38 protein-coding genes and 1 tRNA gene are annotated in these 41,375 nt (G+C 66.5%); 24 read left to right on the top strand and 15 right to left on the bottom strand.

Translation table 11 applies throughout. The annotated features are described in order from the left end of the window. Together ACQR1F_RS31595 and chpT are read right to left on the bottom strand one after the other, a co-directional pair. Positions 1-197, bottom strand: a 197-nt coding sequence (locus tag ACQR1F_RS31595; RefSeq protein ID WP_434863719.1) for an Hpt domain-containing protein, incomplete at its 3' end; no start/stop codon positions are given. Between the two features lie 242 nt (positions 198-439). Beyond that, the gene (gene chpT, locus ACQR1F_RS31590) at positions 440-1,102 is read right to left on the bottom strand and encodes a histidine phosphotransferase ChpT (protein ID WP_315752676.1); all 663 of its coding nucleotides are present in this window, start codon (positions 1,100-1,102) and stop codon (positions 440-442) included. 237 nt (positions 1,103-1,339) lie between these two features. Between chpT and cysQ the strand changes: the two genes are divergently transcribed. Then, positions 1,340-2,173, top strand: a complete 834-nt coding sequence (gene cysQ, locus ACQR1F_RS31585; RefSeq protein ID WP_315803215.1) for a 3'(2'),5'-bisphosphate nucleotidase CysQ — start codon at positions 1,340-1,342, stop codon at positions 2,171-2,173. 19 nt (positions 2,174-2,192) lie between these two features. Here cysQ and ACQR1F_RS31580 read toward each other — a convergent pair whose 3' ends face one another. Beyond that, entirely contained in the window at positions 2,193-2,699 is a 507-nt protein-coding gene (locus ACQR1F_RS31580; RefSeq protein WP_316237640.1) for a YHS domain-containing (seleno)protein, read from the bottom strand. A gap of 119 nt (positions 2,700-2,818) precedes the next feature. Between ACQR1F_RS31580 and ACQR1F_RS31575 the strand changes: the two genes are divergently transcribed. From ACQR1F_RS31575 to ACQR1F_RS31545, 7 genes are all read left to right on the top strand, one after another. Beyond that, entirely contained in the window at positions 2,819-3,463 is a 645-nt protein-coding gene (locus tag ACQR1F_RS31575) for a DUF1134 domain-containing protein (protein ID WP_316177471.1), read from the top strand. Between the two features lie 132 nt (positions 3,464-3,595). After that, the gene (locus tag ACQR1F_RS31570; RefSeq protein ID WP_434914514.1) at positions 3,596-4,882 is read left to right on the top strand and encodes a hypothetical protein; all 1,287 of its coding nucleotides are present in this window, start codon (positions 3,596-3,598) and stop codon (positions 4,880-4,882) included. Between the two features lie 239 nt (positions 4,883-5,121). Then, positions 5,122-5,196, top strand: a tRNA-Val gene (locus tag ACQR1F_RS31565). A gap of 171 nt (positions 5,197-5,367) precedes the next feature. After that, complete coding sequence (locus ACQR1F_RS31560; RefSeq protein WP_434838675.1) at positions 5,368-5,733, top strand: hypothetical protein; 366 nt, start codon at positions 5,368-5,370, stop codon at positions 5,731-5,733. A gap of 95 nt (positions 5,734-5,828) precedes the next feature. Further along, a complete protein-coding gene (locus tag ACQR1F_RS31555) occupies positions 5,829-6,221 on the top strand; it encodes a FixH family protein (protein ID WP_434892617.1) in 393 nt (130 codons plus the stop codon). A 75-nt stretch (positions 6,222-6,296) separates the two neighbouring features. After that, the gene (locus ACQR1F_RS31550) at positions 6,297-7,721 is read left to right on the top strand and encodes an efflux RND transporter periplasmic adaptor subunit (protein WP_434892618.1); all 1,425 of its coding nucleotides are present in this window, start codon (positions 6,297-6,299) and stop codon (positions 7,719-7,721) included. Further along, positions 7,718-10,888, top strand: a complete 3,171-nt coding sequence (locus tag ACQR1F_RS31545; RefSeq protein ID WP_434914513.1) for an efflux RND transporter permease subunit — start codon at positions 7,718-7,720, stop codon at positions 10,886-10,888. The genes ACQR1F_RS31550 and ACQR1F_RS31545 overlap by 4 nt, the downstream gene beginning before the upstream one ends. A gap of 308 nt (positions 10,889-11,196) precedes the next feature. Here the strand turns inward: ACQR1F_RS31545 and ACQR1F_RS31540 are convergent, their stop codons facing one another. Beyond that, entirely contained in the window at positions 11,197-11,334 is a 138-nt protein-coding gene (locus ACQR1F_RS31540; RefSeq protein ID WP_434838659.1) for a hypothetical protein, read from the bottom strand. Between ACQR1F_RS31540 and ACQR1F_RS31535 the strand changes: the two genes are divergently transcribed. The 3 genes from ACQR1F_RS31535 to ACQR1F_RS31525 all read left to right on the top strand — a co-directional run bounded on the left by ACQR1F_RS31535 (position 11,333) and on the right by ACQR1F_RS31525 (position 13,212). Further along, positions 11,333-11,749 (top strand): Spy/CpxP family protein refolding chaperone, encoded by a 417-nt coding sequence (locus ACQR1F_RS31535; RefSeq protein ID WP_434838658.1) that lies wholly within the window; start codon positions 11,333-11,335, stop codon positions 11,747-11,749. The genes ACQR1F_RS31540 and ACQR1F_RS31535 overlap by 2 nt on opposite strands. Before the next feature lie 106 nt (positions 11,750-11,855). Then, positions 11,856-12,134, top strand: coding sequence for a metal/formaldehyde-sensitive transcriptional repressor (locus ACQR1F_RS31530; RefSeq protein ID WP_315714001.1), 279 nt, complete (start codon positions 11,856-11,858; stop codon positions 12,132-12,134). A gap of 7 nt (positions 12,135-12,141) precedes the next feature. Next, positions 12,142-13,212, top strand: coding sequence for a nickel/cobalt efflux transporter (locus ACQR1F_RS31525; RefSeq protein ID WP_434838657.1), 1,071 nt, complete (start codon positions 12,142-12,144; stop codon positions 13,210-13,212). A gap of 93 nt (positions 13,213-13,305) precedes the next feature. On the opposite strand, the gene ACQR1F_RS31520 is transcribed toward ACQR1F_RS31525, so the two are convergent. Together ACQR1F_RS31520 and ACQR1F_RS31515 are read right to left on the bottom strand one after the other, a co-directional pair. Further along, a complete protein-coding gene (locus ACQR1F_RS31520; protein ID WP_434914512.1) occupies positions 13,306-14,655 on the bottom strand; it encodes a ferredoxin reductase family protein in 1,350 nt (449 codons plus the stop codon). Positions 14,656-14,786: 131 nt separating this feature from the next. Next, positions 14,787-15,014, bottom strand: coding sequence for a hypothetical protein (locus tag ACQR1F_RS31515; protein WP_315803202.1), 228 nt, complete (start codon positions 15,012-15,014; stop codon positions 14,787-14,789). Positions 15,015-15,398: 384 nt separating this feature from the next. On the opposite strand from ACQR1F_RS31515, the gene ACQR1F_RS31510 reads away from it, so the two are divergent. Next, positions 15,399-15,599 (top strand): hypothetical protein, encoded by a 201-nt coding sequence (locus ACQR1F_RS31510; protein ID WP_315803201.1) that lies wholly within the window; start codon positions 15,399-15,401, stop codon positions 15,597-15,599. Positions 15,600-15,776: 177 nt separating this feature from the next. Here the strand turns inward: ACQR1F_RS31510 and ACQR1F_RS31505 are convergent, their stop codons facing one another. Both ACQR1F_RS31505 and ACQR1F_RS31500 read right to left on the bottom strand, forming a co-directional pair. Further along, positions 15,777-16,292, bottom strand: coding sequence for a hypothetical protein (locus ACQR1F_RS31505; RefSeq protein ID WP_316177447.1), 516 nt, complete (start codon positions 16,290-16,292; stop codon positions 15,777-15,779). A 138-nt stretch (positions 16,293-16,430) separates the two neighbouring features. Beyond that, positions 16,431-17,978: an acetolactate synthase large subunit gene (locus ACQR1F_RS31500; protein ID WP_316177445.1), complete on the bottom strand. Its 1,548-nt coding sequence runs from the start codon at positions 17,976-17,978 to the stop codon at positions 16,431-16,433. Positions 17,979-18,255: 277 nt separating this feature from the next. Between ACQR1F_RS31500 and ACQR1F_RS31495 the strand changes: the two genes are divergently transcribed. Both ACQR1F_RS31495 and ACQR1F_RS31490 read left to right on the top strand, forming a co-directional pair. After that, the gene (locus tag ACQR1F_RS31495; protein ID WP_315803198.1) at positions 18,256-18,828 is read left to right on the top strand and encodes a L,D-transpeptidase; all 573 of its coding nucleotides are present in this window, start codon (positions 18,256-18,258) and stop codon (positions 18,826-18,828) included. Positions 18,829-18,948: 120 nt separating this feature from the next. Beyond that, positions 18,949-19,686, top strand: a complete 738-nt coding sequence (locus tag ACQR1F_RS31490; RefSeq protein ID WP_316177662.1) for a DUF2927 domain-containing protein — start codon at positions 18,949-18,951, stop codon at positions 19,684-19,686. A 238-nt stretch (positions 19,687-19,924) separates the two neighbouring features. On the opposite strand, the gene ACQR1F_RS31485 is transcribed toward ACQR1F_RS31490, so the two are convergent. From ACQR1F_RS31485 to ACQR1F_RS31475, 3 genes are all read right to left on the bottom strand, one after another. Continuing rightward, a complete protein-coding gene (locus ACQR1F_RS31485; protein ID WP_315803197.1) occupies positions 19,925-21,070 on the bottom strand; it encodes a M48 family metallopeptidase in 1,146 nt (381 codons plus the stop codon). Further along, entirely contained in the window at positions 21,045-22,178 is a 1,134-nt protein-coding gene (locus ACQR1F_RS31480) for a DUF898 family protein (protein WP_316177660.1), read from the bottom strand. The genes ACQR1F_RS31485 and ACQR1F_RS31480 overlap by 26 nt, the downstream gene beginning before the upstream one ends. A 208-nt stretch (positions 22,179-22,386) precedes the next feature. Further along, on the bottom strand, positions 22,387-23,559 hold the full coding sequence (locus tag ACQR1F_RS31475) for an isovaleryl-CoA dehydrogenase (RefSeq protein ID WP_434914511.1): 1,173 nt from the start codon (positions 23,557-23,559) through the stop codon (positions 22,387-22,389). A gap of 224 nt (positions 23,560-23,783) precedes the next feature. On the opposite strand from ACQR1F_RS31475, the gene ACQR1F_RS31470 reads away from it, so the two are divergent. Both ACQR1F_RS31470 and ACQR1F_RS31465 read left to right on the top strand, forming a co-directional pair. Further along, positions 23,784-25,079, top strand: coding sequence for a cytochrome P450 (locus tag ACQR1F_RS31470; protein ID WP_316216574.1), 1,296 nt, complete (start codon positions 23,784-23,786; stop codon positions 25,077-25,079). 365 nt (positions 25,080-25,444) lie between these two features. Next, positions 25,445-26,716, top strand: a complete 1,272-nt coding sequence (locus tag ACQR1F_RS31465) for a cytochrome P450 (RefSeq protein ID WP_434914510.1) — start codon at positions 25,445-25,447, stop codon at positions 26,714-26,716. A gap of 66 nt (positions 26,717-26,782) precedes the next feature. On the opposite strand, the gene ACQR1F_RS31460 is transcribed toward ACQR1F_RS31465, so the two are convergent. Further along, positions 26,783-27,037 (bottom strand): hypothetical protein, encoded by a 255-nt coding sequence (locus tag ACQR1F_RS31460; protein ID WP_316238088.1) that lies wholly within the window; start codon positions 27,035-27,037, stop codon positions 26,783-26,785. Between the two features lie 191 nt (positions 27,038-27,228). Between ACQR1F_RS31460 and ACQR1F_RS31455 the strand changes: the two genes are divergently transcribed. From ACQR1F_RS31455 to ACQR1F_RS31425, 7 genes are all read left to right on the top strand, one after another. After that, positions 27,229-27,774, top strand: a complete 546-nt coding sequence (locus tag ACQR1F_RS31455) for a phosphonopyruvate decarboxylase (protein WP_434873308.1) — start codon at positions 27,229-27,231, stop codon at positions 27,772-27,774. Further along, positions 27,774-28,355: a thiamine pyrophosphate-dependent enzyme gene (locus ACQR1F_RS31450; protein WP_434914509.1), complete on the top strand. Its 582-nt coding sequence runs from the start codon at positions 27,774-27,776 to the stop codon at positions 28,353-28,355. Before ACQR1F_RS31455 ends, ACQR1F_RS31450 begins: the two co-directional genes overlap by 1 nt. Before the next feature lie 161 nt (positions 28,356-28,516). Next, the gene (locus ACQR1F_RS31445) at positions 28,517-29,683 is read left to right on the top strand and encodes an acyl-CoA dehydrogenase family protein (protein ID WP_316238091.1); all 1,167 of its coding nucleotides are present in this window, start codon (positions 28,517-28,519) and stop codon (positions 29,681-29,683) included. A gap of 170 nt (positions 29,684-29,853) precedes the next feature. Continuing rightward, complete coding sequence (locus ACQR1F_RS31440) at positions 29,854-30,966, top strand: CaiB/BaiF CoA transferase family protein (RefSeq protein ID WP_316177432.1); 1,113 nt, start codon at positions 29,854-29,856, stop codon at positions 30,964-30,966. Positions 30,967-30,968: 2 nt separating this feature from the next. Beyond that, positions 30,969-31,817: an FAS1-like dehydratase domain-containing protein gene (locus ACQR1F_RS31435; protein ID WP_434873311.1), complete on the top strand. Its 849-nt coding sequence runs from the start codon at positions 30,969-30,971 to the stop codon at positions 31,815-31,817. A gap of 111 nt (positions 31,818-31,928) precedes the next feature. Further along, positions 31,929-33,551, top strand: a complete 1,623-nt coding sequence (mdlC, locus tag ACQR1F_RS31430) for a benzoylformate decarboxylase (RefSeq protein ID WP_434914508.1) — start codon at positions 31,929-31,931, stop codon at positions 33,549-33,551. Positions 33,552-33,880: 329 nt separating this feature from the next. After that, positions 33,881-35,674: a hypothetical protein gene (locus tag ACQR1F_RS31425; protein WP_434914507.1), complete on the top strand. Its 1,794-nt coding sequence runs from the start codon at positions 33,881-33,883 to the stop codon at positions 35,672-35,674. Positions 35,675-36,073: 399 nt separating this feature from the next. On the opposite strand, the gene ACQR1F_RS31420 is transcribed toward ACQR1F_RS31425, so the two are convergent. Next, positions 36,074-37,762, bottom strand: a complete 1,689-nt coding sequence (locus ACQR1F_RS31420) for an outer membrane beta-barrel protein (RefSeq protein ID WP_434914506.1) — start codon at positions 37,760-37,762, stop codon at positions 36,074-36,076. A gap of 430 nt (positions 37,763-38,192) precedes the next feature. After that, on the bottom strand, positions 38,193-38,990 hold the full coding sequence (locus tag ACQR1F_RS31415) for an SDR family NAD(P)-dependent oxidoreductase (protein ID WP_315803184.1): 798 nt from the start codon (positions 38,988-38,990) through the stop codon (positions 38,193-38,195). An 85-nt stretch (positions 38,991-39,075) separates the two neighbouring features. Between ACQR1F_RS31415 and ACQR1F_RS31410 the strand changes: the two genes are divergently transcribed. Further along, positions 39,076-39,549 (top strand): MarR family winged helix-turn-helix transcriptional regulator, encoded by a 474-nt coding sequence (locus ACQR1F_RS31410; protein ID WP_315803183.1) that lies wholly within the window; start codon positions 39,076-39,078, stop codon positions 39,547-39,549. 610 nt (positions 39,550-40,159) lie between these two features. Here ACQR1F_RS31410 and ACQR1F_RS31405 read toward each other — a convergent pair. Continuing rightward, positions 40,160-41,317, bottom strand: coding sequence for an IS481 family transposase (locus ACQR1F_RS31405; protein ID WP_316216558.1), 1,158 nt, complete (start codon positions 41,315-41,317; stop codon positions 40,160-40,162). Between the last annotated feature and the right edge of the window lie 58 nt (positions 41,318-41,375).

Below are 41,375 nucleotides of genomic sequence, written 5' to 3'. Positions count from 1 at the left end.
TCGGCGGCATGCGCCAGCGCCTCGAGCCGCGGCAGGCCGAGGAAACCGCAGGTCCCCTTGATCGTGTGCACCAGCCGGAAGATGTTATCGAGGATCTTGGCGTTGTTCGGCTCCTGCTCGAACCGCACCAATTGATTGTCGACGGTATCCAGGCTCTCGCTGGTCTCCGTCAGGAACTCACGCAACAGGTCATCCATGAAACTGGCCTTCGCACGCAACGGAACGCGACATGACGCGCCCTTCAAACCGTGGCCAGTTTCGGTGCAAAGCGTTTAATATTAGTTGAGTAAGCGCAAATGAACGGACTCAACAAAGAGATAAGATGCATCCGGACGAATTCGGACACATCGGCAAGGCTTGATTAACCGTGGTGAACGGATTCTTGCGCCTGTCCCACGACAAGAGGTCGCAGCACCGGCGCGGCAGGACGTCCGCCCGATCAGGCCGCCTGCACGACCATCGCATTGCCGTCGGCGGTGAGCGTCACCTTGAGGCCGCAGGCATCGGCGAGCAGACGGGTGTAGTAGGGCTGCACCGCGTGGGCATCGATGGTCGATTGCAGGTCGCCACCGAGCAGATTGACGATGTTCTGCGGCAGCCGGGCATTGAGCCCGGTGGCGGCGACGCGGAAGCTCATGGTCTCGCCATCGCCGATCGGGTCGACGGTCAGCATGCCGCCGCGCGGGATCGTCTGCTGCGCCACCACCATCATGTTGAGCAGCAGCTTGACCCGGTTCTTGGGCAACAGCAGCCGCGGCAGATTCCAGGTGATCGAGGTCTTGGCGTCCTCGATGTGGCCGCGCGCCATGGTCTGGGCGTCGCCGAGATCGATCTGCGCGCCCGCCGAGCCCGCCGCACCAAAGGCGAGGCGGCAGAATTGCAGCCGGGCCGACGCCGTCTTGGCGCTCTTGCGGATCAGCTCCAGCGCGAAGTCGCGATCCTCCGGCTTCGGATTGTCGTCGAGCACCTCGAGCCCGTTGACGATGGCGCCGACCGGACTAATCAGGTCGTGGCAGACCTTCGAGCAGAGCAGAGCGGCAAGTTCGAGCGTATCGGGAGCGGGAATCGGATTGGCGATCTCGGGAGAGGACGTGCCGGACATTCGATGTTCCTGAAATCCGCGAACCTGGGCGAATCATGCTTGCGTTAACGCTTGATACACTGCGAAAGCAGGGACCGCCACCGGACTGAGGGCGGGACACGGGAAAGTACGTAGCGGTCTTCCCGGCAGCCGCGGCTCAACGACCATGCGAACGGCCGTACCCGGATGCGCCGGACGCCAGAACAGGGATATGATGATGCAAGCTGCGTACGGAACGGCCGGAAGGAGCACCGCGCAATGACGACGGCACCGACTGCAGGAACCGTCGAGGTCGAGGCCGCCGCGGCGCTGATGGCGCCCCTGACGGAGCTCGTCGTCGAGGCGGCCCACGCGATCCTCGCCGTCAACCGCCGCGCCATGGCCGTCACCGACAAGTCCGACGGCTCGCCGGTCACCGAGGCCGATCTTGCCGCCGACCGGGTCATTGCCGAGGGGCTGGCCCGGCTGGCGCCGGCGATTCCCGCGCTGTCGGAGGAGCGGGTCGGAGCCAGCGCAGGACCGTTCAAGGGCAGCTTCTTCCTGATCGATCCGCTCGACGGCACCAAGGAGTTCGTCGCCGGGCGCGGCGAGTTCACGGTCAATCTGGCGCTGGTCACCGGCGGCAGCCCGCTGCTCGGCATCGTCTGCGCGCCGGCCATCGGCCAGATCTGGCGCGGCCTGGTCGGCCGTGGCGCCGAGCGGCTGTCGTTCACCGAGGCGGGTCTGGCGGCCGCCGAGCCGATCCGCACCCGGCCGATGCCGCCGCAAGGCGCGGCATGGGTCGCAGCGGTCAGCCGGTCGCATGGCGATGCCCGCACCGAAGCCTTCATTGCCGCGCGTCCTGGCGCCGTGCGCCTGCCGCTCGGCTCGGCCGTGAAGTTCGGCCGGCTCGCCGAAGGTCTGGCCGACATCTATCCGCGGCTCGGCCCGACCTCGGAATGGGACGTGGCGGCAGGCCATGCCGTGGTCGTAGCCGCCGGCGGCACCGTCACCAGCGAGACCGGCGCGCCGTTGCGCTATGGCGAGCGCCCCGACGGCTTCATCGTGCCGTCCTTCATCGCCTGGGGCGACCCGGCTGCGGTGAAGGTGTGAGACAGCCCTGCCGCGCGCGCTATTCGGCCAGGTTCTCCTCGAGCTCCGGCCAACGGGCCTCCGCACGCGGCAGATAGCGGCCCGGGTCGGCCGCGAAAGCGTCGCGGCTCGCCTCACGGTTGAACAGGAACAGCCGTTCCTCGACCACGACGAAGAAGCGCGGGTTGCCGGCCACCGTCACGCCGCGGGCCACGTCGGTCGGGTCGTAGCCGCCGAATTGCGGGCCGTAGACCTCCGGATGGGCCAGGAACGAAGCGCGATTGCCCTCGTTGCGAAACCGCCAGACCACCCCGCCCTGGGACGCCTCGAAATCCGGCAGCCCCGGCATGGCCTTGCCATCCACGAAATAGGAAACAGGATCGAAGCCGTCGATCGCCAGCCCGCTGAAGCGGTCGGAGATGATGCGCTGCGTCGTGGCCGCCGGCGCGCCGACCGGCGGCAGCGCGGCGAGCGTGATGGCGGCAATTACAAGGCGAAACAGCGACTTTGACCCGGTCTGGGGCGGTTGTTGCCGTTGTGCGGTCATAGTTGGTGCCGATAACATGGGAGTCGCAGGGGCATCGCCCCTCGCCCGACAATCGCCCGATGTGGTTGGCGTCAGGTTAAGGCGAGGCTCGGGCAGCCGATAGCAGGGGATTTCCATCGATGAGTTTCGCATCCCGCCTTGCCGCCACGACGCTCGCGGCCGTGCTGGCCATGACCGCGTCGGTCGCCGCGCAGCAGGCGCCCCCGCCTGCCGCGCCGCCCTACCAGGCCGCGCCGCCGTATCAGCAGCCCGCACCGCCGCCGCGCCCTGCGCCCAGCCCGGACAGCTTCAATCCGGACGAGCTGGTCAATGCCGGCCACCGCTTCTTCGGCAACGTCTCGCGTGGCCTCGCCTCGGTGATCGAGCGCGCCGTCAGCCAATGGGGCCTGCCGAATGGCTACATCCTGGGTGAGGAAGGTGCCGGGGCCTTCGTCGCCGGTCTCCGTTACGGCGAAGGCACGCTCTACACCAAGAACGCCGGCGACCTCCGCGTCTATTGGCAGGGCCCCTCGCTGGGCTTCGACTGGGGCGGCGACGGCGCCCGCACCATGACCTTGGTCTACAATCTGCCGGCCACCAGCGCGATCTATCAGCGCTTCGTCGGCATCGACGGCTCGGCCTACATCGTCGGCGGCTTCGGCATGACGGCGCTGACCGCCAACAACATCGTGCTGGTGCCGATCAGGTCCGGCATCGGCCTGCGGCTCGGCGCCAATGTCGGCTACCTCAAGTTCACGCCGAGCGCGACCTGGAACCCGTTCTGACGGCGCTGGCTGATACCGCCAGGACACATTCTCCCGTGACGGATCAAGGTTAACACGGCATTGGGCTGGCAATGAATCAGCCCGCCGTGCATTGTGATTCCGTTAATCATTTCGGATCGGGAGTTGTGCGTCATGGTCGAGCCGATCATGTATTTTGCGATCGGTTTTCTGATCGCCATGCTCTGTGCCCTCATGGTCGTGCCGCTGGTGCACAATCGTGCGGTGCGGCTGACGACGCGACGGCTCGAGGCGGCGACGCCGCTGTCGATGGCCGAGATCCAGGCCGACAAGGACCAGCTGCGCGCGGAGTTCGCGATGTCGGCGCGGCGGCTGGAGATGAGCGTCGACGCGCTCAAGAACAAGGCCACCGGCCAGCTCGCCGACCTCGGCAAGAAGACCGACGCCATCAACCGCATGAAGATCGAGCTCGGCGAGAAGAACGCCGCGATCTTCGCCCTCGAGGCGCGCGAGAAGGCGCTCAAGGACCAGCTCCGCGCCACCGAGGAAGAATTCGCCGCCAAGACCGAGGCGCTGCGCGCCGCCGAGCAGGCGCTGAAGGAGAAGCAGGCCGAGCAGGTCCGCCTCACCGCCGAGCTCAACGACAAGGCGCTGCTGGCCGACAGCCGCCAGGTCGAGCTGGTCTCGGTCAGGACCCAGGTCGAGGAGCTGCGCAGCCGCGTGGCCGACGCCGAGAAGGAATTCTCCGCGACCCAGGCCCGCCTCGCGCTGGAGCGCGACGAATCCGACACCGCGACCAAGGCGCTCAACGACGCCCGCGCGCGGGTCGAGAATCTCAGCCAGCGCGTCACCGAGCTCGACCGCCAGCTGATCGTCCAGGTCAAGGAAGCCGAGATGCTGGCGACGCGCGTCGCCGACCTCGAGGGCAGGCTGTCGACCCAGGGCAAGCTGCTCGCCGAGCGCGACTTCGAGAACAACCAGTTGCGCGAGGCCAACGTGGCCGCCGACCGCGCCTTGAAGGAGCTGCGCGAGGAGCTGGCCGGCATGGGCAGCGGCAAGTCGGCCGCGTTCGAGCGGCTCAAATCCGAGAAGGCCACCCTCGAACAGCAGCTGCAGGCCGCCCGCGACGAGCGCACCAAGCTGCAGCGCGAGATGAACGCCATCCAGCAGCAGGCCGAGAGCACCTGGGCCCAGGAGCGGATGGAGAACGCGCTGCTGCGCGAGCGCATCAACGACATCGCCGCCGAGGTCGCCAAGCTCGCGATGCAGATCGAGGGCCCGAACTCGACGATCGAGGCCATGCTGGCCGCCGAACCGGCCCCCGCCAAGCCCGCCAACGCCAATGGGGTCGCCGCGGCGCCGGCTGCTGCGGCCGGCGGCGTGCCCCAGGGCGGCACCCTGGCCGACCGCATCCGCGCGCTGCAGTCGCACGCCTCGCGGGCAAGGCAGATCGGGGCCTGAGAACGGGCAAGCGGGGCGCGGAGTGCCGCGGATCTGCTCCTCCGTTCAGCATGGAAGCCGGCACGCCATGGAGCCGGTTTCGGCCCCAATCGAGGACAGCCCGGCGCGCTCCAGCAGTTTTCCTCGCCATCTCCGCCGCAAATCCTTGACACCCCCTGCCCGCGCTTCGTAAATCGCGGGCTCCGACGGACTGCTTCGGGCGCCTCGCTGGCTCACAGCCACGACCGCCACCGGCAACCGGGCGCATAGCTCAGCGGGAGAGCGTTCCCTTCACACGGGAGAGGTCCAAGGTTCGATCCCTTGTGCGCCCACCATTTGCCGTCGCCATCCTTTTCCGTTCATGCGCCCCCTTGGGCTGGTCTGGCCTGTCGCCATGCCTCGGGCGACGCGATGGTCACGCAGGATTGAGCGGGATCAACGACTGCGTCGGCGCCTGTCCTATGTTAGCTGTCTCGCTCTGCGACCGGAAAGGTAACTCCATCTCGATGCGGCTCGTCCGTACCATCCTGGCGTTCGCGATTGCCCTGTCCGTGGCGATGCTGCCGATCGGCGCATCGGCGGCTGCGATGGCGTCGTCGGACGAGATGCAGACGAGCCTGCAGATGGACGACGGGGCCGGCATGTCGATGGACGAATGCTGTCCCGACGACATGAAGGGCACCGGCTCGCCTTCGCACACCTACAAGTGCGGCATGGGTTTCTGCTGCGCGGGCGGGACGGTTGCGCTCGGCGATGTCAGGGCCGTTGCCTTCGCGCCCCTCGCCGTGAGCGCGACCACGATCGCCATTCCCGCCGATCAGGTCGCTGCTCTTCACAGCGGCAGCCCTCCGTTCCGACCTCCTCGAATCTGATCTCGCACGAGCCGACGCGCGCCGTGCATGCGCGCCGATGACTGACGTGCGCGCCGCGGGCGCCACGGCCGAGATCCATTCATGAGGACAGGACCATGCTTTCCGGAATCAGCACCGCGGCGCTTGCCGCCACCCTTTCGCTCGCCGCATCGGCCGCCGTCGCCGGCGCCGCCGACTACAGCTTCGAGCCCGTCACGGCGGAGATGAAGAAGGGCGACGACGTCACGGTCGCCGTTCGTCTCACCCATAAGCAGACCGGCAAGGCCGTGACGGACGCGGTCGTTTTCAAGACCCGCGTCGACATGGCGCCGGACGGGATGGCCGACATGGTGTCGGACGTGGCGCCGCTGCCCTCCAAGGAGCCCGGCGTCTACGCCTTCAAGACCGACCTGCCGATGGCCGGGCGCTACCAGGTCACACTCTCCGCGAAGGTGCAGGGCGAGCCCGAGACGGTCACCGGCAAGGTCGTCGTCAAGGCGACGAAGTGAGCCTGCGGGGCGCTCCCCGCGAGCGCCCCACCCTTCCAATGGATAGCGCGCGCCAGCGCGCCTCACGGTGATGCCATGACCATTTTTCGCCTGCTCGCGACCGTCACACTCGGCGCCGGAATTAGTGTGGCCGGTCTCTGGTCGATCGAGAGCTCGCTCCCGTCGCTTCGCACCCATCACGCCGCGGCGGCGGCAGAGCGAATGCCGCTGTACTACCGCGATCCCAGCGGCGCCCCTGCCTGGTCGGCGGGCCCCAGGAAAGACGATCGCGGGCGGGACTACCTGCCGGTCTACGACGACGATCAGGCCGCGCCGGAGCCGGCCAAGCCGAAGCAGCAGGCCGACTCCTCGCGCCGGATTCTCTACTACCGCAATCCGATGGGCCTGCCGGACACGTCCCCTTCCCCGAAGAAGGACCCGATGGGGATGGACTACGTGCCCGTGTACGAAGGGGACGATGCCGAGGATGGCGTGGTCAAGCTGTCGCCCGGCAGGATCCAGCGAACGGGCGTGAGATCCGCGCCAGTCGAACGGCGCACGCTTCGCATCGCGGTCAAGGCGCCGGGTACGATCCAGCTCGACGAGCGGCGCGTCTCGGTGATCGCGATGCGGGCGGAGAGCTTCGTACAGAAGGTCACCGACGTCACCACGGGCACGCGCGTGAAGGCCGGCCAGCCGCTGATGGAGATCTACAGTTCGGCGATCGCTGCCGCCGCAGCCGAATATCTCTCGACGATCAACTCGAACCTCGTCGGCGGCAATGCAGTCTACGGACGCGGCTCGCGCCAGCGCCTGACCAATCTCGATGTCCCGGAGCCGGTGATCACCGCCATGGAGAAGTCGCGCATCGCACCGGTCACGGTGCAATGGTCGGCGCCCCGCGACGGCATCGTGCTCGAGCGCAACGCGATCGAAGGCATGCGCGCCAATCCGGGCGACGTGCTGTTCCGGATCGCCGACATATCCGTGGTGTGGGCGCTCGTCGACGTGGCCGAACGCGACCTCGGCAACATCGCGGTGGGTCAGCCCGTGACCATCCGCGCGCGCAGCTTCCCGGGCCGGACCTTCGCCGGATCCATCGCGGTGATCTATCCCCAGGTGAACAAGGACACGCGTACCGTGCGGGTGCGGATCGAGCTCACCAACCACGACCTCGCGCTGCTGCCGGACATGTATGTCGATGCCGAGATCGACACGGCCGCCGCGGCGCCGGTGCTGGCCGTGCCGGCCGATGCCGTGCTCGACACCGGCAGCCGCCAGGCGGTGCTGATCGACAAGGGCGACGGCCGCTACGAGCCGCGCGCCGTGAAGCTCGGCCGCCGCGGCGCCGGCCATGTCGAGGTGCGCGACGGCCTGTCGGATGGCGAGGCGGTCGTCACCGCCGCCAACTTCCTGATCGATGCCGAAAGCAACCTGAAGGCCGCGCTGAAGAGTTTTGCGGACGCCAGCGAGCCGCAGCCCGCCGACGCCGATCATGCCGCCATGGGAGAGCACAAATGATCGCCCGCATCATCGCGTGGTCAGCGCGCAACCTGCTGCTGGTCCTGTTCGGCACCGGCTTCGCGGCGGCGGCAGGCTTCTACGCGCTCATTCATCTGCCGCTCGACGCGATTCCCGATCTGTCCGACACCCAGGTCATCGTCTACACCGAGTATCCCGGTCAGGCGCCGCAGGTGATCGAGGACCAGGTCACCTATCCCTTGACTACGGCGATGCTGACAGTGCCGAAATCGAAGGTCGTGCGCGGCTTCTCGTTCTTCGGCGTGTCGTTCGTCTACGTCATCTTCGAGGACGGCACCGACATCTACTGGGCGCGCTCGCGCGTGATGGAGTTCCTGAACGGCGCCGCCTCGCGGCTTCCGGCGGGGGTCACGCCGACGATCGGGCCGGACGCGACCGGCGTCGGCTGGGTCTATCAATACGCCGTCATGTCGAAGGAGCTGAATCTCGCCGACACTCGCACGATCCAGGACTGGAACCTGAAGTTCGCGCTCGCCAAGGCCGAGGGTGTCGCCGAGGTCGCGAGCATCGGCGGCTTTGTCAAGCAGTACAATGTGGTGCTCGATCCGCAGCGCATGCGCGACCGTGGCATCTCCTTGCAGAAGATCCGCGACGCGATCCGTGCCAGCAACGCCGATGTCGGCGGCCGCACCGTCGAGCTGTCCGAGTTCGAATATGTCATCCGCGGCAAGGGCTATCTGAAGAGCATCAACGATCTCGGCAACATCGTGCTCAAAAGCTCCGGCGGCACGCCCGTGCTGCTGCGCGACGTCGCCAATGTCGAGCTCGGGCCCGACGAGCGGCGGGGCATTGCCGAGCTCAATGGCGAGGGCGAGGTCGCCAGCGGCATCGTGCTGCAGCGCTTCGGCGTCAATGCGCTCGACGTGATCGAGAACGTCAAGAAACGCTTCAAGGACATCGCGAGCAGTCTGCCCAAATCGGTCGAGATCGTTCCGGTCTATGACCGCTCGAATCTGATCTATGCCGCGATCGGCACGCTCAAGCACACGCTGCTTGAGGAGAGCATCGTCGTTGCCTTCGTCTGCATCGTGTTTCTGCTGCACGTGCGCAGCGCCCTGGTCGCGATCCTGATGTTGCCGGTCGGCGTGCTGATGGCGTTCGGCGCAATGAAGCTGCTCGGACTTGGCTCGAACATCATGAGCCTGGGGGGCATCGCAATTGCGATCGGCGCCATGGTGGATGCCGCGATCGTCATGATCGAGAACGCACACAAGCATCTGGAGCGCGCCGCGCCCGACGCATCACGCGTCCATATCCTGATCGACGCGGCCGCGGAGGTCGGCCCCGCCCTGTTCTTCAGCCTGCTGATCATCACCGTGTCGTTCATGCCGATCTTCACGCTGGAGTCGCAGGAAGGCCGCCTGTTCAGCCCGCTCGCCTTCACCAAGACGTTCTCGATGGCGGCAGCGGCGCTGCTCTCGGTGACGCTGGTGCCGGCGCTGATGGTGATCTTCGTCCGCGGCAGGATCATTCCCGAGCATCGCAACATCATCAACCGCTTCCTGATCTGGATCTACCGCCCGGTCATCAAGGGCGTGCTGCAAGCGAAAACGCTCGTGATCCTCGCAGCCATGGTCGTTCTTGCCGTCTCCATCTGGCCGGCGCGCCAGCTCGGCACCGAGTTCATGCCGAGCCTGAACGAGGGCACGCTGCTCTACATGCCGACCACCCTGCCCGGCATCTCCGTGACCAAGGCGGCAGAGCTGATGCAGATGCAGGACCGGATCATCAAGTCGTTCCCGGAGGTCGCCTCGGTTTATGGCAAGGCCGGACGCGCGGCGACCGCCACCGACCCTGCGCCGACCGAGATGTTCGAGACGGTCGTCAACCTCAAGCCGAGGGAGCAGTGGCGTCCCGGCGTCACCATCGACGGCCTCGTTGCCGAGATGGACAAGGCGCTGCAATTCCCTGGCGTCTCCAACGCCTGGACGATGCCGATCAAGGCGCGCATCGACATGCTCTCGACCGGCATCCGCACGCCGATCGGCGTCAAGGTGATGGGCACGGACCTCGCCGAGATCGATCGTCTGGCCAAGCAGATCGAGCGGGTGATCAAGACCGTTCCCGGAACCTCCTCGGCCTATGCCGAGCGCGGCATCGGCGGCTATTACCTCGAGATCACGCCCGATCGCGAGGCTCTCGCCCGCTACGGCCTCCTGGTCCAGGACGTTCAGGATACGATCGCAGCGGCCCTCGGCGGCCAGACGATCACCACGACCGTCGAGGGCCGCCAGCGCTTCAGCGTGAACATGCGCTATCCGCGCGATCTCCGCGACAATCCGAAGGCCATCGCCAGCGAGGTGCTGGTGCCGATGCCGTCCGGCGGCGCCGTGCCGCTCGGCGAGGTCGCGAAGGTCGAGCCGGCCAGGGGTCCCACGTCGATCCGGACCGAGAACGGACAGCTCGCGACATACATCTATGTCGACATCCGTGACCGCGACATCGGCAGCTACGTCGCGGACGCGCAGCGTGCCGTCGCCGAGAGCATCCGGTTTCCGGCCGGCACCTACGTGCTCTGGAGCGGGCAGTATGAGTATCTGCAGCGCGCGGCGGCCCGGCTCAAGATCGTCATTCCGGTGACGCTCACCATCATCTTCCTGCTGCTGTACTTGAACTTCAGGGCCATGACCGAGACCCTGATCGTGATGCTGTCACTGCCCTTCGCGCTCGTCGGTGGCATCTGGATGATGTGGTGGCTCGGCTTCAATCTGTCGGTCGCCGTCGCCGTCGGCTTCATCGCGCTTGCCGGCGTCGCCGCAGAGACCGGCGTGGTGATGCTGATCTATCTCGATCACGCGCTGGCTGCGGTGAAGGCGAGGCGCGATGCCGAAGGTCGCCCCCTGAACCGGCAGGATCTCCAGGACGCGATCATGGAGGGCGCGGTCGAACGCGTCCGCCCGAAGATGATGACGGTCGTCGCCATCATGGCGGGCCTGTTGCCGATCATGTGGAGCACCGGCACGGGCTCTGAGATCATGCAGCGCATCGCCGTGCCGATGATCGGCGGCATGATTTCGTCGACCCTTCTCACCCTGATCGTGATTCCGGCCATCTTCGGCTTGGTCAAGGGACGCAGCCTGTCGACCAGGACAGGGACGACGGCGGACGCCTCGAGCGGGTCGCAGGGCGTGCAAAGGGCAGCTTGATCCACCGACAGCGAGAGGAGAGACGATGAAACATTTCGCGACAGGAGCTCCGGTGGTCGCGGCGAAGGCGCCCGATCATGGTCAGCGACTAGCCGTACCGGCGCTGAAGACGAACGATCGTCACCCCTGAGCCCGCCGGTCGTTGATGTGGATCAACCTGAATGGCCCACGTCCGGCCATTGTTGATCGCCCCTGAAGGAGGACTTGGTCATGCAAAAATTGCCCCTGGCTTTTCTGTTGGCGTTTTCGGCCTTGGCGCATCCCGCCTTTGCTCAATCCTCCACTGACCATTCGGCCCATCATCCTGATCAGAAGGAAGCGCCAGCAACTGATGCCGGCAAATCGACCAGCGGGGCGAGCTCGTCACAGACCATGATGGGCGGCGGCATGATTAAGATGATGGACAGCATGCCGATGTCCAACATGATGCCGATGATGTCCGGCATGACGCGGCCGTCCGACGATGGCATGGGCGGCATGGAGGTGCTCGATCATGTGGAGGGACGGATCGCGTTCCTGCGGGCGGAGCTCAAGATCACGGACGCCCAGATGCCGGCATGGAACGGTTTCGCCGACGCGTTTCGCGCGCGTGCGAAGACGCTCGGTGATCTCAGGATTGCGATGATGTCGCAGTCCGGCTCGGAGACGGTGCTCGACCAGCTGACCGCACAGGAAAAATCGCTATCGGCTCGCCTCGACGCCACGCGAGCGATCAAGACCACCCTGAGCGACCTCGTCGCAACCTTTTCCGACGAGCAGCGAAAGGCGGCCGACGAACTGCTCGCGCCCAATCTCGGCATGACGCCGATGCGGATGCGGGGCGGGCGAATGAGCTCCATGCGGATGCAGCGGGGCCATTAGCCGCCGAGGGCCGATCGACAAGCGGATACGCCGCGAGCGTCGCATTCGACGTCTGCGGTCGACATGTGAAGTTGACTGATATAGGGTACCCCCCTATATTATCTCGATGTCGCATACCATCAAGCACAAGTCCAAGCTTCTCGCGCGCGTCCGGCGCATCAAGGGCCAGATCGACGCGGTGGAGCGCGCGCTCGAGGCGGAGCTCGGCTGCGCCGACGTGCTCATGCTGGTCGCGTCGGTCCGGGGCGCCATCGGAGGCCTGACCACCGAGCTGCTGGAGGATCACATCCGGCACCATGTCGTCGACCCCGCCCACGAAAGCGATCCCGACAAGGCCAAGGGTGCCGCCGACCTCATCGAGGTCGTGCGGACCTATCTGAAGTGAGACTGGCATGACCGATCTGTCCCAACTGCTCCAGCAAGGCAGCGCGCATGCGTGGCTGTTCGTGCCCAGCGCGATTGCCCTGGGTGCGCTGCATGGCCTGGAGCCCGGTCATTCCAAGACCATGATGGCCGCCTTCATCGTCGCGATCCGTGGCACCGTCCTTCAGGCCGTGCTGCTCGGCCTCTCGGCGACCATCTCCCACACCGCGATCGTATGGGTGGTCGCGCTCGCCGGCCTTCACTTCGGCCAGGAGCTTTCGGGCGAGCGCAGCGAAGCCGTCCTGCAACTGATCTCGGCCGTCATCATCATCGGCATCGCGGCCTGGATGGTCTGGCGCACCTGGCGGGACCAGAGTGGACACCATGACCATGACCATCATCACCATCACGACGCGCCGCGATCGGTCGCGCTTGCCGGCCACGCGCTGTCGGTCGAGATCTTCGAAGATGGCGTGCCGCCGCGTTGGCGGATCCGGAACGAGACCGGCGCACTCCCACCCGCCGACACGCTCCACGTCACGACCGTTCGTGGAGACGGCCAAGAGCAGCAGTTCAGTTTCCGGGCCAGCGGCGACGCCTTGGAGAGCGTCGAGGAGATCCCGGAGCCGCACGCGTTCAAGGCACGCATCACGCTTGCCGGCGAGTCCGTGGAGATTCTGTTCGAGGAGCACACGCACGATCACATGGACCTCGGCGACGAGGACGATGCCCATGCGCGCGCCCACGCCGACGACATTCGACGGCGCTTCGCCGGCCGTACCGTCACGACCGCACAGATCGTCCTGTTCGGACTGAGCGGCGGCCTGATCCCTTGCCCCGCTGCCATCACGGTCCTGCTGTTGTGCATTCAACTGAAGCAGTTCAGCCTCGGCTTCGTCCTGGTGCTCTGCTTCGGCATCGGCCTGGCCATCACCATGGTGTCCGCCGGCGTGCTCGCCGCACTCAGCCTTCGGCATGTCGAACGCCACTGGTCCGGCTTCAGCCGCTTCGCGCACCGGGCGCCCTATCTCTCGGCTGCTCTGATCGTGCTGGTGGGGACCTATACGGGTTGGCTGGGCCTGCACGAACTGATGATCTGAGGCGGAGGCGCGCCGGGGGGCAAAGCCCGAGCAGCAGCACGTTCGCAGCGGGTCCAATTGCGCAAGGACATGCCCTGAGCGCACCCCTCTCCGTCAGCGCATCGCGAAGAGCTCCTGGTGGAACCGCTCTCTGATAGGAAAGTCTTGCGCGCCGAAATCGCGCCTGAGAGCCTCGCCGAAGGCGGTCGGACCGCAGAACCAGATGCTTGCGTTTTGCCAGTCCGGCACTGCCCGGCGAACACGATCGCCCGTCAGCCGTCCGTCGCGGGCGTCGATGAGAACGTGCAGGCGGACATTGGCTGAACGCGCGTCCGCAGCGAGCTTTCCCAATGCCTCCTCGTCGACATCCGCCGTGGTGTGAAACAAGTCCACCGTCGCGACAGGGCAATCGGGGCTCCCCCACCGCATGGCCAGCTCTTTCATGCGGGCGACAAAAGGCGTGATACCGATGCCACCGCCGATCCAGATCTGGTGTGTGCAATCGTCGTCGAAGGTGAAGCAGCCATAGGGGCCTTCGACCTTCACCTCCTGCCCGACATGGAGCTTCTCCCGCAACTGGCTCGTATGGTCCCCGAGCTCCTTGGTGATGAAGGTGATCCTGGGGTCCTCAGCGTTCCAGCCGGACGCAATTGTGTAGGGATGGGCGCCCTCGGAGACGTCCGACGTGGCAAAGGCGAACTGGCCCGGCTTGTGCCCGGGCCAGCCATGGGACACCTCGATTTCGGTCTCCATGGCTCTGACGCCGGGATAGTATTTGAGCGACGTGATCCTGCCTTTGACCTGCCGCCCGGCGCCGACGCGTTGCAGCAGCGTAATCGCGGCCGCCCACGTCCCGCAGGCAAGCATCGCCGCCATGGTCAAGCCGAGCGGCGACATCCAGTAGCTGAACTTTGTCAGCGTGACCGCATGAAAGACCAACACCAGGTACGCCAGGGCGAGAAGCCGATGTGTCTTGTAGAACAGCCGATACGGGAAGGACTGAACGAGCGCCAAGGCAATCAGCACCACCGTGCCGTAAAAGGCCCACTCGCCGAGCCCCTCGGCCGATCCATGCAGGCTCGCAAACAGAGACTCGACGGGATTCGCGATGGGCGGCCTTGCCCCACGCTCCGGCCGCGCCAGCAGACCCCAGCCGACCGCCCATTTCGGACCGTTGGCCCAGAGCCAGTGGACGATGGCGGTCACAAGGGCCGCGATGCCGAACCATTTGTGCAGGCGGTACATCTTGTCGAGGCCGCCCAGCCATGCCTCCGGCCAGCGCGGTCGCAATGCGAGGATCATCGCCATGCTCATGCAACCGATTGCCAGGACGCCACTCAGCTGCACCATCCTTTCACGGAGTGGAAAGAAGGCGCCCGGTCCAAATGGATCTGGTTCCGCAACCAGCCACAGCAGCGAGAGAACCGTCAGGGTCCCCCAAAATGCTCGCTTGAGATTTCGCATGCGGGCTTCTCTCACGACGACATCGACGCAATCCTGGACTGATTAGGCGGCGCAGCCTTGAGCTGGCTCAAGGCTGATCGTCATGAGCTGCAAACCAACTTCAACAGGGCTCGCAGGGTGTTCTCGTTCGGTTAGTTTGGCTGATGACCGTTGATAGCTGATCCGGAAGGCCTCGAGGCAGCGCCCGAGCTTGGCGAGAATGCCGATGCCTGATCGTGGGCTCGAGCAACCTCGGCCGGGATCTCGGCTGCGACGTCGCGCTGCAGGCAGAACTGATCGACGATCCATAGCAGCGCCATGGCCGCTTCGGGCTGGCGAGACTGCGCCGTCCGCAAGGGCGCGAGCGTCGGCACCGCCATGTCACGGCGCTCCGCCTGAGCGTCAGCGAGAGCGCGGTGCGCGAACCTCGCGATCTCCTTGGAAGAGAGAACCGGGCGCTAAACCTTTTGGCATGACATTCATTCCCATGACGCCACGAGGCCACCGCATCGCGATGCGAGCCCGCAGCCGCAGGTGGAGGCTGCTGCGTAGATGCACTCGGCCAAATTGGCCTCGCTCACCCGCGCATGGGCTCCCTGCGCCCGGCACAATCGTCACAGAACGCCCTCGCCGCTGCCCGTGCCGCCGGTCAAGTCGGCTTTTGCGGGGCGAAACTCTCACGTTTTCCTGATTCCTGCGTCAGAACGCCGCGGGTCGAATTCGCCTATGGTCCGGCGCGTTTCCAACCCACGGAGGTTTTCCGCATGCGTAAACTGATCATCGCCACCGCCGCCCTCGCGTTCGTCTCGTCGGCCGCTCTTGCCCAGTCCACGGAGAAGCCGATGACGACCACCGGCCAGTCGGCGAAGAGCGGCGACGCCATGGGCGGGGGCGACACCATGAAGATGAGCAAGACGAAGAAGAAGTCGGCCAAGAAGACGTCCGGCGACGGCATGTCGAAGTAGATCCAGCGCGGGCGTGCCTCAAGGGGCACGCCCGGCGCTGCCAGTGGCTCGGACCGGTCGGTCCCGGTCCCGTCTGGAGAGCGCAATCGCGTCTGATCTCTTCTTCCCGCGCCTCATGGACGCGCCGCTGGCGGCGCCTCTCACGATGCGGGTCTCAGCGCCCGTGATCTGACGTGTCTATGCGGCCGCCAGCCCCATCTGCTGCAATCGCCCCGCGAACCAGGCCGACAGTACCGGGTCGATTCGGGCCCCGACATAGACCTCCGGCGTGATCACGTGGCGGCGGTCGAGAATCACCAGCACGCCGATCCAATAGGCAAACCACAGATGCGGGTCGGTCAGCGCCATCAGCTTGTGGCGGTCGTGCGCCAATGGCTGGTGGTTGCCGGCCTTGCGGACCTCGATCGCCAGCAGATTGTCGGGCACGGCGCGCTTGTGCACGACGATGTCGGGGTAGATCGATTTTCCCAGCTCGTCGTCGGTCGAGACGATGGTGCCGCGCGGGAGCAGCATGGCGCGGTCGCCGAGCCGGTTGTAGTCGCAATCGACGTCCCAGCCGAGGAAGTTGCGCTCCAGATGCACCGAGAGCCGGTGCGTCAAAGCGCGCTCACCGAGATCGCGGTCGAGGATGAAACGCTCGCGCGCATAGAACTCCTGCAACGCGGAGATCAGCCGGTTCAATTCGCTGTGCATGCCGCCCAAACAAAACAAACGATGGAGACGTCACCATCAACACGCGATCGTGCTGAGTCGCCAACCACATAAATGCTGACATGACGCTGCCATCAACCGGCGGCCGATTTGCGGCCGCCGGGTTGCGGGCGGAGGAACCTACATCTGCACTTCGATCAGGCGCGGACCGTATTCGGCGTTCGCCTCGGCCAGCGCGGCATTGAACTCGTCGGCCGAGGTGACGGCGCGGCCGGGAACGCCCATGCCCTTGGCCATGGCGACGAAGTCGAGCGTCGGGCGGTCGATCTTGAGCATGTCCTGGGCGCGCTGGCCCGGCTCGCCGGCGCCGACGCCGTCGAACTCGCCGCGCAGGATCTGATAGATCCTGTTGGCGAACACCACCGTGACGACGTTGAGGTTCTCGCGCGCCTGGGTCCACAGCGACTGGATCGTGTACATGGCGCTGCCGTCGCCGACGAGGCACATCACCTTGCGATCCGGGCAGGCCACCGCGGCGCCGGTCGCCACGGGGGTCGAGAAGCCGATCGAGCCGCCCATGTTCTGCAGCCAGTCATGCGGCTTGGCGGCCGCCGTCGGCGGGAAGAAGCCGCGACCCGTGGTGATGGATTCGTCGACCACGATCGCGTTCTCCGGAATCGCATAGGCGATCGCCTGCGCGATGGTGGCGTGGTTGAGCGCCCCGGTGGGCTTGATCAGCTCGGCGAGCGGCTGCGGCTTGACGTCCGCGGCCTTGGCGCCGAGATGGCCGGCGAGCGCCTCGAGCGCGGCGGCCGAGTTCTCGCCCCACGCCGTCATGCGGTGGACCTCGGTGCCCTCGGCCTTCAGCATGCTCGGCTTGTTCGGATAGGCGAAGAAGGCGACGGGGTCGTTGGCCTCGACCAGCACGATGTGCTTGTAGTTCTTCAGGATCGGCAGCGCCTGCTCGATCACGTAGGGAATGCGGTCGATCGAGAACCGGCCGGCGCCGCGCGCCATGCGCGGGTGATAGGTCTGGCCCATCACGCGGCAGCCGGTCTTGCCGGCGATCTGCTGAGCGAAGGTCAGCGCCTGCTCGGTCAGCGCGCCCGCGGTCATCAGCACCAGGGTCTCGGGACCGTGGGCATGCAGGATCTTGGCGGCCTTCTCGACCGCATCGGCCGAGTAGCTCGGGCGCTGCGTCTCCGCCGGAACCTGGGCGATGCCGTCGGCCTCGTTCCAGGCGGTGTCGGCGGGCAGGATCAGGGTCGCGATCTGCGGCGGCGCGCTCTTGGCGGCGGCGATCGCCGCGGCGCCGTCGGCGGCCACGGCCTTGGCGCTCGGCGAGGTCCGCACCCAGTCCGACATCGGCCGCGCCAGGCCCTCGATGTCCGAGGTCAGCGGCGCGTTGAAGCCGATGTGGTAGGTGGCGTGCTGGCCGACGATGTTGACGATGCCGGAGCGCGCCTTCTTGGCGTTGTGCAGATTGGCGAGGCCGTTGGCGAGCCCGGGGCCGAGATGGAGAAGCGTCGAGGCCGGCGTGCCCTTCATGCGGAAATAGCCGTCGGCGGCGCCGGTGACCACGCCCTCGAACAGGCCGAGCACGCAGCGCATGCCCTCGACACGGTCGAGCGCGGCGACGAAGTGCATCTCGGACGTGCCCGGATTGGTAAAGCAGACGTCAACGCCCCCCGCGACCAGGGTCCGCACCAGGCTTTCCGCACCGTTCATCCTATTCTCCTGCTGATTCCGCGCGCCATTTGCAATGCTGGGCAGATCAATCATTGTTCGCCCGCGGCGTCAAAGGGGCTGGCCGCATTGCTGCCATCGCCACGGTGCTCATGCGCGGGCTTGGCTAACAGGATGTTGGTCCAGGACGCGGGCGATTTTCCGTGGGATTTGGGTCACGGACCGTCGCCACATACCGGCCTCACGCCGCCGTGGGTTGCGAAGTGCAACCGTTTATGGCCTGTCTGCGAACGGAATTGATATTTGCCAGGGGATGGAAATGAAGCGCTGTTTGGCTTTGGGAATTGCTGCGGTGGCGTCGGTGGCAAGCGCCGGAATGGCGCGGGCGGAAATGTTCGACACCAGGGACATCTTCGGCGGCGGGCCGAACTTCTACCAGGGCGCCGTCAGCCCGATCCCGCGCGAGACCGTGATGTTCCAGAGCCAATATGCGCCGGGCACCATCATCGTGAACACCAGCGAGCGCCGGCTCTATCTGGTCCTGCCCGGCGGCCAGGCGCTGCGCTACGGCATCGGCGTCGGCCGCGACGGGTTCCGCTGGAGCGGCGTGCACCGCATCACCGCCAAGAAGGAATGGCCAGCCTGGACCCCGCCGTCGCAGATGCTGCGGCGCCGGCCCGACCTGCCGCGCCACATGGCCGGCGGCATCGAGAACCCGCTCGGCGCGCGCGCGATGTATCTCGGCTCCACGCTGTACCGAATCCACGGCTCGAACGAGCCCGAGACGATCGGCCAGGCGGTATCGTCGGGCTGCTTCCGCATGACCAATGACGACGTCGCCGACCTCTATGACCGCGTTTCGGTCGGCACCACCGTGATCGTCAAGAACTGAGCGCCGCACGCGGCCGCGACGATGAAGCAACGTCCCAGCGCGCATCCTCGCCAGGAGCGGCCCCGCTCCTGGCGCCCCGTGCGGAGCGCGGTGGTGGCCGCGCTGGCTGCGCTCGTGACCATGCCGCTGCCGGCGTCCGCCGCCGAGATCCCGGCGATCGCCGCCCGCCAGCGCGTCGAGAAGAAGAGCTTCACCGACGCCGAGATCACCGACGGCTTCTTCAAGACCGCGTTCGGCGCCGAGTATCACTTGGCGGGCCGGGTCGACCGCATCCGCAAGTACAGCGCGCCGGTGCGGGTGTTCGCCGATGGCCGCCGCGCCGACCGCAAGGCGCAGCTCGCCAAGGTCGTCAGCGACATCGCCGCCCGCATCCGCAACCTCGACATCGCGATGACCGAGACCGACGGCGACGCCAATGTCCGCGTCAAGCTGGTGCGCGACCGCGACCTCTACCACACCATCAGCCAGGCCTATGGCAGCGAGCGCGCGCGCGAGATCAAGACCTCGCTGGATCCGCAATGCCTGTCCGGCTTCCGCAAGAACGAGGCGTTCGAGATCGAGCGTTCCGACGTCATCCTCACCGTCGACAACGGCGATTTCGTCTTCCTCGATTGCGCCTATGAGGAGCTGCTGCAGTCGCTCGGGCCTATCAACGACACCGCGAGCGTGCCCTGGACGATGTTCAACGACAACGTCTCGATGGGCTATTTCGACGTCTACGACCAGTACATCCTCAACATGCTGTACGACCCGCGCGTCAAGGCCGGCATGACGCTTGCCGAGGTCAAGGCCGTGCTGCCGGACGTGCTGACGGATGTGCGGGCCTGGGTGAGGAAGACCAACAATCTGGCGGAGTGAGAGGGGTTGAGTTCGCGGGGGGTCTTGGCCCTTAGTTGAGGTTCCTATCGCGCGTCAAACTCTGGTGTCGTCCCGGCGAACGCCGGGACCCATACGCCGCGGCCCTGCGATGAAGCACGCTGGGCGAGACCTTCTTCCAACAATCAAACTCGGTGGTTATGGATCCCGGCGTTCGCCGGGACGACACCGGTTTTGCCGAAACGGACCCGGCAACTCAGTAGCGGCGGCGGCAACTCCGCTACTTGCAAATCCCCTTCAACGCCCGCCATTCTTCCGCGCTCAGCAGCGGCGGGCCGCTCGGCGGCCGGTCTTCGGCGCGCATGCGGGCGAGACGGTCCTCGCTGAGCGGATGGCTGGCCCACAGCGACGGGCGCTTGCCGTCCTCCTTGCCGGTGATGCGGAACAGCAATTCGCCCATCGGGCGCGTCGGCCGTCCGAGCTTGTGCATCACCTCGATCGCGAAGCCGTCCGCGGCCGCCTCCGCCTCGCGCGAATAGGACGCGTTGATCATGGCCCGCGAGGCGAAGACCGCCGCGCCCGCACCGGTGACGTCGCCGAACAGCAGGCCGATCAGGAACGAGCTGCCGCCATTGTGGATCAGCTGCCGCAGGTTGTCGCGATGCTTGAGGTGGCCGAGCTCATGCGCCAGCACGCCGGCGACCTCGTCGGGGTCGTTGGCCTTGTCGAGCAGCCCCCTGAACAGGAAGAACCGCCCGCCCGGCAGCGCGAAGGCGTTGGGGATCGGCGTGTCCAGCACCTGCGACGCGATGCCGTCGTCGAGGCCGGCAGGGCGGCGCAGCGCCGTCACCAGCTTGGCGAAGGCGGCCTGCCCGGCCGCCTCGGTGCAGAGCTTGTCGCCGAACACGGTCTGGATCTGCACCACGGCGGCCTCGCCGAGATGCCGCTCCATGGTCGGCGGCACCAGCGGCGTCAGGCGGTCGGAGGCGAACGGAATCACCACCAGCACGACGGCGACGATGGAGGCCGCGGCCGCCAGCGACCAGCCGACGATGCGCGCGATGGCGCCGCGGGTCATCCTGTTCTGGTCGATGTGGCCGCAACGCGCGATCAGTTCGGCCGACAGCGCCGCGTCGCGGATCTCCAGCCGCGCCAGTGGCGACGCCGACAGGCAGCTCACGCGCAGCGTGCCGCTCGGCGCATCGACACGGCGGATGTCCTCATAGGGCCAGGAGACGAAATTGTCGGCGCTGCGCATCACCAGCTGATTGGCGAGGCCGATCGTGACCGTCTGCCGCCGGTTGGATAGTCCGTCGAAATAGACCGCGGGGCCGCCGAGCGGAGCAGCCGGCTCGACCGGCGTGGCGTTGGCTGGCGCAGCAGCGCCCGCCGGCCCGGGATCAGAATCCGGCGACGTCGAGTCCATCGGCAAACCCTTCGCCGAGCGCGCTGGCCAAATCGCCCTTGGCAGCGACATTGGCCATGGCCTCGATGCCATGCACGTGAACCGACTGCAGCACCTTCGCCCACATGTCGCGCACCAGATAGAGCCGCATCACGACGTTGAGCGCCAGGATCCAGGCGATGTAGCCCAATCCGACCAGCACCAGCATCGGCACATTGTCGGACAGCGCCTGCACCTGAGGCAGGCCGTCGCTTCCCGGCCCCAGCAGCTTGATCATCAGCGCGGCGACGCCGCTGAAATAGGCGCCGGAGGCGATCGACAGCAGGAACCACCAGCCGATCACCTTCCAGTAGAGACCGTAGAAGGCATTGTTCGGCAGGTCCGATTCCAGCCGCACGCCGCCGAAGCGAATGCCCGACAGCCACCATCGCCACTCGATCGCTTTGAACTGCGCATAGACGAATGGAAACAGCGGAAACAGCAGCAGTGCAAACGGCGCGACCAGCCACAGATACCAGGCGCGCTTGAAGAACTCCCAGCCGCGTCCCTCGAAATCGCCGCTGAGATCACCGTAATGCGAATGCCGCATCTTGTAGCGCTCGAGCGCGGCGGCGCGCCACGGCCAGGCCAGCCCCAGCGTGACCACCGCCAACAAAGTCCACAGCATGGCGCGGCCGGCATAGGCCCAGCCCGAACCCGTCATCCAGAACCGGATGCCGCGCCAGACCGTGCGCGTCAGCCGGTAGCGGCGCGCGCGGAAGATGGCGAACTGGCCGAAGGCGTAGAAGGCGATCACCAGCGGCACGCTGGCGAAGCCCTGGTAGCGCTCGGCCTCGACGCCGATGAGGAAATAGGCGAGATAGATCGGGACGAGGATCGCCATCGCGAACAGGAAGCCGATCAGGAGCTCCTTGCCGCGCCCGGTATATTCGGCGGCATCACCATCGACAGCCGTGTTGACCCAGAGATGCCGGCGGATGTCGGTCGCGAGCCAGAAGCGGTAGAAGCCCAGTGTGATCAGTTCGATGGCCGCCCCGCGGCTGACCAGCCGGAAGAACTCGCCACGCGCCCCCGAGAAGGTGGCGGTGAGAGGCGGAAGCGGCGGCGGCTGCTCCGGAACGTAACTCATCTGGTTCACGGCTCAGGCCTCCGACACACGCAAAAAGATCTACAATATGCCTCGATGGTTCGTCGCCGGGACGACTCCGAGGTTCGACGCATTTTCTACTTAAGTCGGCCGGAAAAAAACACCGGCCTGGGTGGGGATGATTAAAATATCTGCAACTGGCCGGTTGGCGAACGCATGTCCCGCATACGCCAACCGTTCGGTCGGCGCCTCAGGACGTCTTCTCGAACAATTCCCGCCCGATCAGCATGCGGCGGATCTCGCTGGTGCCGGCGCCGATCTCGTACAGCTTGGCATCGCGCAGCAGCCGCCCGGTCGCATAGTCGTTGATGTAGCCGTTGCCGCCGAGCAGCTGGATCGCGTCCAGCGCACATTGCGTCGCCTTCTCGGCGGCGAACAGAATGGCGCCCGCCGCGTCCTCGCGCGTGGTCTCGCCGCGATCGCAGGCCTTGGCCACTACATAGACATAGGCGCGCGCGGCGTTCATCGTCGTATACATGTCGGCCACCTTGCCCTGGACGAGCTGGAAAGTGCCGATCGGCTGGCCGAACTGCTTGCGCTCGTGCACATAGGGCAGCACCGTGTCCATGCAGGCCTGCATGATGCCGAGCGGACCCGCCGCGAGCACTGCGCGCTCGTAGTCGAGGCCCGACATCAGCACGTTGACGCCGCGGCCGACCTGCCCCAGCACGTTCTCCTCCGGCACCTCGCAATCCTCGAACACCAGCTCGCAGGTGTCGGAGCCGCGCATGCCGAGCTTGTCGAGCTTCTGCGCGGTCGAGAAGCCCTTCATGCCCTTCTCGATGATGAACGCGGTGATGCCGCGCGGGCCGCCTTGCGGATCGGTCTTGGCATAGACCACGAGCGTCTCCGCGACCGGACCGTTGGTGATCCACATCTTGTTGCCGTTGAGGACGAAGCGATCGCCTTTCTTTTCGGCGCGCGTCTTCATCGACACCACGTCGGAGCCGGCCTGCGGCTCGGACATCGCCAGCGAGCCGACATGCTCGCCCGAGATCAGCTTGGGCAGATATTTGCGCTTCTGCGCCTCGTTGCCGTTGCGGCGGATCTGGTTGACGCAGAGATTGGAGTGGGCGCCGTAGGACAGGCCGACCGAGGCCGAGGCACGCGAGATCTCCTCCATGGCGATGCAGTGCTCGAGATAGCCGAGGCCGGCGCCGCCATACTCCTCCTCGACCGTGATGCCGTGCAGGCCGAGCTCGCCGATCCGCGGCCAGAGGTCGCGTGGAAACTGGTTGGAGCGGTCGATCTCGGCGGCGCGCGGCGCGATCTGCTCCTGCGAAAAGCTCGCCACCGTCTCGCGGATCGCGTCCGCGGTCTCGCCGAGATCGAAATTGAACATGCGCTGCGCGTTGGCGATCATGGGGCGGCCTCCTGCTAGTCTTCTGCTTTGCAACAATAGCTCAAAGCCATATTCCGTGGCGTGGCGCTTGTCACGCCCGACGTCCGGCCGAACACCAGCCTTGCAACGCAAGACTTGACGGGTCAGCCCCCGTCAAACTCGGCGCTTGCCCCGCGCTCCCGGGCAGGATGTAATCGCGCCAAGCATCGCCGGACAGCGCGAATCCGGCCATCAGGGAGACGTCCATGCACGGGACCAGCACGACGGCCGAGGCACATCGTCACGCCGCGAAGGGCGAGCGCGTCATCGACGCTGCCGCCGGCCGCGCCGCATCGCTGCCGCTCGCCGAATTCGACCCCGGTCATCCGGAGTTATTCCGCACCGACACGCACTGGCCCTATTTCGACCGGCTGCGCCGTGAGGATCCGGTGCACTACTGCAAGGAATCGATGTTCGGCCCCTACTGGTCGATCACCCGCTACGACGACATCATGGAGATCGAGACCAATCACGCGGTGTTCTCCTCGGCGTCCGCGCTCGGCGGCATCACCATTCGCGACGTCGATCCGGATCTCCGCCGCGAGAGCTTCATCGCGATGGACCCGCCGCGCCACGCCGCGCAGCGCAAGACCGTGGCGCCGATGTTCACGCCGACGCATCTCGACGAGCTCGCGATCAACATCCGCAAGCGCTCCGCCGAATGTTTGGACAATTTGCCTGTCGGCGAGGTGTTCGACTGGGTCGATCGCGTCTCGATCGAGCTGACCACGCAGATGCTGGCGGTGCTGTTCGACTTCCCCTGGGAAGACCGCCGCAAGCTGACGCGCTGGTCGGATATCGCCACCACGATTCCCGGCCCCGACGGGCTGGTAGCGACCGAGGACGAGCGGCAGGCGGAGCTGATGGACTGCGCGCGCTATTTCGGTCGGCTTTGGCAGGAGCGCGCCAGCCAGCCGCCGAAGAGCGACCTGCTGTCGATGATGGCCCACAGCGAGGCGACGCGGAACATGGACCCGAAGAACTTCCTCGGCAACCTCGTGCTGCTGATCGTCGGCGGCAACGACACCACGCGCAACACCATGTCCGGCAGCATCTATGCGCTCAGTCAGAACCCTGATCAGTACCGCAAGCTCAAGGACAACCCTGCGCTGATCGACAGCTTCGTGCCCGAGGTCATCCGCTGGCAGACCCCGCTCGCCCACATGCGCCGCACCGCGCTGGAGGACATCGAGTTCCGCGGCAAGCAGATCAGGAAGGGCGACAAGGTGGTGATGTGGTACGTCTCGGGCAACCGCGACGAGGCCGCCATCGAGCGCCCCTACGACTTCATCATCGACCGCGCCCGTCCGCGACAGCATCTGTCGTTCGGCTTCGGCATCCACCGCTGCGTCGGCCTGCGACTGGCCGAGCTGCAACTCAAGATCATCTGGGAGGAGATCCTGAAACGCTTCGATCATATCGACGTGATGGACGAGCCCAAGCGCGTCTATTCCAGCTTCGTGAAGGGATATGAGACATTGCCGGTCACGATTGCGGCGTAAGTTGTATTTGAGGGCGAATCGATCGCGAATTCGGGGGCGGCAGGAATTGCTTCGTCGGGTGAGCATGCTTCACGAATTCAGGCCGAGGCCGCTCAGCACGCTGCGCGATACAGTGCCCTCTCCCCTAAGGCGAAGCGAAGCTTCGCCAGGGTGGGAGAGAGGGCATCACCGGCCCATCCGCGCACGCGGTCGGGTGAGGGGTATCTCCCCGCGAGCGACGCTCGTGGAGAGATACCCCTCACCCGACCGAATTCGCAGAACTGTCCTACATGCCCTCTCCCACAAGGGGAGAGGGCGCATTCATGAGCACCGCGCCTGCCGATCCTCAAGTGGCGCGGTGATGAGTTCAACAAAAGGACCACCCCATGACCGCTCAGGCCGCGCTTCGTTCCGACCATGCCGATCTGCTGCGCGAGGCGCGGCTGGAGGCCTACTCCACCCCGATCGAGGACTTCCATCCCGGCGCGCCCAGGCTGTTCCAGAGCGACACGATCTGGCCGTGGTTCGAGCGGCTGCGCAAGGAGGCGCCGGTGCACTACTGCACCAAGGCGCCGATCGAGCCCTATTGGTCGGTGACGCGCTATCACGACATCATGCATGTCGACACCAGCCACGCGCTCTTCTCCTCGGACGTCAGCAATGGCGGGATCATGATCCGCGACGTGCCGCCCGGCTACGAATGGCCGAGCTTCATCGCGATGGACGAGCCTCGCCATGGCGAGCAGCGCAAGACGGTGCAGCCGATGTTCACGCCGGAGCATCTCGACGAGATGGCGGTGCTGATCCGGCAGCGCTCGGCGAAGGTGCTGGATTCGTTGCCGCGCAACGAGACCTTCAACTGGGTCGAGAAGGTCTCGATCGAGCTGACGACGCAGATGCTGGCGACCCTGTTCGACTTCCCGTTCGAGGAGCGCCGCAAGCTGACGCGCTGGTCGGATGTCTCGACCGCGCTGCCCAAGAGCGGCATCGTCTCGTCGGAGGAGGAGCGCCGCCGCGAGCTCGCCGAATGCGCCGAGACCTTCGGCCGGATGTGGAAGCAACGCCAGGCCGAGCCCGGCCGCGACCTGATCTCGATGATGGCGCATAGCGAGGCGACGCGCCACATGACGCCGGACAATCTGATGGGCAATCTGATCCTGCTCATCGTCGGCGGCAACGACACCACCCGCAATACGATGACCGCCTCGGTGCTGGCGCTGAACGAGAACCCGGCCGAGTATCAGAAGCTGCGTGACAATCCGGCGCTGATCGAGACCATGGTGCCCGAGGTGATCCGCTGGCAGACGCCGCTCGCCCATATGCGGCGCACGGCGCTGGTCGATACCGAGCTCGGCGGGAAGACAATCAGGAAGGGTGATCGCGTCGTGATGTGGTACGTCTCGGGCAATCGCGACGAGGAGGTGATCGAGAACCCCGACGCCTTCATCATCGACCGCAAGCGGCCGCGCATCCACCTCTCCTTCGGCTTCGGCATCCACCGCTGCGTCGGCATGCGGCTGGCCGAGCTGCAACTGCGCATCGTCTGGCAGGAGATCCTCAAGCGCTTCGACCGAATCGAGGTCGTGGGCGAGCCGAAGCGGGTCTATTCCAGCTTCGTGCGAGGTTACGAGTCGCTGCCTGTGAGGATTCCGGGGTGAGGGCCACGCCTGAGGCCCCCCACCTGTTCGATCGCCCGTCGTCGCAACCCGGCGGCGCGATTCGAGTTAGAAGCCGCGACTGAAATTGCCGTCAGCCCGCCCAATCTCGAGCGCTTGGGCCTTCGATACCCGATCGCGACACATGATGTATTTCAGAACCTGCGCGTCGGTCCCGGCACGATGGGCACGCCACATGTCGAGGGAGAAGCCGTTCTTTGCCATGCAGGCTTGAGAGTGAGGACTGTCGTTGCGCTCTCTGGCGTTTGCAACGCTGGAAGCGAAGAGCGCGGTCGATACCAGGAAAAAACCAAGCAGTTTCATCAAATCATTCCCTTGAGATGTCATGTGAGATCAAACACGGGAACAATAGCCAGCACGATCGCAAGCACAAGCGTGGGGTTGCCCATAAAATCACGGGGAGACATGATGACCTCATGTGATGAGGCGCAACGCGTGCTTTGACCAGATCATTCCTCGCACCCTTTGCGGGTGCTCATTTACCGAAAGTCGTCATGGCAGTATCCGACCCGCCGACAACAGGCCCCGACTGGCCGCTTGCCATCTACGAGGCGCTGAAGGCCGCCGACGTCCGGCAACTCTGCTACGTCCCGGACGCCGGCCATTCCCGTCTGATCGGCCTTGCGCATGACGATCCCGCGATCGCCACCACGGTCCTGACCACCGAAGAGGAAGGCGTCGCGCTGTCCGCCGGCGCCTGGCTCGGCGGCCAGCGCGCGGTGCTGCTGATGCAATCGAGCGGCGTCGGCAATTGCGTCAACATGCTCTCGCTGCTTCAGAGCTGCCGCTTCCCGTTCCTCACTTTCGTGACCATGCGCGGCGAATGGGCCGAGTTCAATCCGTGGCAGGTGCCGATGGGAAAGGCCACGCAGGCCGCCTTCGAGATCATGGGCGTCACCGTGTTCCGGCTCGAGCATCCCGAGGACGCCGGCGAGATGGCGGCGGCCGCCGCCAAGCTTGCCTATGACAGCGATCAGCCGATCGCGGTGCTGATCTCCCAGCGCATGATCGGCGCCAAGAAGTGGACGGAGGTGAAGTGATGAGAGCACCGCTCGACCGCCGCACCGCCGTCAAGGCGCTGCTGCAGGACCGTGGCGACCTGCTGGTCGTCAGCGGCCTCGGTTCAGCGTCCTACGACGTGTTCGCCGCGGGCGATCACGACACCAACTTCTATCTCTGGGGCGCGATGGGCGGCGCAGCCATGATCGGCCTGGGTCTCGCCCTGGCGCAGCCATCGCGCCCGGTCGTCGTCATCACCGGTGACGGCGAGCAGTTGATGGGGCTCGGCAGCCTCGCGACATTGGCTGCGAAGAGGCCGCGCAATCTTGCGATCGTCGTGCTCGACAACGCCCATTTCGGCGAGACCGGGATGCAGATGAGCCATTCCGGGCTCGGCGCAAATCTCGAACTGATCGCGACCGGAGCCGGCTTTCCCTCGGTCAGCACCATCGAGGACAGCGCGGCGCTCGATGCCTTCCGGCCGAAGCTGCAAGATCTGTCCGGGCCGCATTTCGCCCGCGTCGCGATCTCGACCGATCACGTCGACCGCGCGCTGCCCGCACGCGACGGTGTCTTCCTCAAGAACCGTTTCCGCGGTCATCTCGGATTTCCCGTCAGCTAGAACGCAGCCGCAGGCCGCCTGCTCTGTCGCTCCGGCAAGGCTGCTCGGCTGCAACGCTGGCATTCCAAGCTTGCCAAGCGTGACCCGCTTGGTCATAGGCTATCAGGAACAAGTCCAGGGAGAGAGCCCAGGCCGCGTCACGGCGGCCCGCGGAGCAACACATGACAGACCAGCATCAGCACGACGATTACGCCGACATCCGCGACGCAGTGGCCAAGCTGTGCGCGCAGTTCCCCGGCGAATACTGGCGCAAGCTCGATCGCGAGATGGCCTATCCTTCCGCCTTCGTCGATGCGCTGACGCAGGCCGGCTATCTCTCCGTGCTGATCCCCGAGGAGTATGGCGGCGCCGGATTGAAGCTGTCGGCGGCGGCGGCGATCCTCGAGGAGATCCAGCGCGCCGGCTGCAATGGCGGCGGCTGTCATGCCCAGATGTACACGATGGGCACGGTGCTGCGGCACGGCTCGGCCGAGCAGAAGTCCAAATGGCTGCCCAAGGTCGCCAGCGGCGAATTGCGGCTGCAGGCGTTCGGCGTCACCGAGCCGACCTCGGGCACCGACACGACCTCGCTGAAGACGGTCGCGAAGCGCGACGGCGACAGCTACATCGTCAACGGCCAGAAGATCTGGACCAGCCGCGCCGAATATTCCGACCTGATGATCCTGCTCGCGCGCACCACGCCAAAGGACCAGGTGCAGAAGCGCACCGAGGGTCTCTCCGTCTTCATCGTCGACATGCGCGAGGCCAAGAAGGCCGGGCTCACCATCCGCCCGATCCGGACGATGATGAACCACGCCACCACGGAAGTCTTCTTCACCGACATGCGCGTGCCGGCGGAGAACCTGATCGGCGAGGAAGGCAAGGGCTTCCGCTACATCCTCTCCGGCATGAATGCCGAGCGCATCCTGATCGCGGCCGAATGCGTCGGCGACGCCAAATGGTTCATCGCCAAAGCCACCGCCTACGCCAAGGAGCGCGTCGTGTTCGGCCGCCCGATCGGCCAGAATCAAGGCATCCAGTTCCCGATCGCCAAGGCCTATGCGTCGATGCGGGCCGCCGAGCTGATGGTCAAGGAAGCCACCCGCAAATACGAGGCCGGGCAGGATTGCGGCGCCGAAGCCAACATGGCCAAGATGCTCGCGGCCGACGCCTCGTTCGAGGCGGCCAATGCCTGCATCCAGACCCATGGCGGCTTCGGCTTCGCCGAGGAATACGACGTCGAACGCAAGTTCCGCGAAACGCGGCTGTATCAGGTGGCGCCGATCTCGACCAACCTCATCCTCTCCTACGTCGCCGAGCACGTGCTCGGCATGCCGCGTTCGTACTGATATGCACGGTCGGAACAATCGCCCGCGGCCATCCTTCGAGACGCCCGCCTGCGGCGGGCTCCTCAGGATGAGGATCTTGTATGCGACGAAATCTTTAGCCCCTCATGGTGAGGAGCGCCGCCCTTGCGGCGCGTCTCGAACCATGAGGCCCCATTTCGTGAGTTCACGCCATGCTGCCGCTTGAGGGAATCACTGTCGTCGCCGTCGAGCAGGCGGTGGCCGCGCCGTTCTGCTCGTCGCGGCTGGCCGATGCCGGCGCTCATGTCATCAAGATCGAGCGGCCCGAGGGCGATTTCGCCCGTGGCTATGACGCCGCCGCCAAGGGGCAGAGCAGCTACTTCGTCTGGCTCAACCGCGGCAAGGATTCGCGCGTCGTCGATCTCGCCAAGCCGGAAGGCCGCGCCGAGCTCGAGAAGCTGATCGCCGGCGCCGACGTGCTGCTGCAGAACCTCAAGCCCGGCTCGATGGACAGAATGGGCTTCGCCCGCGAGCGGCTGCGCAAGGACTATCCGAAGCTGATCTGCTGCACCATCACCGGTTACGGCGACACCGGTCCCTACGCCGACCGCAAGGCCTATGACCTGCTGATCCAGGCCGAGAGCGGGCTCGCCTCGATCACCGGCGGGCCGGATGGTCCGTCGCGCGTCGGCATGTCGATCGTCGACGTCGCCACCGGCGCGACGGCGCATGCCGCGATCCTGGAGGCGCTGATCAAGCGCGGCCGCACCGGCGACGGCGCCGATATCAGGATCTCGATGTTCGACGTGATGGCCGACTGGCTCACGGTGCCGCTGCTCAACGCGGAAGCCGGCAATGCGCCGAAGCGCATCGGCCTCGCCCATCCCTCGATCGCGCCCTATGGCGTGTTCACCTCGAAGGACGGCAAGGACATCCTGATCTCGATCCAGAGCGAGCGCGAGTGGAAGACGCTGTGTGCCAAGGTGCTGGACCAGCCTGCCCTGCCCGACGATCCGCGCTTCGCCAACATGGTCGCGCGCGTGCGCAATCGCAGCGTCACCGACGGCATCGTCGCCGAGCGCTTCGCGGCGCTGTCGCGCGATGAGCTGCTGGGCAAGCTCGCGAGCGCCGACATCGCCTTTGCCGAGGTCAACAGCATGTCGGATCTCGCGGTCCACCCGCATCTGCGGCGGATCGAGGTCGACACGCCAAACGGCGTCGTCAGCTATCCCGCACCGGCGGCGATCGTGGTCGGCGACGACAGGCGTTACGGCGCCGTGCCCGCGATCGGCGAGGCCGCCTCGCCCCATCAGCGAAAGGGATGATCATGACGGACACGCTCGATCTCGATCACCTCCGGCAATGGATCGGCCGCAGCGCCGAGGCGACCGACCTCGTCACCCCGCAGCTCACCAAGGGCCTGCGCGCGACGCTGTTCCTGGACATCGGCGAACCGACGACCGGCGACATCGCGCCCTACACAGTGCACTGGTGTTTGGGCCAACCGGTGTTTCCGCACGATCAGCTCGGCCCCGACGGCCATCCGACGCGCGGCGGCTTCCTGCCGCCGGTGCCGCTGCCACGGCGGATGTGGGCCGGCGGCGAGGTGCAGTTCGTCGATCCCCTGCGCGTCGGCGATGTCGCGACGCGTGTTTCGACGATCACCGACGTCACCCTGAAGAGCGGCTCGACCGGCCAGCTCTGCTTCGTGTCGGTGGAACATGTCGTATCGACGTCGCGCGGGGTCGCGATCCGCGAGCGCCAGGACATCGTCTATCGCGACATGGGCGGCGCGCCGGCTGCGCCGGCAAAAGCGCCGCCGCCTCCGCCGGTCGCGCAGCACAGCGAGACGCGCGTGTCCGATGCGGTGCTGCTGTTTCGCTATTCCGCGCTGACCTTCAACGGCCACCGCATCCACTACGACCGCGACTACGTCACCAGGGTCGAGGGTTATCCGGGGCTGATCTTTCACGGCCCGCTGCAGGCCGCGCTGCTGGTCGAGTTCGCCGCCAGGCTGAAGGGCAAGCCGCCGGCCAGGTTCACCTACCGCGGCGTGCAGCCGTTGTTCGAAGGCAGCGAGTTCTCGGTCAACGCCAACGACAAAGATGGCGGCCTCGAGCTGTGGACGGCCAACGCCGAGCGGCAGCCGACCATGAAGGGCACCGCGACGTGGTGAGATAGGCTATCGTCATTGCGAGCGAAGCGAAGCAATCCAGGGCCGCACCCGGGACTCTGGATTGCTTCGTCGCTTCGCTCCTCGCAATGACGGCAACTCGAGGAAACGCCTTTGGCAAGAACAACCAAAACAACAACCAAGCCCGTGACCGTCAAGCAGGCCACCTTCGCGCTGCTGCGCGCCTTCGGCATCAAGAAGGTGTTCGGCAATCCCGGCTCGACCGAGCTGCCGTTCCTCAGCGACTGGCCCGAGGACATCGACTACGTGCTCGGCCTGCAGGAGGCGAGCGTGGTCGGCATGGCCGATGGCTACGCGCAGGCGACGCGCAATGCCGGCTTCGTCAATCTGCATTCGGCGGCCGGCGTCGGCAACGCGCTCGGCAACATCTACACCGCGCACCGCAACCAGACGCCGCTCGTCATCACCGCCGGCCAGCAGGCGCGCTCGATCCTGCCGCTGCAGGCGTTCCTCTATGCCGAGCGCCCGTCCGAATTCCCGCGGCCCTACGTCAAGTACAGCGTCGAGCCGGCGCGGCCCGAGGATGTGCCGGGCGCGATCGCCCGCGCCTATTACACCGCGATGCAGCCGCCCTGCGGGCCGACCTTCGTCTCGATCCCGATCGACGACTGGATGCATCCGGCGCAGCCGGTCGCGGCGCGCAAGGTCAGCCGCGAGCTCGGCCCCGATCGCGCCGCGATGGACGAACTGGTGGGCGCGCTCGCCGCGGCGAAGAACCCGGCGCTCGTGGTCGGCCCCGGCATCGATCGCGCCGGCTGCGTCGATCTGGTGGTCGCGGTCGCCGAGAAGGCCAGGGCCGCAGTCTGGGTCAGCCCGTTCTCGGCGCGCTGCGCGTTCCCCGAGCGCCATCCGCAGTTCCAGGGCTTCCTGCACGCCTCGCCCGGTCAATTGTCCGACGCCCTGAAGCCGCACGACCTCGTCGTCGTGATCGGCGCGCCGGTGTTCACCTTCCATGTCGAGGGCCATGCCGCGATTTTCGACGGCGCCGCCACGCTCTATCAGATCACCGACGATGCCGAGGGCGCGGCCGTGCCGCCGATCGGCACCAGCATCATCGCGACGATGCGCCCCGCATTGTCGCTGCTGCTGGAGCTGCTGCCGGAGACCAGGCGCACCGCGCCGAAGGGCCGCGTGCTGCCCGACGCGCCAAGGCCATCTGATCCGATCCCGGTCGACTATCTCCTGCATACGCTGGCGCAGGCGCTTCCGGCGGGCAGCGCCGTGGTCGAGGAGATTCCCTCGCACCGGCCGGTGATGCACAAGTACATGCCGATGCCGGGCGCGGATTCGTTCTACACGATGGCGAGCGGCGGGCTCGGCTACAGCCTGCCGGCGGCGGTCGGCATGGCGCTGGGCCGTAGCACCGGCCGCACGGTGTGCCTGATCGGCGACGGCTCGGCGATGTATTCGCTGCAGGCGCTGTGGACATCAGCGCAGCGCCGGCTGCCGCTGACGGTCGTGGTCATCAACAATTCCGGCTATGGCGCGATGCGCTCGTTCAGCCAGGTCATGCAGGTGCGCAACGTGCCCGGGCTCGAGCTGCCCGGCCTCGACTTCGTCAAGCTCGCCGAGGGCATGGGCTGCGACGCGGTGCGCGTGAGCCATGCCGCCGAGCTCGAAAGTGCGCTGGCGCGAGGCCTCTCCCATGCCGGCACGAGCCTCATCGAGGTGATGGTCGACGCCGCGGTGCCGCTGCTCTACGCCCAGAAGGGCTGAGCCCGCGTTCGTACAGCGGACGTTCTGTCAACCACGCCATATGCGACAATGCGTCGCATCTTCAATGGCGGCAGCATGGCTCGCCGCGAAATGCTCATCGGCCCGCCGCAACCGTGCAACCGGCGGTGTCGAGCGCAACCAATTGTTTCCAAAGCTTTCTGCTCCCCCGCGCCATCTCGCCGCGGCCGGCTTGCCGCAAACATCGCGAAATCCTGCCGTCAGCTTGCAGGCAGACGCCTTGCTGCTTGCAAGGTCCGACCATTCTGCAAGCCAAAATCATTTTCAAAAGGTTCCATCATCCAATCCAGCGTACCAAGGGAGTTGAGCTGATGGCGGATAAGAAGAATCTTCAAACCGCGGCGTCGAGGACCGATCTCTATCGCCATGTCAGCGTGCTGGCCCTGATGTCCGCTCTGGCGGTGACGGCGCTGCCGCATCAGGCCCATGCGCAGGCGATGACCACCGCCCTTGCCACATCGGCCACCACCAACGCCGCCGCGAAGGCGGCGCAGGATGCGGCGGCAAAGGCCGCGGCCCAGGCAGCCGCCAAGGCTGCCCAGGATGCCGCTGCCAAGGCCGCGGCCGCTGCCGCCGCCAAGGCCGCGCAGCAGGCCGCCGCCAAGGCTGCGCAGCAGGCTGCTGCGAAGGCGGCGGCCGACGCGGCTGCGAAGGCTGCAGCCAACGCCGCTGCGAAGGCCGCGGCCAGCGCCGCCGCCAAGGCTGCGACCGCCGCTGCGGCGACCGCGGCGAGCAGTGCCGCCAAGACTGCGGCTGCAACGACGACGGCCGCGGCCATGACGACCAGCACCACCGCCAAGCCGGTTGCTGCCACCACCACTTCGGCTGCGACGACCAGCACGGCCGCCAAGCCTGTCGCCGCCGCCAGCACCGCTGCCAAGCCCGCTGCTGCCGCCACCGCGGCAACGACGACGACCGGCACGGCCAAGACCGCCGCCGCGACCACCACGAGCACGACCACCACCGCCGCCAAGCCGGCCGCGGCGGCCACGACCACTGTCGCGCTCGCCAAGGCCACCGCGGCGCCGGCAGCCACAGCGACGCCGGCCAAGGCGGCCGCTGCAGCGTCGAGCAGCACCGATGCCGTCGCCAAGGCCAATGCCGCCGCCGCAGCAGCGGCGCAGACCGCGGCCGCCGCCGAGGCGCAGGTCGCTGCCGACCGCAAGGCGATCGACGTCGCCCGTCAGGCCGAGCAGAACGCGAAGGGCGCCGCGATCGAGGCGCAGGAACAGGCTGAAAAGAACCCGACAGCCGCCAACCAGGCCGCGGCCACCGCGAACGCCGCGAAGCTGAGCGCGGCCTCGGCCGCGCTGCAGGCCGCGTTCCAGAAGCTCGACAAGGACATCGACGTCTCCAACGAGGCCAAGGAAGCCGCCAACGCCGCCAAGGACACCGCGCGCGAGACGGCCGAGGCCGCCGGCAAGGCGGCCCAGCAGGCCGGCCAGGCGGCCGGCAACGCCAACAATGGCGGCAATGCCAACAATGGCGGAGCGGCGGCCGGCAACGGCGGCAACAACAACAATAACAACAACCAGCAGAACCAGGCGGCCCAGGAAGCCGCCGAGCAGGCTGCGCTGCAGGCGGCGTTGAAGACCGGCGAGCAGGCACGCGCGGTGGCCCAGCAGAAGACCCAGGCCGCGCAGGCGGCCGCGACCCAGAACCAGAAGACGGTCGAGGCTGCGCTGAACCAGAAGATCGGCACGATCGATGCGACCGTCGAAGCGGCCGAGCAGAAGGTGAACGCCGACCGGCAGGCCCTGGAGCAGGCGCGCCAGGCTGCGCAACAGGCCAAGCAGGACGCACAGGAGGCCGCCGAGGTCCTCGAGCGCGCCAACAATGCGGCCAACCAGGCTGCGCTGGCGGCCGCCCAGGCCAAGGCGCAGACCACCGCCAACGCCTTCAACCAGGCCAACGCGACGCTGAACGCCGACAACCAGGCCCTGACCCAGGCCCGCGAGACCGGCGAGCAGCAGGAGCAGGCGCTGCGGGCCACGGCTCAGCAGCAGATCCAGGCCGGCTACACCGCCGCCCAGCAGGCCACCCAGGCCGCCTGGGCCGAGGCGCAGCAGATCGGCAACGCCGCGCTGGCCGCGCTCGAACAGTAAGACCGCTCCGCGCCGCCGCCCGGGTTACGCCGGGCGGCGCGGACACCGATAACGATAACAAGACCATCACCAGCCGCATGCCGAACCGACCGGGGATGGCGCACGCGTCGGCGACCTGACCTCATCCCGCCGCGTGAGACTCCCCGGTCACCCCACCCGTCAGGCATGCATTGCCTCGAGGCCCCGTCCCCTGCGGGGCCTTTCTTTTTTTGCGCGAGACGGGCCAGCCCGCCCTCGACGGCGATGCAGACCGCGCGCATCGGCCACAAATCCGGTCGGACAGACGTCGCCGCGTCGGATGCGCGGGTTCGCGTTCGTGCCCTCGCTGTCGCGCGGCTCGCGCGGAACGACGGGCCGAGGTGCACGCGGCGACTGTCGTCCACCCGCCCTGTTGCCAGCTCAATATTGGAATCGCACGCCGACGACGCCGACCACCGCCATGAAGTTGTTCAGCGCGATGTTGGAGCGGGTCCATTCGGTGCGGACCTCGCTCTTGAGCTGAACATTGCGGTTCATCTTGTAGGTGCCGCCCGCGGCAACGAACATGCGCTGGTCGACGCGGCCGATGCCGACGAACTGATCCTGGCCGTAGCCGCCGCGCAGCGTTCCGATCAGCCACGGCTCGAACTGATGATCCATCTGCAGGATCACGTCGCGCGACAGGATGCCCGAGACGTTCATCGCCGGCGTCTCGGAGGCCTGCGAGCGCGCCACCAGCACGAAGGTGGTGGCGTCGGTCGCGGCCCAGGCGAGCGTCGCATCCGCGATCACGCCGTTGATGTTCGGCATCAGCGGCGAGTCCATGCGGCGCGTGAGATAGCCGACCGAGGCTTCGCCGGTCAGCGTTCCCACGTTGACGACGGCGCCGCCGCGCGCGGTGATGCCGCTGGAATCGCGGCGCTGGCCGTTGAAGTCGACCTGCAGATCGTGGTTGCGCCGATCGAAACTCATGTCGACAAACGGCGAGATGTTCGGCGTCAGCGCATAGGTGATGCGGACCTGCGCGCCCGGCTGGGTGTAGTTGCGGTCCTGCGTCCGCAGCGGCACGTTGGCTAAGATCAGCGCGTCGTTGAACACGACGCGGTCGGCCGATCCCTTGAATGCGATCTCGGCGGGACCGATCTTCTGCAGCACGCCGGCGCTGCCGCCGAACGTCGTGGCGCGGGGCAGCTTGAGCGCGCCCGGCAGCGCCAATGCATCGTTGACGAAACGCGCCTCGCCGGTGATCGCGGTGCCCTCGGTGACGTCATAGCGCCCTTGCGCCCGCGCCTCGAAGGTCGGATGGCTGAGCGAACGGACGTTGGTGTCCTCGGTGTAGGCGCCGCGGAAATCGGCGTTGAGCTGATGCCGCTCCCATTGCGAGCGGACCGCGACCTCCGTCGCCACGATGGCGACCGGTGAACCCTGCCCGCCGTTTCGCCGGGTCGGATTGGTGTCGTAGCCGGCCTGGATCTCGACGGCGGGCTTCACCAGGAACGACCCGACCGTCACACCCGTCGGATCGTAGGGCTTCGCATCGGCGGTCACCGGTTGCGGTTTCACCGTGTTCAGATTGCGATCGGGAAGAACGTCGCGGTTGCGCAGCACGGCCGCGGGCTGGGCGGCTGCCACGGTCTCGTCCGGCTTGGCCGGCGGCGCCTCGGCGGCTGGCTTTGCTGCGATCTGCCGTGCGGCGGGTTGCGGCGCGGCGCGTTGAGCGTCTCCCGCCGGCTCGGCCGTGGCGACGCGCGCGCCACGGGCGGGCTGAAACGCGGCGAATCCGAAGCTGCCGACCGCCGCGTCGCGCTTGCCCGGCGCGGCCAGCGACGGCGCACCGGCCTCGCGCACCGGACGCAGCAATGCGCTGACGCCACGCGGGTCCTGGCGCATCATCAGCGTCCGGCTGTCGTTGGTGATCCGCGGAACGTTGTAGTAGATGCTGCGCGCCGTCACGTGACGGAAGAACAGCCGGTCGGCGCGTCCCGGAACGACGTCCGTCGGCTTGGCCTTGATGGTCTGCTGCGCGGACGCGCCGTCCACCACCATCACGGTCAACAGCAGCACCTCGACGAGCGCGAGCGTGACCCCGCGGTGGGATCGCGTCACCATGAGCCGCTTGGTCCGCACCGCGAACGCGCCGGTCTTGTGTGGTGAATGAGCCTGCAAAGCAATGCCGGGGTATGCCAATATCACGCGACGACGTCAGGTCAGGGCGCCGTCGCAATGAATACGCAGCGCATGCACGCGACGAGCTCCCCTTGCCTGGCAGATAGCCGGAAAACGTCGGCGGAAGTTTTGCCGAGCCGGGATGATTTCAGGCGAGATTGAGAGCTGTTCGCAATGAGTCGCCGCGAAGCCGCGCAGCGGTGTCTTGGCGTTCGGAGACCAAACTAATTAGTTGAAACGAAGACGATCGCTGCGCGGAAGCCGGCGAAATTCGGACCTCGGCATGATCCTCTTTCGACGACAATCAAGGGTCCGAGACGGCTGCGGCGATCGCGGGCGCTGCGTCGTCGGCGACGGCCGACGCCTCTCGGATTCAGGACGCGAGGAAGCCGCCATCGGCCGCCAGGACGTGGCCGACGACATAGGACGACGCGTCCGACAATAGCCACAGCACGGCCTCGGCGATGTCCTCGGGCTGCCCCATCCGCCGCAGCGGCAGGCCGGCGGCGACGGTCGCGATGTCGCCGACACCGGCGCGCAGCATCATGTCGGTGACGACGCGTCCGGGCGCGATCGCGTTGATCCGGACGCCGCGCGGCGCCGCCTCCATCGCGGCCGATCGCGTCAGCGAAATCACGGCGGCCTTCGACGCCGAATAGAGCGCAAGCCCCGCATTCGGATTGCGCACGCCGCTCACGGAGGCGTTGATCACGATGCGGCCGCGGCCCTGCGCATACATGACCGGCAACTGCGCGCGCAGGCACAGGAACACCGAGCGCACATTGGCGTCGAACACGTCCGCATAGACGCCGTCGCCCTGCTGCTCGATCGGCGCCCGGCGCTCCTGGAATCCGGCATTGTTGAACGCCGCATCCAGCCGGCCATAGCGATCCAGCACGGCCTGCACGAGGTTCGCGACGTCGTCCTCGCGCGTGACGTCGGCCTTCACCGCGAGCGCCTCGGCCCCGAGCGCCCGGCATCGTGCCGCCGTATCGGCCAGCTCGGCCTCGCGCCGTCCGGCGACGACGACTGCCTCTGCGCCGCCGGCGGCGAGCTTCAAGGCGGCGGCCCGGCCGATGCCGGAGCCGCCCCCGGTGACGAGGCAGACCTGCCCCTGCATCCGCGACGCCGCGGGCGCGCTTGCCCCGGCCGTGAGCTGCGTATCACTCATCTCCGACCCTCCGCTGTACGGCGTCGTCGATGCCACGTTGCATCGTCTATTTGTTGTATGATACAACTATATGGCAGGAGTCAAGATGCCCGACCCGGATCTTACGCTCGTCGACGACATCCGCGCCGCCGCGCGCCTGATGGTGCGCGAGCTCGGCTTCATGGAAGCGACGCTGGCCGCCACCGACCTTCCGCCGTCGGCGGTTCACACCATCCTGGAGATCGGCCTGCGCGGCCCGCTGACGGCGATGCAGCTCGGCACGATCCTGCATCTGGAGAAATCCAGCATCAGCCGCATGGTCCGCAAGCTGATCGACAGCGGCGAGTTGCAGGAGACGATCGATGCCGGCGACGCCCGCATCAAGCCGCTCTGCCTCACAACCAAGGGACGGAAAACGCTGGCGGCGCTGCACGCCTTCGGCCGCCAGCAGGTTCGCGGCGCCCTGTCGTCGCTGTCGAAAGCCGAGCAGCGCACGGTGCGCGAGGGCCTGTTGCTGTACGCCCGCGCGCTCGAAGCTTGGCGCGCGGCAGAGCAGGACATGCAGCCGTCGGAGCCATGAGTGCGCCCGACGGGCAGATTGCGCATGCGCGTCATGACGAAACTGCCCGTCGTGTTGAAATGCCGCAGCACGTGGCCTTGCACCGTCGGGCAAATCAGGACGATGTTTCCGCGCATCCCGCCTCACACGAAGGGGCGTTGCGCGCGATCGTCACGACACGCGAGGCGGGGAGCGATGGCCGCGAGATGTCGCAGCGTGCTTGCGCGCGGACGAACGGCAACTTGCGGACGTGAAGTCGCAGGGTCCTGATACCCCGACGCTGGTATCACCCGCGCAATGCGCAAGCATTGTCGCGGCATGGTGGCCAACAAGCCCGGCGCACCAGGGAGACTGCGTATAAGCGTTAAAGACCGTCGCGCAGGGAATGCCGGAGTGTTCGGCTTTGCCTGTGGTACCTGCCGCCTGCATTTTTTTCTGCAGGCGGGCCATGGGTGAGGCCCTCACCCGGCATTCCCTGCGCCCTTCGTCTGTTCGGAGGGAGCCAAATGACCGTACAACTCGGACGCCCAAGGTCGCGAGAACGCGAGGTCATGTCATGAGCCGTGCGGATATGGACGCAGGACCTGCCACGCCGTCATTGCGAGCGAAGTGTTTAGCCCGGAGACATAGCTTACACCTGTTCGGGGACATGGTTGACACTTTTGGGGTCACGCAAATCGATCGCTGCGATCTGATGAGCGGCAAAGAAAACTCCGAATTTTCCGTCTTGTCTGAGTGGACGAATAGCGAGTCGCTCACCGCGAAAGGCTTGAGGGACTTTCCAGAGCCGTCCCTCGAAACTGACATAGGCCTTCGTGCTCGACACGGAACGGACGATCTCCCCCTCGTCGTAGTCCACCGTCGGAAGGCGATCCGGCATGGTGCGTTGGCTGGGCCGATAGCGGCTTGCCGGCACATTGAAGTCGAGAGCCTCATGGGGGCGGTCGAGATTGTAGACGGCTCGCCATTCGTCGAGTGCCCGCTGGACATCGGGAAGGTCCCTGTAACGCTTGAAGGCAAAGACCTCGGCCTTCAGGCTGCGGTGGAAGCGTTCGTTCTTGCCGCGGCTCTGGGGATGATAGGGCCGGCTATGGATCGTTCGAACGCCGAGCTTCAGCAGCCAGACCGTCAACGCGGTCCAGGGGTCTTCGAGAGTAAAGCCCCAGGGGCCACCGTTGTCGACGAACATCGCATCCGGCAGTCCATAGCGGCGGAACGTCGTCTCCAAATGTCCTTTGACCGTAGAGCCGCGCTCATTGTCGCAGGCCGCCAGGCACAAGGAAAAGCGCGAGTGATCGTCCAGCGCGGTGAGCGGATGACAAGACACACCGTTCTCCAGCGCACTGTGTCCCTTGAAGTCCATCTGCCACAGCTGATTGGGCGCATCCTTCTCGAACCGCGTGTAGGGCTGCCCGGGCGTGCCGCCAGGCTCCGTCACCCGATCGTAGCGGCGCAGGATGTTATGCACGGTGGAGATCGCCGGGACAGCTTGCCCATCGCGATCGAGACGATGCGCGAGCTTGCGCGCGCCCCAGGCCGGGTGAGCATCGCGCAACGCGACAATCTGCTGCTCAGTCGCAGCTGCGGTGCGCTCCGGACTTCGATGCGGCCGCCGCGACCGGTCCGCCAGCGTCGTATCGCCGGCGTCAGACCGCTCGATCCATTTGTAGCCGGTCTGGGGGCTGATGCCGAACCGCCGACACAGCTGCCGCCGGTTGGCTCCCTCCTGCTTGGCAAGCATCACAAACTCTCGTCGCTGGTCCATGACAGACACCTCTCGCCACGGCATCGCTCGCCCCTTTGCTTGACGAATCGAGCCAATTTTGAGGTGTCAACCATGTCTCCGA

The sequence above is a fragment of the Bradyrhizobium sp. HKCCYLS3013 genome (assembly GCF_051167615.1).
Taxonomy (GTDB): Bacteria; Pseudomonadota; Alphaproteobacteria; order Rhizobiales; family Xanthobacteraceae; genus Bradyrhizobium.
The sequence above is the reverse complement of the archived record's forward strand: the minus strand, read 5'-3'. Positions and strand labels throughout refer to the sequence as shown.

Bases quoted from the DNA above. Each gene is read 5' to 3' on its own strand.
- ACQR1F_RS31445 (WP_316238091.1), top strand. From the start codon at position 28,517: ATGACAGACCAGCATCAGCACGACGATTACGCCGACATCCGCGACGCA.
- ACQR1F_RS31520 (WP_434914512.1), bottom strand. From the start codon at position 14,655: ATGCGAAATCTCAAGCGAGCATTTTGGGGGACCCTGACGGTTCTCTCG.
- ACQR1F_RS31455 (WP_434873308.1), top strand. From the start codon at position 27,229: ATGGCAGTATCCGACCCGCCGACAACAGGCCCCGACTGGCCGCTTGCC.
- ACQR1F_RS31510 (WP_315803201.1), top strand. From the start codon at position 15,399: ATGCGTAAACTGATCATCGCCACCGCCGCCCTCGCGTTCGTCTCGTCG.
- ACQR1F_RS31545 (WP_434914513.1), top strand. From the start codon at position 7,718: ATGATCGCCCGCATCATCGCGTGGTCAGCGCGCAACCTGCTGCTGGTC.
- ACQR1F_RS31530 (WP_315714001.1), top strand. From the start codon at position 11,856: ATGTCGCATACCATCAAGCACAAGTCCAAGCTTCTCGCGCGCGTCCGG.
- ACQR1F_RS31425 (WP_434914507.1), top strand. From the start codon at position 33,881: ATGGCGGATAAGAAGAATCTTCAAACCGCGGCGTCGAGGACCGATCTC.
- ACQR1F_RS31550 (WP_434892618.1), top strand. From the start codon at position 6,297: ATGACCATTTTTCGCCTGCTCGCGACCGTCACACTCGGCGCCGGAATT.
- ACQR1F_RS31440 (WP_316177432.1), top strand. From the start codon at position 29,854: ATGCTGCCGCTTGAGGGAATCACTGTCGTCGCCGTCGAGCAGGCGGTG.
- ACQR1F_RS31415 (WP_315803184.1), bottom strand. From the start codon at position 38,990: ATGAGTGATACGCAGCTCACGGCCGGGGCAAGCGCGCCCGCGGCGTCG.
- ACQR1F_RS31535 (WP_434838658.1), top strand. From the start codon at position 11,333: ATGACGCGGCCGTCCGACGATGGCATGGGCGGCATGGAGGTGCTCGAT.
- ACQR1F_RS31505 (WP_316177447.1), bottom strand. From the start codon at position 16,292: ATGCACAGCGAATTGAACCGGCTGATCTCCGCGTTGCAGGAGTTCTAT.
- cysQ (WP_315803215.1), top strand. From the start codon at position 1,340: ATGACGACGGCACCGACTGCAGGAACCGTCGAGGTCGAGGCCGCCGCG.
- ACQR1F_RS31450 (WP_434914509.1), top strand. From the start codon at position 27,774: ATGAGAGCACCGCTCGACCGCCGCACCGCCGTCAAGGCGCTGCTGCAG.
- ACQR1F_RS31540 (WP_434838659.1), bottom strand. From the start codon at position 11,334: ATGCCGGACATCATCGGCATCATGTTGGACATCGGCATGCTGTCCATC.
- ACQR1F_RS31500 (WP_316177445.1), bottom strand. From the start codon at position 17,978: ATGAACGGTGCGGAAAGCCTGGTGCGGACCCTGGTCGCGGGGGGCGTT.
- ACQR1F_RS31580 (WP_316237640.1), bottom strand. From the start codon at position 2,699: ATGACCGCACAACGGCAACAACCGCCCCAGACCGGGTCAAAGTCGCTG.
- ACQR1F_RS31470 (WP_316216574.1), top strand. From the start codon at position 23,784: ATGCACGGGACCAGCACGACGGCCGAGGCACATCGTCACGCCGCGAAG.
- chpT (WP_315752676.1), bottom strand. From the start codon at position 1,102: ATGTCCGGCACGTCCTCTCCCGAGATCGCCAATCCGATTCCCGCTCCC.
- ACQR1F_RS31465 (WP_434914510.1), top strand. From the start codon at position 25,445: ATGACCGCTCAGGCCGCGCTTCGTTCCGACCATGCCGATCTGCTGCGC.
- ACQR1F_RS31485 (WP_315803197.1), bottom strand. From the start codon at position 21,070: ATGGACTCGACGTCGCCGGATTCTGATCCCGGGCCGGCGGGCGCTGCT.
- ACQR1F_RS31575 (WP_316177471.1), top strand. From the start codon at position 2,819: ATGAGTTTCGCATCCCGCCTTGCCGCCACGACGCTCGCGGCCGTGCTG.
- ACQR1F_RS31460 (WP_316238088.1), bottom strand. From the start codon at position 27,037: ATGAAACTGCTTGGTTTTTTCCTGGTATCGACCGCGCTCTTCGCTTCC.
- ACQR1F_RS31490 (WP_316177662.1), top strand. From the start codon at position 18,949: ATGCCGCTGCCGGCGTCCGCCGCCGAGATCCCGGCGATCGCCGCCCGC.
- ACQR1F_RS31525 (WP_434838657.1), top strand. From the start codon at position 12,142: ATGACCGATCTGTCCCAACTGCTCCAGCAAGGCAGCGCGCATGCGTGG.
- ACQR1F_RS31495 (WP_315803198.1), top strand. From the start codon at position 18,256: ATGAAGCGCTGTTTGGCTTTGGGAATTGCTGCGGTGGCGTCGGTGGCA.
- ACQR1F_RS31435 (WP_434873311.1), top strand. From the start codon at position 30,969: ATGACGGACACGCTCGATCTCGATCACCTCCGGCAATGGATCGGCCGC.
- ACQR1F_RS31475 (WP_434914511.1), bottom strand. From the start codon at position 23,559: ATGATCGCCAACGCGCAGCGCATGTTCAATTTCGATCTCGGCGAGACC.
- ACQR1F_RS31560 (WP_434838675.1), top strand. From the start codon at position 5,368: ATGCGGCTCGTCCGTACCATCCTGGCGTTCGCGATTGCCCTGTCCGTG.
- ACQR1F_RS31555 (WP_434892617.1), top strand. From the start codon at position 5,829: ATGCTTTCCGGAATCAGCACCGCGGCGCTTGCCGCCACCCTTTCGCTC.
- ACQR1F_RS31410 (WP_315803183.1), top strand. From the start codon at position 39,076: ATGCCCGACCCGGATCTTACGCTCGTCGACGACATCCGCGCCGCCGCG.
- ACQR1F_RS31405 (WP_316216558.1), bottom strand. From the start codon at position 41,317: ATGCCGTGGCGAGAGGTGTCTGTCATGGACCAGCGACGAGAGTTTGTG.
- ACQR1F_RS31515 (WP_315803202.1), bottom strand. From the start codon at position 15,014: ATGGCGGTGCCGACGCTCGCGCCCTTGCGGACGGCGCAGTCTCGCCAG.
- ACQR1F_RS31480 (WP_316177660.1), bottom strand. From the start codon at position 22,178: ATGAGTTACGTTCCGGAGCAGCCGCCGCCGCTTCCGCCTCTCACCGCC.
- ACQR1F_RS31570 (WP_434914514.1), top strand. From the start codon at position 3,596: ATGGTCGAGCCGATCATGTATTTTGCGATCGGTTTTCTGATCGCCATG.
- ACQR1F_RS31420 (WP_434914506.1), bottom strand. From the start codon at position 37,762: ATGGTGACGCGATCCCACCGCGGGGTCACGCTCGCGCTCGTCGAGGTG.